The organism is Demequina sp. TMPB413 (assembly GCF_020447105.2).
In the GTDB taxonomy this organism is placed as follows: domain Bacteria; phylum Actinomycetota; class Actinomycetes; order Actinomycetales; family Demequinaceae; genus Demequina.
Window position 1 is genome coordinate 1076102 of the sequence record NZ_CP096184.1, and the last position, 57671, is coordinate 1133772.

General features: G+C 63.8%; 51 protein-coding genes and 2 tRNA genes (2 of these 53 running past the window's edge). 15 read left to right on the plus strand and 38 right to left on the minus strand.

Translation table 11 applies throughout. The features are described from left to right. Window positions 1-541, plus strand: the 3' portion of a protein-coding gene (locus LGT36_RS05190) for an NAD(P)-dependent oxidoreductase (protein WP_226095875.1). 299 nt of this gene lie to the left of the window's left edge; 541 of the gene's 840 nt are visible here — the last part of the coding sequence; its start codon lies beyond the left edge, outside the window; it ends in the stop codon at window positions 539-541. 122 nt (window positions 542-663) lie between these two features. Here LGT36_RS05190 and LGT36_RS05195 read toward each other — a convergent pair. The 11 genes from LGT36_RS05195 to LGT36_RS05245 form a co-directional block, all read right to left on the minus strand. Then, window positions 664-737 (minus strand) — tRNA-Pro (locus tag LGT36_RS05195). 86 nt (window positions 738-823) lie between these two features. After that, window positions 824-2302: a ribosome biogenesis GTPase Der gene (gene der / locus LGT36_RS05200; protein WP_226264687.1), complete on the minus strand. Its 1479-nt coding sequence runs from the start codon at window positions 2300-2302 to the stop codon at window positions 824-826. Then, on the minus strand, window positions 2299-2958 hold the full coding sequence (gene cmk, locus LGT36_RS05205) for a (d)CMP kinase (RefSeq protein WP_226094590.1): 660 nt from the start codon (window positions 2956-2958) through the stop codon (window positions 2299-2301). The genes der and cmk overlap by 4 nt, the downstream gene beginning before the upstream one ends. After that, window positions 2955-4007 carry a prephenate dehydrogenase gene (locus LGT36_RS05210; protein WP_226264686.1) on the minus strand — a complete coding sequence of 351 codons (1053 nt, stop codon included), beginning with the start codon at window positions 4005-4007 and terminating at the stop codon, window positions 2955-2957. The genes cmk and LGT36_RS05210 overlap by 4 nt, the downstream gene beginning before the upstream one ends. Further along, window positions 4007-4369 carry a chorismate mutase gene (gene aroH / locus LGT36_RS05215; protein ID WP_226095173.1) on the minus strand — a complete coding sequence of 121 codons (363 nt, stop codon included), beginning with the start codon at window positions 4367-4369 and terminating at the stop codon, window positions 4007-4009. The genes LGT36_RS05210 and aroH overlap by 1 nt, the downstream gene beginning before the upstream one ends. A gap of 50 nt (window positions 4370-4419) precedes the next feature. After that, on the minus strand, window positions 4420-5169 hold the full coding sequence (locus LGT36_RS05220) for a pseudouridine synthase (protein WP_226095172.1): 750 nt from the start codon (window positions 5167-5169) through the stop codon (window positions 4420-4422). Beyond that, complete coding sequence (gene scpB / locus LGT36_RS05225; protein WP_226095171.1) at window positions 5169-5708, minus strand: SMC-Scp complex subunit ScpB; 540 nt, start codon at window positions 5706-5708, stop codon at window positions 5169-5171. Before scpB ends, LGT36_RS05220 begins: the two co-directional genes overlap by 1 nt. Further along, entirely contained in the window at window positions 5705-6529 is an 825-nt protein-coding gene (locus LGT36_RS05230; protein ID WP_226095170.1) for a ScpA family protein, read from the minus strand. The genes scpB and LGT36_RS05230 overlap by 4 nt, the downstream gene beginning before the upstream one ends. A gap of 1 nt (window position 6530) precedes the next feature. Beyond that, a complete protein-coding gene (locus tag LGT36_RS05235; protein WP_226095169.1) occupies window positions 6531-7355 on the minus strand; it encodes a ParA family protein in 825 nt (274 codons plus the stop codon). A gap of 1 nt (window position 7356) precedes the next feature. Next, entirely contained in the window at window positions 7357-8310 is a 954-nt protein-coding gene (locus LGT36_RS05240; RefSeq protein WP_226095168.1) for a site-specific tyrosine recombinase XerD, read from the minus strand. Then, complete coding sequence (locus tag LGT36_RS05245) at window positions 8298-9260, minus strand: heme o synthase (protein WP_226095167.1); 963 nt, start codon at window positions 9258-9260, stop codon at window positions 8298-8300. The genes LGT36_RS05240 and LGT36_RS05245 overlap by 13 nt, the downstream gene beginning before the upstream one ends. A 110-nt stretch (window positions 9261-9370) precedes the next feature. Between LGT36_RS05245 and tkt the strand changes: the two genes are divergently transcribed. Genes tkt through pgl form a run of 5 tightly spaced genes read left to right on the plus strand, consistent with a single transcriptional unit; the run spans window position 9371 to window position 16193 of the window. Then, the gene (gene tkt / locus LGT36_RS05250) at window positions 9371-11431 is read left to right on the plus strand and encodes a transketolase (protein WP_226264441.1); all 2061 of its coding nucleotides are present in this window, start codon (window positions 9371-9373) and stop codon (window positions 11429-11431) included. Beyond that, window positions 11428-13056: a glucose-6-phosphate isomerase gene (locus LGT36_RS05255; protein ID WP_226264440.1), complete on the plus strand. Its 1629-nt coding sequence runs from the start codon at window positions 11428-11430 to the stop codon at window positions 13054-13056. Before tkt ends, LGT36_RS05255 begins: the two co-directional genes overlap by 4 nt. Before the next feature lie 4 nt (window positions 13057-13060). Then, window positions 13061-14578, plus strand: coding sequence for a glucose-6-phosphate dehydrogenase (zwf, locus tag LGT36_RS05260; RefSeq protein ID WP_226095110.1), 1518 nt, complete (start codon window positions 13061-13063; stop codon window positions 14576-14578). Further along, window positions 14575-15477: a glucose-6-phosphate dehydrogenase assembly protein OpcA gene (locus LGT36_RS05265; protein WP_226095111.1), complete on the plus strand. Its 903-nt coding sequence runs from the start codon at window positions 14575-14577 to the stop codon at window positions 15475-15477. Before zwf ends, LGT36_RS05265 begins: the two co-directional genes overlap by 4 nt. Further along, the gene (gene pgl, locus LGT36_RS05270) at window positions 15477-16193 is read left to right on the plus strand and encodes a 6-phosphogluconolactonase (protein WP_226095112.1); all 717 of its coding nucleotides are present in this window, start codon (window positions 15477-15479) and stop codon (window positions 16191-16193) included. The genes LGT36_RS05265 and pgl overlap by 1 nt, the downstream gene beginning before the upstream one ends. Before the next feature lie 79 nt (window positions 16194-16272). On the opposite strand, the gene LGT36_RS05275 is transcribed toward pgl, so the two are convergent. The 11 genes from LGT36_RS05275 to uvrA form a co-directional block, all read right to left on the minus strand. Next, window positions 16273-16554 (minus strand): SelT/SelW/SelH family protein, encoded by a 282-nt coding sequence (locus tag LGT36_RS05275; protein WP_226095113.1) that lies wholly within the window; start codon window positions 16552-16554, stop codon window positions 16273-16275. 78 nt (window positions 16555-16632) lie between these two features. Then, the gene (locus LGT36_RS05280; RefSeq protein ID WP_226095114.1) at window positions 16633-16992 is read right to left on the minus strand and encodes an RNA polymerase-binding protein RbpA; all 360 of its coding nucleotides are present in this window, start codon (window positions 16990-16992) and stop codon (window positions 16633-16635) included. A gap of 29 nt (window positions 16993-17021) precedes the next feature. Further along, window positions 17022-17267: a preprotein translocase subunit SecG gene (gene secG, locus LGT36_RS05285; RefSeq protein WP_226095115.1), complete on the minus strand. Its 246-nt coding sequence runs from the start codon at window positions 17265-17267 to the stop codon at window positions 17022-17024. Window positions 17268-17393: 126 nt separating this feature from the next. After that, window positions 17394-18182, minus strand: a complete 789-nt coding sequence (tpiA, locus tag LGT36_RS05290) for a triose-phosphate isomerase (RefSeq protein WP_226264438.1) — start codon at window positions 18180-18182, stop codon at window positions 17394-17396. A 3-nt stretch (window positions 18183-18185) separates the two neighbouring features. After that, entirely contained in the window at window positions 18186-19376 is a 1191-nt protein-coding gene (pgk, locus tag LGT36_RS05295; protein WP_305881768.1) for a phosphoglycerate kinase, read from the minus strand. A gap of 77 nt (window positions 19377-19453) precedes the next feature. Next, entirely contained in the window at window positions 19454-20458 is a 1005-nt protein-coding gene (gap, locus tag LGT36_RS05300; protein WP_226264386.1) for a type I glyceraldehyde-3-phosphate dehydrogenase, read from the minus strand. A 168-nt stretch (window positions 20459-20626) separates the two neighbouring features. Next, entirely contained in the window at window positions 20627-21610 is a 984-nt protein-coding gene (gene whiA / locus LGT36_RS05305; protein ID WP_226095032.1) for a DNA-binding protein WhiA, read from the minus strand. 32 nt (window positions 21611-21642) lie between these two features. Then, window positions 21643-22575, minus strand: coding sequence for a uridine diphosphate-N-acetylglucosamine-binding protein YvcK (yvcK, locus tag LGT36_RS05310; RefSeq protein WP_226095034.1), 933 nt, complete (start codon window positions 22573-22575; stop codon window positions 21643-21645). Further along, entirely contained in the window at window positions 22572-23492 is a 921-nt protein-coding gene (gene rapZ / locus LGT36_RS05315) for an RNase adapter RapZ (RefSeq protein ID WP_226095040.1), read from the minus strand. Before rapZ ends, yvcK begins: the two co-directional genes overlap by 4 nt. Further along, entirely contained in the window at window positions 23489-25366 is a 1878-nt protein-coding gene (gene uvrC / locus LGT36_RS05320; RefSeq protein ID WP_226264466.1) for an excinuclease ABC subunit UvrC, read from the minus strand. Before uvrC ends, rapZ begins: the two co-directional genes overlap by 4 nt. A 9-nt stretch (window positions 25367-25375) precedes the next feature. Next, window positions 25376-28228, minus strand: a complete 2853-nt coding sequence (gene uvrA / locus LGT36_RS05325) for an excinuclease ABC subunit UvrA (protein ID WP_226095197.1) — start codon at window positions 28226-28228, stop codon at window positions 25376-25378. Window positions 28229-28338: 110 nt separating this feature from the next. Here uvrA and LGT36_RS05330 point away from each other — a divergent pair, with 110 nt between their 5' ends. After that, a complete protein-coding gene (locus LGT36_RS05330) occupies window positions 28339-28701 on the plus strand; it encodes a YciI family protein (protein ID WP_226095196.1) in 363 nt (120 codons plus the stop codon). Between the two features lie 10 nt (window positions 28702-28711). On the opposite strand, the gene uvrB is transcribed toward LGT36_RS05330, so the two are convergent. The 5 genes from uvrB to polA form a co-directional block, all read right to left on the minus strand. Next, entirely contained in the window at window positions 28712-30772 is a 2061-nt protein-coding gene (uvrB, locus tag LGT36_RS05335; protein WP_226095195.1) for an excinuclease ABC subunit UvrB, read from the minus strand. A gap of 38 nt (window positions 30773-30810) precedes the next feature. After that, window positions 30811-31401: a dephospho-CoA kinase gene (gene coaE, locus LGT36_RS05340; RefSeq protein ID WP_226095194.1), complete on the minus strand. Its 591-nt coding sequence runs from the start codon at window positions 31399-31401 to the stop codon at window positions 30811-30813. Between the two features lie 110 nt (window positions 31402-31511). Then, entirely contained in the window at window positions 31512-33005 is a 1494-nt protein-coding gene (gene rpsA / locus LGT36_RS05345; RefSeq protein ID WP_226264467.1) for a 30S ribosomal protein S1, read from the minus strand. Window positions 33006-33164: 159 nt separating this feature from the next. Continuing rightward, window positions 33165-34187, minus strand: coding sequence for a 6-phosphofructokinase (locus tag LGT36_RS05350; protein WP_226094913.1), 1023 nt, complete (start codon window positions 34185-34187; stop codon window positions 33165-33167). A gap of 19 nt (window positions 34188-34206) precedes the next feature. Next, entirely contained in the window at window positions 34207-36855 is a 2649-nt protein-coding gene (gene polA, locus LGT36_RS05355) for a DNA polymerase I (protein ID WP_226264468.1), read from the minus strand. A gap of 19 nt (window positions 36856-36874) precedes the next feature. Between polA and LGT36_RS05360 the strand changes: the two genes are divergently transcribed. The 5 genes from LGT36_RS05360 to LGT36_RS05380 are packed head-to-tail and all read left to right on the plus strand — an operon-like array spanning window position 36875 to window position 41024. Next, a complete protein-coding gene (locus LGT36_RS05360) occupies window positions 36875-37273 on the plus strand; it encodes a PaaI family thioesterase (RefSeq protein WP_226094832.1) in 399 nt (132 codons plus the stop codon). Between the two features lie 58 nt (window positions 37274-37331). Continuing rightward, entirely contained in the window at window positions 37332-38480 is a 1149-nt protein-coding gene (locus LGT36_RS05365) for a branched-chain amino acid ABC transporter permease (protein WP_226094830.1), read from the plus strand. 3 nt (window positions 38481-38483) lie between these two features. Further along, the gene (locus LGT36_RS05370) at window positions 38484-39461 is read left to right on the plus strand and encodes a branched-chain amino acid ABC transporter permease (RefSeq protein WP_226094828.1); all 978 of its coding nucleotides are present in this window, start codon (window positions 38484-38486) and stop codon (window positions 39459-39461) included. Further along, entirely contained in the window at window positions 39454-40299 is an 846-nt protein-coding gene (locus tag LGT36_RS05375) for an ABC transporter ATP-binding protein (protein WP_226094827.1), read from the plus strand. The genes LGT36_RS05370 and LGT36_RS05375 overlap by 8 nt, the downstream gene beginning before the upstream one ends. Then, complete coding sequence (locus LGT36_RS05380; protein WP_226264480.1) at window positions 40296-41024, plus strand: ABC transporter ATP-binding protein; 729 nt, start codon at window positions 40296-40298, stop codon at window positions 41022-41024. The genes LGT36_RS05375 and LGT36_RS05380 overlap by 4 nt, the downstream gene beginning before the upstream one ends. A 559-nt stretch (window positions 41025-41583) precedes the next feature. Here the strand turns inward: LGT36_RS05380 and LGT36_RS05385 are convergent. Together LGT36_RS05385 and LGT36_RS05390 are read right to left on the minus strand one after the other, a co-directional pair. Continuing rightward, complete coding sequence (locus tag LGT36_RS05385) at window positions 41584-42858, minus strand: ABC transporter substrate-binding protein (RefSeq protein WP_226095499.1); 1275 nt, start codon at window positions 42856-42858, stop codon at window positions 41584-41586. A gap of 191 nt (window positions 42859-43049) precedes the next feature. After that, window positions 43050-43661 (minus strand): ANTAR domain-containing response regulator, encoded by a 612-nt coding sequence (locus LGT36_RS05390; RefSeq protein ID WP_226095500.1) that lies wholly within the window; start codon window positions 43659-43661, stop codon window positions 43050-43052. A gap of 21 nt (window positions 43662-43682) precedes the next feature. Here LGT36_RS05390 and LGT36_RS05395 point away from each other — a divergent pair. Then, window positions 43683-43756, plus strand: a tRNA-Leu gene (locus LGT36_RS05395). Between the two features lie 39 nt (window positions 43757-43795). On the opposite strand, the gene LGT36_RS05400 is transcribed toward LGT36_RS05395, so the two are convergent. Beyond that, the gene (locus LGT36_RS05400; protein ID WP_226095501.1) at window positions 43796-44149 is read right to left on the minus strand and encodes a nuclear transport factor 2 family protein; all 354 of its coding nucleotides are present in this window, start codon (window positions 44147-44149) and stop codon (window positions 43796-43798) included. Window positions 44150-44321: 172 nt separating this feature from the next. On the opposite strand from LGT36_RS05400, the gene LGT36_RS05405 reads away from it, so the two are divergent. Beyond that, a complete protein-coding gene (locus LGT36_RS05405; RefSeq protein WP_226095502.1) occupies window positions 44322-45317 on the plus strand; it encodes an ion channel in 996 nt (331 codons plus the stop codon). Here the strand turns inward: LGT36_RS05405 and LGT36_RS05410 are convergent. Genes LGT36_RS05410 through LGT36_RS05425 form a run of 4 tightly spaced genes read right to left on the minus strand, consistent with a single transcriptional unit; the run spans window position 45314 to window position 49069 of the window. After that, entirely contained in the window at window positions 45314-45988 is a 675-nt protein-coding gene (locus tag LGT36_RS05410) for a response regulator transcription factor (protein ID WP_226095503.1), read from the minus strand. The two genes, LGT36_RS05405 and LGT36_RS05410, sit on opposite strands and share 4 nt — an antisense overlap. After that, complete coding sequence (locus LGT36_RS05415) at window positions 45985-47229, minus strand: sensor histidine kinase (protein ID WP_226095504.1); 1245 nt, start codon at window positions 47227-47229, stop codon at window positions 45985-45987. Before LGT36_RS05415 ends, LGT36_RS05410 begins: the two co-directional genes overlap by 4 nt. 35 nt (window positions 47230-47264) lie before the next feature. Then, window positions 47265-48113, minus strand: a complete 849-nt coding sequence (locus tag LGT36_RS05420) for an ABC transporter permease subunit (protein ID WP_226095505.1) — start codon at window positions 48111-48113, stop codon at window positions 47265-47267. Further along, a complete protein-coding gene (locus tag LGT36_RS05425) occupies window positions 48110-49069 on the minus strand; it encodes an ABC transporter ATP-binding protein (protein ID WP_226095506.1) in 960 nt (319 codons plus the stop codon). Before LGT36_RS05425 ends, LGT36_RS05420 begins: the two co-directional genes overlap by 4 nt. Window positions 49070-49255: 186 nt before the next feature. Between LGT36_RS05425 and LGT36_RS05430 the strand changes: the two genes are divergently transcribed. Further along, window positions 49256-49729: a methylglyoxal synthase gene (locus LGT36_RS05430; protein ID WP_226095507.1), complete on the plus strand. Its 474-nt coding sequence runs from the start codon at window positions 49256-49258 to the stop codon at window positions 49727-49729. Window positions 49730-49752: 23 nt separating this feature from the next. Here LGT36_RS05430 and gtfA read toward each other — a convergent pair whose 3' ends face one another. The 4 genes from gtfA to gltB form a co-directional block, all read right to left on the minus strand. Next, window positions 49753-51249: a sucrose phosphorylase gene (gene gtfA, locus LGT36_RS05435; protein ID WP_226264481.1), complete on the minus strand. Its 1497-nt coding sequence runs from the start codon at window positions 51247-51249 to the stop codon at window positions 49753-49755. Window positions 51250-51404: 155 nt separating this feature from the next. Then, the gene (gene pyk / locus LGT36_RS05440) at window positions 51405-52823 is read right to left on the minus strand and encodes a pyruvate kinase (RefSeq protein ID WP_226095734.1); all 1419 of its coding nucleotides are present in this window, start codon (window positions 52821-52823) and stop codon (window positions 51405-51407) included. Window positions 52824-52842: 19 nt separating this feature from the next. Further along, entirely contained in the window at window positions 52843-54312 is a 1470-nt protein-coding gene (locus LGT36_RS05445) for a glutamate synthase subunit beta (protein ID WP_226095735.1), read from the minus strand. After that, on the minus strand, window positions 54305-57671 hold the 3' portion of the coding sequence (gene gltB, locus LGT36_RS05450) for a glutamate synthase large subunit (protein ID WP_226095736.1). Its footprint extends 1166 nt past the window's final position; 3367 of the gene's 4533 nt are visible here — the last part of the coding sequence; its start codon lies off the right edge, out of view; it ends in the stop codon at window positions 54305-54307. The genes LGT36_RS05445 and gltB overlap by 8 nt, the downstream gene beginning before the upstream one ends.

Below are 57671 nucleotides of genomic sequence, written 5' to 3' on the forward strand. Positions count from 1 at the left end.
GAGCGTCATCGACCTGTCACCGTCTTCTACGCTTGATGCGAAGAAGTACGACTTGATGCAGGACGTCAACGTGCGAGGAACCTTCATGTTGTCGCGAGCAGCCGCACCGCATCTCGCTCGCGCCGACAATCCGCATATCTTGTCGTTGTCACCTCCGCTCAATCCCTCGGCAAAGTGGCTGGGCGCACACACGGGATACACGGTCGCGAAGTTCGGCATGACGATGGTGACACTAGGAATGGCATCAGAGTTCGCATCACAGGGCATAGCGGCCAACACCTTGTGGCCCCGCACAACTATTGCCACCGCCGCGGTACAGAACTTGCTCGGCGGCGACAGGATCATGCAGGCCAGCCGCACCCCTGAGATCTACGCCGATGCAGCATACGTGGTGGTCACGACCGGCTCGCGAGAACTGACGGGTCGAAGCCTCATCGTGGAGGACGTGCTAGAGGCGTCAGGGCTGAGCGAGTTTTCTCAATACGCAGCCAAGCCAGGCATTCCGGACGAGGCATTGTTCCCCGACATTTTTCTGGACTGAATCAACGGCGACGGAGACTTCCCTCTGGCCAGGCCCTTCATCAATACGCGACCGTCATCAGCCACGCCTTCCCGGGAACACGACAAAGCCCTGATGAGAGAGTTCTCATCAGGGCGTTTCTGTCGGGCTGACAGGATTTGAACCTGCGACCCCCTGACCCCCAGTCAGGTGCGCTACCAAACTGCGCCACAGCCCGTTTGGCCCCGTGGACGACGCTTTCGCACCACCTGCAGGCCGTCGACAAGTTTACACAGAGACGCACCCCTCGCCGCACCACCTGCGCTAGCGTCGGCTGCGCTTCTCTCGCACCCTCACCGAGATGTGAATGGGCGTCCCCTCGAAGTCGAAGGTCTCGCGCAACCGGCGCTCGATGTAGCGCCGGTACTGCGGGTCGAGGAAGCCGGACGTGAACAGCACGAATGTTGGCGGCCGGGTGCTCGCCTGAGTCGCGAACAGGATCTTGGGCTGCTTGCCACCGCGGACCGGGTGAGGGTGCGCGGAGACCAGTTCGCCCAAGAAGGTATTGAGTCTTCCCGTCGAGATGCGGCGGTCCCAGTTGGTCAGTGCCTCGTCCATGGCTCGCTTGAGCCTGTTGGTGTGCCAGCCAGTCAGCGCGGACAGGTTGACGCGTGCGGCCCACGTGAGGTGGGTGAGGTCCTTCTCGAAAGAGCGCTCGAAGATGAAGCGCTCTTCCTCCCCCACCAGGTCCCACTTGTTGACCACCATCACGATGGCTCGGCCGGCGTCAACCACTTCCGACAAGATGCGCAAGTCCTGCTCGGTCAGCGCGACGGAGCCGTCCAGCAACACCAGCGCCAGTTCAGCACGCTGGATGGCGGCAGAAGTGCGCAGCGACGCATAGTAGTCAGCGCCCTTACTCAGGTGCACCCTGCGGCGAATACCGGCGGTGTCAATGAAGGTGAAGAGCTCGCCGTCGACCTCGATCAGTTCGTCAACGGGATCACGTGTGGTCCCTGCGAGTTCGTTCACGACCACTCGTTCGGAATCGGCCAGCCTGTTGAGGAGCGAGGATTTGCCGACGTTGGGGCGCCCTACCAGCGCAATGCGCCTCGGAGAGCCCTCGTCTTCGACCATGCGCGTCTCTGTCGGCAGCGATGCCACTGCAGCATCCAGCAGGTCCCCTACTCCCCTGCCGTGCAGGGCCGAGACGGGGTAGGGCTCGCCAAGCCCGAGGTTCCATAGCGCCGCCGCTTCAAGTTCGCCCTGCGGACCGTCCACCTTGTTGGCCACCAAGACCACAGGCTTCTTGGTCTTGCGCAACAGCTTGACGACCTTCTCATCGGTCGCCGTCGGGCCCACCGTGGCGTCGACCACAAACAGCATCGCGTCGGCAAGCTCCATGGCCGCCTCTGCCGATTGCGCGACCGACAGATCGATGCCGTGCACGCCTGCTTCCCACCCGCCGGTGTCCATCAGCATGAAGTCGCGGCCGGCCCACTCGGCCTCGTAGGTCACCCGGTCGCGGGTGACCCCTGGGGTGTCCTCCACCACAGCGAGGCGGCGGCCGATAATGCGATTGATCAGCGTCGATTTGCCGACGTTGGGGCGTCCGACGATCGCGAGAATGGGCAGGGCCTCGCGTTGCTGAACGGGCTCGCCCTCGAGAGTGGCAAGGTCGCTCTCGTCCAGTTCGTACGCCTCAAGTCCGGCACGTAGCGCCGCCTCACGCACCTCATCGAGACTCTCTTGAGGGTCTGAGGGTGGCGGAGGCGTGTAGTCGTCGTCGTAGTCGTCGTTCATGAGCTTGCCTCCTTGGCGAGGGCTAGGACTGCGCCTACCACCTCGTCGAGCGTCAGGTGGGTCGTATCGATCTCCACCACGCCATCGGCCGCGGTGTGGAACTGCACCACGGTGGAATCCTTTTGATCGCGTCCCAGCACGGATTCGCGCACGGTGGCAGGGTCTGCGCCATCTCCCGTGCGGCGCGCGATGCGCACCTCTTCGTCTGCGGTGAGCAAGACGCGCACCTCGGCGTCTGGCACCACCACCGAGGTGATGTCGCGCCCTTCAACCACCACGCCCGCCCGCGACCGCGACGCGTCGATGAGTTTGCGCTGGATGTCCCGGAGCACCTTGCGCGCGCTGAGATTGGTCGCCACTGCAGACACCACGAGCGAGATGGAGTCCGTGTGAAGCAGGCTCGTGACGTCTTCGCCATCGAGCAAGACGTGTGGATTGCCAGGGTCGAGTCTCATCTCGACGTTCATGGTCGCCACCATCGAGGTGACATCGTCCTCATTCTTGAGGTCGACGCCCTCCCGCAGGCAGTACAGGGCGCCAACGCGGTACGTTGCGCCGGTGTCGAGGTATTCGAGGCCTAGACGCCTTGCCACCTCGCGGGACACCGTCGACTTGCCGGTTCCGGCAGGTCCATCGACCGCGATCACGATACTCATGCGCCTGCCACCGTCCATCCGCTGTGTTCGAGAGCCACTCCCAGTGCGGCCGCATGCTGGGGAAGTACCCACAGCGTCGTGAGGCCGACGGGTTGACGCGGCGAGTGCTCGATCGAGATATCCTCCACGTTCACGCCGACCGCAGCCGTGTCAGATAACAATCTCACCAAATGGCCGGGCTCGTCAGGCACGATCACGGTGACGGCCTCCCAGTCGCGCTTCGCGCCACCGTGCTTGCCGGGGATCCTCGCCACTTCCGCACGTCCCCGATCAATAAGCTGGGTCATGGCCGCGCCGATGTCTTCCGCTGTGCGCACCGCATCGAGTGCCTCGACGATGTGGGTAATTGTCTCCACGAGCGCCGCCCTGTTGAGGCGGGCGATGTCGGCCCACATGTCAGGCTGGGAGGCGGCAATGCGGGTGACATCACGCAAGCCCTGGCCAGCGAGCGCCACGTCGTCGGCTCCGAGCGGCGCCAGAGCGGCGGCAACGGCCGACGCTGCGGCCTGGGGGGCGTGGGAGACCCTCGCGACCGCCAGGTCGTGGGCGCTCGCCTCCATCTCGATCACGTCACATTCGAGAGCCCCCGCCACCTGGATCACCAAAGCGACCGCAGCGGGACTCGCCTCGCCAGGACACAGCACCCAAGGGCGCGCCCTGAAAAGGTCTCCCTGTGCGGCCAGCGCCCCCGAGACCTCCCTGCCAGCCATCGGGTGAGAACCCACGTAGCGATGAGCCTGGCCCGTCGTCGCAGCCACCTTGGCGATGGGAGCCTTGACGCTCGCCACGTCCATCACCACTGCTTGTGGCCACGCCGCGAGGGCCTCGACGACGACGTTGCCGGTCACGCCCGGCGGGGTCGCCACAATCACGAGTTCGGGAGCACCATCGCCAATGACCCCGCCGGCCCCAATGCCCCTCGCCAGGCGCTCTGCCTCGGCATCGGCGTCGACGATGGTGACGCGCCAACCCTGAGAACTCAGACCAATCCCTATGGACGCGCCGATGAGGCCAGCGCCGATGATGTGGGTGGTGGGCGTTGCGTCCATTACTGCGCGAGATCCCGGCGCAAGGACACGGCGTCGTGCAGATACACGTGGGACACCATGTCTCGCGGTCGGTCCATCTCGGCGTGCATCATGATGCGCACGACCATGCGCAGGGCACCGGGAACCGCCATCTCTTGGGCACACATCAGCGGTACTGCTCCGAATCCAAGCGTGCGGGCGGCCGCGGCGGGAAAGTCGCTCACGATGTCGGGCGTGCACGTGAAGAAGACGGAGATAACATCGGCTGCCGTCAGGCCGTTGTCTCGCAACACGCCCTCGATGAGTTCGCGAGTGCGTTCGTGGAGGTGCTCACGTTCATCCCGCTCGAGCGTGGTTGCGCCTCTGATCGCCCGTACAGCCATGCGGACATGCTACCGGCCCACTGAAGAGTGCCGCGTCGCCCCGCCGCGACCTACAGTCCGGCTTCTTGCTGAAGAAGGCCTACTTCTGTGTTGCTGAGCCGACGCTGCTCCCCTGCTTGAAGGGTGCCAATGCTGATGGGCCCAAACTTGGTGCGCACCAGGTCGATCACGGGGTGCCCCACCGCATCGAACATGCGCCTGACGATGCGATTGCGGCCCTCGTGCATCACGACCTCGACGAGCGAGTGATGGTCGGTGGCATCAAGGATCCTGCACTCGACGGCGCGCACTGGGCCGTCGTCCAGGTCGATTCCCTGACGCATCGTGGTGCAGATGCTTTTGTTGACCCTGCCCTGAACCTTGGCAACGTACACCTTTGACACGCCGTGGGTGGGATGAGCGAGCTTGTTCGCAAGATCGCCGTCGTTGGTGAGCAGCAACACGCCCGTGGTGTCGGCGTCCAGCCTTCCTACGTGGAAGAGTCGCTCTTCGTAGTCCTTGACGTACTGCTCGAGCGATGGACGGCCGTCGGGATCGCTCATGGTGCTCACGATGCCCTTCGGCTTATTGAGGACCACCGTGATCAACTGCGTGTCGACGGAGACACGCCTTCCTTCAACCTTGATGGTGCATTCATCGGGGTCGATGCGTACGCCTAGTTGATCGACGACCTCACCGTTGACTTGCACTTTGCCTGCCGTGATCAGGTCTTCGCATTTGCGCCGGGACCCGACGCCCGCCTGGGCGAGCACCTTTTGAAGGCGCACTCCCTCGGGACGGTAGATCTCCAGGTCGCCCATCAGTTCGCCTCGTCCACGTCATCAAGGTCGGGCAGGTAGGGGGCCAACGCCGGCAGGTCTTCCAATGAACTCAGTCCGATCCGTTCCAGAAATTCCGTGGTCGTGCCGTACTGCACGGCACCTCCCACTTCCCCCACCTCGGTCACTAGTCCACGCGCAAGAAGCGTCTTCATCACTGAGTCCACGTTAACGCCGCGAATCTGGGACACCTGACCACGAGTCGCTGGCTGGCGATACGCGACCACCGCAAGGGTCTCCAGCGCGGCCTGCGACAGCCTTGCCGATTGCCCGTCAACCACAAACGCACCCACCGCGTCGGCAAAGAGAGGCGAGGAGTAAATACGCCATCCGCCACCGACCTGCCTGAGTTCGAAGCCACGAGGGTTGTCAGGGTTGGCGTACTCGTCCTTGAGGGCGTGCAAGGCATCGGTCACTTGCGGCTCAGGGACGTCGAGCGCCGTAGCGAGATCGACCGCGGTCACCGGCTCGTCGACCACCATGAGGATGGCCTCGAGGGCTGGCCGCACCTGAACACTCATGGGGTGGTCTCCTCTGAGACTTCTTCGACGCCGTCGAACTCGCCGCTGACCTGGACGTCGTCGCGCGCCCCTGTCCAACGCACAGTGAGCTCGCCGAGAGAGCGTACCTGTTCGAAAGCCACAGCAGATTCGCGAAAGAGCTCGAGCAGCGCCAAGAACCTCGCCACCACCATGCCCACGTGGTCGGCGTCCGCCACGAGCGAGCGAAAAGTGATCGCGCCTGCACGTTGCAGGCGGCTAGAGATGAGCGCAGCTTGCTCGCGCACGCTCACCTTGGGATTGTGCAGGTGTGCGAGGGACACGCCAAGTTCCTGGGGCTTTGGCTGGAGTGCGTGAGCCGCGAGGCGAGCAAGGTCCTCAGGAGTGGCCCGCCACACCAACTCGGGCAGCAGCATGGCGAAGTGCGGCTCGAGGGAGACGTCACGCGGCACCCGCCGCGGTGCCTCCATGAGCTTCTCGAGACCACCGGCGACCTGTTTGAAGGCCCTGTACTGAAGCAACCGCGCAAACAGCAGGTCTCTCGCCTCGAGGAGGGCAAGATCCTCTGCGTCGTCCACCTCGCCGTGCGGCAGGAGCCGCGCTGCCTTGAGATCGAGCAACGTGGCGGCCACGACCAGAAACTCGGAGGCCTGTGAAAGGTCCCAATCGCCTTCGCGAGCCCTCACCGCCATGAGGAACTCATCGGTCACGATGGCCAGCGCCACGTCGGTGATCTCCATCTCGTGCTTGGAGATCAGGCTCAGCAACAGATCAAAGGGCCCCTCGAAATTGGGCAGGTGCACCTCAAAGGCGCTGCGTGCCCCATCAACGGCGGCAGTCACCTCAGGCCGCCACCCCGCGCGCCACCAGTTCGCGGGCCAGTTGACGGTAAGACTCTGCTCCGGCGTGCTTTGGCGCAAAGGTGAGGATTGACTCCGACGCTACCGACGAGTCGGGGAACTTCACGGTGCGGCCAATCATGGTCTCGGTCACGCGGTCGCCGAAAGCGTCTCGCACCCGCTCCACCACCTCTTGAGCGTGAAGAGTGCGCGGGTCGTACATCGTCGGCACGATCGCGTCCATCGTGAGCTTCGGGTTGAGCCTGTCCTGCACCTTGGTCACGGTGTCCACAAGCAACGCGACGCCGCGCAAAGCGAAGTACTCGCACGCCAAGGGAATCACGACGCCATGCGCCGCCACTAAGGCATTGACCGTGAGCAGGCCTAGCGAAGGCTGGCAGTCGATCAGAATGAGGTCGTAGTCGTCCTCCACCCCGCGCAAGGCGCGGGCCAAGGCGCTCTCGCGGGCGACCTCCCCGACCAACTGCACCTCGGCGGCGGACAGATCGATGTTGGCTGGCAACACGTCAAGTCCCTCAATCGAGGTGGGCACGATCACGCTCGCCGTGTCGATCTTGGGTCCCATCAGAAGGTCGTAGACCGTCGTGTCCAGCTCGTGAGAGTTGATGCCAAGGCCTGCAGATGCCGCGCCTTGAGGGTCGAAATCGACCAACAGGACCTTGCGGCCGTACTCGGCAAACGCGGCCGCAAGATTCACCGAGGTGGTGGTCTTGCCAACGCCGCCCTTTTGGTTGCACAGGGCCACAATCCTTGCGGGACCTGTGCCGTCGAGAGCAGGGGGTGCGGGGAACTCGGTCACGTCGCTCACCTTACTCCGGACGAGGGGTCGCACTGCCGCGGGCACGCGGGTGCGCGGTTTGGTAGACCTCACGCAAAGCGTCCCTCGTCACGAGCGTGTACACCTGCGTGGTCGTGACGGACGCGTGGCCGAGCAGTTCCTGTACCACCCTGATGTCAGCGCCGCCCCTCAACAGGTGGGTAGCGAAGGAATGCCGCAAGGTGTGGGGCGACACGTTCTCGATACCAGCGCGCTCAGCTGCCGCCTTGATGATGGTCCAGCCGCTCTGTCTACTGAGCCGCCCTCCCCTGGTGTTGAGGAACAACGCGGGCGTTCCCTTTCCCGCAGCCGCCAAGGCAGGCCTCGCTCTCACCACGTAGGCGTTGACGGCATCGGCGGCGTAGTGGCCCATGGGAACGACGCGCTCCTTGCGCCCCTTGCCCCTGAGCAGCACCGCCTCCGCTCCTGGCTCAAGTGACACGTCGTCGATGTCAAGGCCGATGGCCTCTGAGACCCGAGCGCCAGAGGCATACAGCACCTCGAGCAACGCCCTATCCCGCAGCGGGCCGAGCCCTTCGCCAACGGCCGCCGCTTCGAGGAGGCCCTCGACGGCGTCAGTGCTGAGAGCCTTTGGCAAGCGTGCGGGTGCGGTGCGTGGCTTGACGTCAAGCGAGGCGTCATCGATGGTCCACCCCTCGGCAACGGCGAAGCGATGCCAGCCCCTCACGGCCACCACCGTGCGCGCGGACGACGCAGGGGCGAGTGCCGTACGACCGTCCTCTCCCGATGACACGGCCTGGGCAAAGTCGGCGACGTGAGCGGGCGTCGCGTCGGCAATGGACGCGATGTCTTGGGCAGCGAGGAACTGGCTGTAGCGGCCAAGATCGCGACGATAGGCCGACACGGTGTGGTGAGACAGTCCCCGCTCGACCGTAACGTGAGCGAGGTAGGTGGCGAGCTCCCGCTCGAGTCCTAGCCCTGCCACACCGTGAGCGAATCCGGCCAGAAGGGGTCGGCCAAGATGGCACCAAAGACGACGGAGAGATACATGATCGAGTCTCGGAACAGGCGCATGGACCTCAGTTTTGAGCCGTCCATGGTGCGCTTGTACAGCGCGAAGCAACCACCAACGAACCACACGCCGAACCCGAGCGCGAGAACGGCGTAGATCCACGTCATTGAGGCGAGGGGAACGAGCACCAGCGAGACGGCGACCATGGCGGCGGCGTACGCGACCATCTGCTTCGCAACCTTCACGGGGCTGGCGACCACGGGAAGCATCGGCACTTCGGCGTGCTCATAGTCCTTGCGAAACTTCAATGCGAGGGGCCAATAGTGAGGCGGCGTCCACAGGAAGATAATCAGGAACAGCACCACAGGCGTCCACGACAGTGACTCGTTGACGGCCGCCCAGCCGATCAACACTGGCATGCAACCAGCGGCGCCTCCCCACACGATGTTCTGGGACGTTCTACGCTTGAGGAGCATCGTGTAGCCGACGGTGTACAAGAGGATCGCGACGATCGATAGCGCGGTCGCAAGGGGCGATCCCACCAGCCACCAGAACCATGCTGTCGAGACGGCGGCAAGCACCCAAGCGAAGGTGAGTCCCGCGCGCGCAGACACAGCCCCCGTGACGAGCGGTCGGCTCTGGGTGCGCTTCATGACGGCGTCGATATCGCGATCAAGGTAACTATTGAAGGCGTTCGCCGATCCAGCAGACAACGTGCCGCCGATCATGGTCGCCGTCATGAGCCAAGCGCCTGGCCAACCATCCGCCGCAAGCACCATCGTGGGGAGGGTCGTGACCAGCAGCAGTTCGATGATGCGCGGCTTGGTGAGGGACACGTACGCCTTGATCACTCGAGTCGCCAGGATCACTCGTCCCACAGAGGGAGCTGGGACGTCGGTTGGCGTCGTCGAGGCTGACGGCATACCTCGATTGTACGTGGGCTCTGCGCGAACAACCGTCCACTCGCGCGCTCCCTGGACCGTGAGCGCCGGTAGGCTGGGAGGGCCGCCCTACAACGTGACAAGGGAGAACCGTGGCCACTGGATGGACTGACCTCGACACCCGCGCGATTGACACGCTCCGTGTGCTCGCCGCCGACGCCGTGGAAAAGGTGGGCAATGGCCACCCTGGCACGGCCATTTCGCTCGCACCTGCCGGATACCTGCTGTTCCAGAATGTCATGAAGCATGACCCGTCGGACCCGAACTGGCTGGGCCGGGACCGCTTCGTGCTGTCGTGTGGGCACTCGTCCCTCACCCTGTACTTGCAGTTGTTCGCGTCCGGCTATCCCATGAGCCTCGACGACCTCAAGCAGTTGCGCACCGAAGGCTCTCAAACGCCGGGCCACCCGGAATACGGCCACACCCCTGGCGTGGAGATTACGACGGGCCCGCTTGGCTCCGGTCTCGCCTCGTCCGTCGGAATGGCGATGGCTTCTCGCCGTGAGCGCGGTCTCCTCGATCCTGACGCCGCGCCAGGCGAGTCGGTGTTTGACCACCACATCTACGTGATCGCCTCTGACGGCGACCTGCAAGAGGGTGTCACCCACGAGGCCGCCGCCCTCGCGGGAGTGCAAGAGCTCGGGAACCTCATCGTCATTTGGGACGACAACAAGATCTCGATCGAGCACGAGACCGACATCGCCTTCGGCGAAGACGTGCTAAAGCGCTACGAGGCGTACGGCTGGCACACTCAGCGCGTCGACTGGGTTACCCCTGACGGCTATGAAGAGGACACCGACGCTCTGCTCGACGCGATCAACAACGCGAAGGCCGAGACGGGAAAGCCCTCGATCATCGCGTTGTCGACCATCATCGGCTGGCCCTCGCCTTCCAAGCAGAACACCGGCGGTGTTCACGGTTCGGCACTCGGTGCAGAAGAGGTCGCAGGGCTCAAGAAGGTGCTCGGCTTCGATCCCGAACAGGACTTCGCCGTCGAGCCGGAGGTTCTCACGCACATGCAGTCGGTGCGCGACCGCGGTCAAGCCGCTCATTCGGAGTGGAACAGTCACTTCGCAAAGTGGCAAGCAGAGCAGCCGGAACGCGCAGAACTGCTGGAGCGCCTGCTCGCCAAGGAACTTCCCCAGAACTGGGACGACGCGCTGCCCACGTTCGAGGTCGGCAAGTCGGTAGCGACTCGCTCCGCGTCAGGAGAGGTGCTGACCGCTCTGGCGCCGGTTCTCCCTGAACTGTGGGGTGGATCAGCCGACCTCGCTGGTTCGAACAACACCACGATGAAGGGCGAGCTTTCCTTCCTTCCGCCTCACCGCTCGGTGAAGTCGTGGGAAGGCACGTGGTACGGCCGCACGCTGCACTTCGGTATCCGCGAGTTCGGCATGGGCACCATTCTGAACGGCATCACGCTGCACGGGTTGACGCGTGCTTACGGCGGAACCTTCTTGGTGTTCTCCGACTACATGCGCGGCTCGGTACGCCTCGCGGCCATCATGGGTATCCCCACCACCTTCGTGTGGACCCATGACTCGGTCGGACTTGGCGAGGACGGCCCCACACATCAGCCGGTCGAGCACGTCGCGACGCTGCGCGCAATCCCAGGGATCGACATCGTGCGTCCAGCCGACGCTAACGAGACCGCGTGGGCCTGGAAGCACGCTCTCGAGACGAAGGACCGCCCGTGCGGGCTCATCCTGACGCGCCAGAACGTGCCAACACTCGAGGGCACGTCGGCCGAGGGCTTCGCCAAGGGCGCTTACGTTCTTGCCGGTGCCGACGAGGATGCCGACGTGCTGCTCATCGCGACCGGTTCCGAAGTGCAGGTCGCCGTGGCAGCGCGCGAAGCGCTGGCAAAGGATGGCATCAAGGCCAGGGTCATCTCGATGCCGTGTCGCGAGTTGTTCGAGCGTCAGGATGCCGAGTACCGCGAGACCGTGCTTCCTTCGTCAGTGAAGGCACGCGTCTCTGTCGAGGCTGGCTCCCCGCTCGGCTGGCGCGAGATCGTCGGTGACGCAGGACGCGTCGTCGGCCTCGACCACTTCGGCGAGTCGGCTCAGGGCGACAAGTTGCTCCAGAAGTACGGTTTCACCGCTGAGAACGTCGTCTCTAAGGCCAAGGAGTCCCTCGAGGCCTCTGCGTGAGCACGTTCCTGTCCACGTGGGTGGGCCTCGGTGACGAGGCCCACCTCGCGGTGACAGTGGCGGGCGATGCCGCCGAAGCAGCTTCAGTGCTCACGGAGACCATGGTCGCCGACAAAGTTGCCTCCCGTATCGCGCTTGCGGACCCCACGTTGTGGGGCCCCTTGGTGGAAGAGAGCGCCGCCACCCATCTGGGGTGGGTCGCGGCACCCTACACGTCGCGCTCGCTCGTCAGCGAGCTCGAGGACCTGTACTCCGATGTGCGCGGAGAGGGCCTGACGCGGGTCGTGCTTGTCGGCGTGGGCGGGTCTGCCGTTAGCGCTGGGGCCATCTGTGCCACGTACGGCGTGCCCCTGACGGTGGTCGACTCGACCGAACCCACTCAGTTGCGGTCGGTGCTTGAGCACGATCTGGAGAGCACGCTCGTCGTGGCGTGTTCCGCTCCAGAAGGCACGGTCGAAGCCGAATTTCTGCTCAGCCTCTTCGAGGAGGCTCTCGAGGAGTCTGGTCTCGACCCGCGCAGACACCTGGTCGCGGTGGCTGATCAACACTCCGCTCTTCACCGCCACGCGACCGACGTGGGCTATCGCGCCGTCTTCACATCAGAACCGACCATCGGCGATCGCTTCTCGGCGTTGAGCGCTGCCACGTTAGTGCCTGTCGCTCTCGCGGGCGTGCCGGTGTCGGAACTGCTTGACGAGGCGGAAGCAGTCGCCGACTCCCTTGCCGAGGACCACGCCGCCAACCCGGCCATCGTGCTTGGCGCGGCGATGGGCGGCGCTCACCGCAGGTACATGGTGTTGTCCGACCACGATTCGGGGCTCGTTGGCTTCGCTGACTGGGTGGAGCAGCTCATTGCCTCCTCGACCGGCAAGGACGGCGTCGGCATCGTTCCCGTCGTTGCGGAGGCGGACGCGGCGGACACCACCTTCGATGGAACCCTCGACACCAGGTTCGTCCCGCTTGACTTCGAAGGCGAACCGGAAGGTCACGCGATCTGGGTGGCTGGAACTCTCGGTGGTCAGATCCTCCTGTGGGAGTACGCGACGGCTATCGCGGGACGGTTGCTCGGCATCAACCCTTTTGACGCGCCGCGCGTTGAATCCGCGACTCAAGCAGCGATCGCCCTACTCGACGCCCCGGCACGGCCGGACCCGTTCGACTTTGTTGATGGCAGCGTCGGCGTCACGGGCTCTCCTGGCTTGCTCGACGGCGTCCAGAGCCTCGACGACGCCGTCGCGGCGATCACGGCCGCTGTGCCTGCCGGCGGATACCTCGCACTCGTGGCGTTCCTCAACAGCGATGAGTTCTCGGACGTCCCCGGAGTCCGCGCACGACTCTCTCGAAAGGTCGGGATCCCTGTCACTTTTGGCTGGGGCCCGCGCTACCAACACTGTGTCGGTCAGGTCCACAAAGGAGGTCCCGCTGCGGGCGCCTTCATCCAGATGACCGGCAGCCTCGGCGAAGACATGGAAATACCAGGCCGCCCCTTCACGTTTGGCCAAGTGATGCACGCCCAAGCCGTCGGCGACGCCAACGTACTGATCAACCACAACCGTCCCCTTTTGCGCCTCACCGTCTCGTCGCCGTCTGACGTGGCTCGCGTGATCTCAGTCCTCGGAGGCTAATCCAGTGGTCAACCCCCTCCGCGATCCACGTGATCGCCGTCTTCCCCGTATCGCAGGCTCTTGCGGGCTCGTCATGTTTGGTGTGACGGGCGATCTTGCGCGCAAGAAGTTGATGCCCGCCGTGTACGACCTCGCGAACAGGGGGCTTCTGCCTCCGGCGTTCGCGCTCACTGGCTTCGCTCGCAGGGAGTGGGACAAGCAAGACTTTGCTGAAGTCGTTCACGACTCGGTGAAGAAGTACGCGCGCACGCCGTGGCGTGAGGAAACCTGGGAGCAGCTCTCGGCGGGAATCCGGTTCGTCCAGGGCACCTTCGATGACCCGGAGGCTTTTGCCGAGTTGCGGCGCACTGTCGAGGAGCTCGACGCGGAACGCGGCACAGGCGGAAACCACGCCTTCTACCTGTCGATCCCGCCGTCGGCCTTCCCCCAGGTCATCACTCAGCTTCGCAACTCCGGACTGTCAGACCCCAAAGAAAACACGTGGCGTCGGGTCGTCATTGAGAAGCCCTTTGGCGACAACCTGGAGACTGCCGACCAGCTCAACCAGGTCGTCAGCGATGTCTTCCCACCCGACGCAGTCTTCAGAATCGATCACTACCTTGGCAAGGAGACGGTGCAGAACCTGCTCGCCTTGCGCTTTGCGAACCAATTGTTTGAACCGATCTGGAACTCGCAGTACGTCGATCACGTGCAGATCACGATGGCGGAAGACATCGGTATCGGGGGCAGGGCCGGCTACTACGACGGCATCGGTGCCGCGCGAGACGTCATCCAGAATCACCTCCTGCAACTCTTGGCCCTCACGGCGATGGAGGAGCCTGCCTCCTTCGGTGCAGTGGACCTGCGCACCGAGAAGGAGAAGGTGCTGCGTGCTGTCGCACTCCCGGATGATCTCGCACTCGGGACGGCAAGGGGCCAGTACGCCGCTGGTTGGCGCGGCGGCGAACATGTGGGCGCGTACCTTGACGAGGAAGGCATCGCTCAGGACTCGACCACGGAGACCTACGCTGCCATCAAGGTGAATATCCCCAACAGGCGCTGGAACGGCACTCCTTTCTACTTAAGGGCAGGAAAGCGACTTGGCAGGCGGGTGACGGAGATCGCGCTCGTCTTCAAGAAGGCGCCTTCGCCCTACTTCCAGCAAATCGAGGGTTCCGACGTCGGCACGAACGCGCTCGTGATCAGGGTTCAGCCTGACGAAGGCGTCACGCTCAAATTCGGTTCGAAGGTACCGGGAACCGCGATGGAGGTGCGCGACGTCACTATGGACTTTGCCTACGGCAATGCCTTCACGGACGAGTCTCCAGAAGCGTACGAGCGGCTTATCCTTGATGTGCTCCTCGGTGATCCCCCGCTCTTCCCCCGCCATGAAGAGGTCGCCCTGTCGTGGAAGATTCTTGATCCGATCACGGAATTCTGGTCCACTCAAGGTCAACCGGAGCAATACCGCTCCGGCACGTGGGGGCCGGCGCAAGCCGACCAGATGATGGCGCGAGACGGTCGCGTCTGGAGGCGTCCATGATTCTCGAACTTCCTTCCACCACAACGGTAGACATCAACGCTCAGTTGTTGCGCTTGCGCAAGGAGGGCGGGGTCATCACGCTCGGACGCGTCATGACACTCGTGATCGACGCGACGGACGCCGACGCTGAAGAGGCCATCAGCACCGCTAACGTCGCGTCGCGCGAGCACCCATGCCGCATTGTGGTGCTTGCTCCTCAAGAGGGCTCCTCGACGCTTGATGCGCAGATCAGGGTCGGGGGCGACGCGGGCGCTTCCGAAGTCGTCGTTTTGCGCCCGCCGGTGTCCGCGATGGAGCATGCCGACACGCTCATCACTCCCCTCTTGCTTCCCGATGCGCCGATCGTGGCGTGGTGGCCGAGCGTCGTCCCTCTCGTGCCGTCGGCAGCGGGCCTTGGCGCCATGGCGCAGCGGCGCATTACCGACACCAAGGGTGCGAGCAATCCTGCCGCTGTACTGTGCTCGCTGTCCGATGGCTATCGCGCGGGAGATACCGACCTCGCGTGGACGCGAGTGACGCGATGGCGTGCCCTCCTCGCCTCGGCCCTCGAGCAGATGACCGATCAGCGCGTCACCAAGGCGAGGCTGCACGGAGACGTCAACTCGCCCTCCATCCTCCTGTTTGGCGCGTGGCTGCGAAGCACTCTCGGTTGTGACTTCGAGGCGACGTACGACCCCGAGGCAACCGGCCTGGTGTCGGTCTGCCTCGACACGCCTGCAGGAGAAATCGGCATTCGTCGCCCAGACGGCCTCAATGCGACCCTGAGCCAGCCAGGCCAACCCGACCACGTCATCACCCTGCCCTCGCGCTCGCTCAGCGAATGCCTTGCGGAAGAGCTCCGGCGCATGGATGATGACCCCGTGTACGGCGAGGCCCTCCACGAGATTGTGCACTGCTAATGCGAAACGTCGTCGTCTTTCCAGACCAGCAGGCCGTCGCCGACGCGACAGCCGCCCGCCTCGGTGTCACCCTGACCGACACGATTGCCATGAGAGGCGTCGCTCACGTCGTGCTGACGGGCGGCAGCGTCGGCATCGGCCTGCTCGCATCTCTTGCCGCGTCCCCGCTTGCCCGCATCATCGACTGGACGAGCGTTCACGTGTGGTGGGGCGATGAGCGATTCGTCGCCGCAGGTGATGCCGAACGTAACGAGGGCCAGGCTCAAGAGGCGCTCCTAGGAGCCATGCCCCTTCCAGAGGACAACATTCACCGGATGCCCGCCTCCGGCGAGTTCCTCAGCGCTGAGGCGGCCGCAGAGGCCTACGCCGACGAGATCTCCGCCAACGGCACCCCTGTATGGGACGTTGTCATGCTCGGCATGGGTCCGGATGGTCACGTGGCCTCACTCTTCCCTGGGCACCCCGTCTTCCTCTCAGGGGCACAAGCGGAGGTGCTGCCGGTTCACGACTCCCCCAAGCCGCCTGACACGCGGGTCAGCCTCGGGCTTGACTCCATCAGGAGGGCCCGCGAGGTCTGGATCGTCGCAGCCGGCGAAGCGAAGGCCGACGCCGTCGGTCGCGCGCTCGCTGGAGATCGCGACGTGCCAGCCGCTGTCGTGTCGGGAACCGAACGCACGCTGTGGCTCATCGACGCTGCGGCGTCAACGCGCATCTAGGGCCTCTCAGAGCGGCGCGCCCGGGTGCTCCCTGGGAGAGAACTCGCGAAAGCCCCCTCTACGGTTCGACTGCGGCGACTCAGTGCTTCTTGCCCATCAGAAGTTCGCGGCCTTCGGCCTGGAGCGTCTCGCTGGCTGGAAGCATCGCCTTGACCACGCCAACGATGTGGTCGAGGTCGAACTCCTCCGGCTTCGAGTAAATCGTCTCGCCATCCGCGCGGAACGTGAACACGCCCTTGCGCCCTGTCTTGAGGGTGACTCCGTCGATGGCGTTACCGAACTCCTCTAGCAGACGCGTCTGAGCCTCCGTCGCGCGGCTCAGGTAGCCGCAGGGCACGCAATACTCGATCTCAATCAACATGGGTGAACCTCCACTCATGTCAGCAACGCTCGGCGCCGGTCCATTCCCGCGCCACCGAAAGCGAAACGAGTGTCTGAGCTACTCCGCTGCGACGAAGGCGCGCCGGGCGCGCAGCGAGTCGAGCGCCTCTTGCAAGAGCGCCTCCCCCTCGGCGTCAGTGCGGCGTTCCTTGACGTAGGCAAGGTGGGTCTTGTACGGCTCGTTGCGCAACGGCTCAGGGGGGTTGTCGGGGTCAAGTCCACCCGGCAAGCCGCAGCGAGGGCAATCCCACTCCGCTGGAATCTCGCGGTCATCACCAGTGGCGAAACTTGGCCGCGTCACGTGCCCGTTTGCGCAGTAGTAGGAGAACACCTCCCGTGGTGCTGACTCGCCGCGCTCTGCTTCTCCCAATGGGCCAGCGCCAACACGCGAGCCTCGAATTGCGTTACCACCTGCCATGGTGTCCTACCCCTTGCTTCTTTGCGTGGCTAGTTGACGTACTTGGCGATGAGTCCAAGTAGCACGATCGACATCGCCCACGTGATCGCAACGCCCCAGGTGATGCGGGAAAGGTTGCGCTCACCCACAGCGGAACTCTGGATACCGGAAGCAATGCCTCCGCCGAATACGTCCGTGATACCCCCGCCGCGGCCACGGTGCACGAGCACCAGACCGATCATCAGCACGTTCGTCGCAACCAGAAGCACCCACAGGGCTGTCGTCAGAATCTGCACAGTTCTCCTCGAACTCTCAAGTCGTTGGCACCAGGATACGCGACGCACGAGGCGGCGCGGGCGGCGCAGCGCGAAATGCCATGGTGCCCCCGCCGCGCATACGGCGCGACGGGGGCCACACGAGCATTAGGCCGTGACGTGCTCCTGGAAGCGCGCAATCTTGGCGAACTCCTCAGGATCAAGGCTTGCGCCTCCCACCAGGGCGCCGTCCACGTCGACCTCAGCCATCAGCTGCGCGATCGACCCTGACTTCACCGAGCCGCCGTACAGGACGCGTACGCCGGCGGCGAGTTCAGCGTCATACAACTCCGCGAGGCGACCACGGATCGCTCCGCACACTTCCTGAGCATCTGCGGGAGTGGCGACCTCGCCAGTGCCGATGGCCCACACGGGCTCGTAGGCAATGACGACATCCTTCGCCTTGTCTGCTGGCAGGTCTTTGAGAGCGCCATCGACCTGCGCCAAGGTGTATGCCACCTGGTCGCCGGCCTTGCGAATGTCCAGACCCTCACCCACACAGACGATCGGAACGATGCCATTGTCGAAGGCCGCCTTGGTCTTGGCGGCCACCACCTCGTCCGTCTCGGCATGGTACTGACGGCGCTCGGAGTGGCCGACGGCAACGTAGTCGCAGCCGAGCTTCGCGAGTTGGCTACCAGCGACCTCTCCCGTGTAAGCGCCTGACGCGTGCGCGGAAATGTCTTGTGCGCCGTACTTGAGGTCCAACTTGTCAGCGTCGACGAGCGTCTGCACCGACCGCAGCGACGTGAACGAGGCGAGTACCGCCACCTCCACTGCCGAGAAGTCGTGCTTCGCGTCGCGCAGCAGCCACGCAAGCTTCTGCACGGTGTGCGTCGCCTCGAGGTGATCGAGGTTGAGCTTCCAGTTGCCTGCAATCAGTGGTGTCCGTGCCATGACTCAGCCCTCCAACACGGCGAGACCGGGGAGGGTCTTGCCTTCGAGAAGTTCGAGCGACGCGCCGCCACCCGTGGAAATGTGACCGAATCCGGCCTCGTCGAATCCGAGGATCCTGACGGCCGCAGCGGAGTCACCGCCGCCGACGACGGAGAAGCCATCAGAGTCGATCATCGCTTGTGCAACTGCCTTGGTGCCGCCCGCAAAGGCATCGAACTCGAACACGCCCATCGGGCCGTTCCACACGATGGTCTCGGCGTCCACAATCTTGGAAGCGAACAACTTGGCGGCATCAGGGCCAATGTCGAGGCCCATGCGGTCTGCGGGAATCGCGTCGGCTGCAACGACGTCGTGTTCCGCGTCAGCGGCAAAACCGGCGGCCGCAACGATGTCGGTCGGCAACACAATCTCGACGCCGTTCTCTTCGGCAGTCTTGAGGTATCCCTTGACGGTGTCGAGCTGCTCGTCCTCGAGCAGCGAGCTGCCCACCTCGTAGCCCTTCGCCTTCAGGAAGGTGAACACCATTCCTCCACCAATCAGGAGGCGGTCGGCCTTGGTGAGCAGGTTGGCAATGACGCCCAGCTTGTCGGAAACCTTCGAGCCGCCGAGCACGACGGCGTACGGGCGAGCGGGGTCTGTCACGGCCTTGCTGAGCGACTCGACCTCCTTCTGCACGAGCAGACCTGCTGCTGCGGGAAGGACCTTCGCGATGTCGTACACGGAAGCCTGCTTGCGGTGCACCACGCCAAAGCCGTCGGACACGAAGGCGTCGGCAAGAGCAGCAAGCTCTGAGGCCAACTCCTCCCGCTCGGCGTCGACCTTGGACGTCTCACGAGCGTCGAAGCGCACGTTCTCGAGCATTGCCACCTGGCCGGGCTCGAGGGCAGCGACGGTGGCCTTGGCAGAGTCGCCGACCAGGTCAGAGGCAAGAGAGACAGGCTTGCCAAGCAGTTCCGCAAGACGCGCGGCTGCGGGTGCGAGCGAGTACTTGTCCTCTGGCGCGCCCTTCGGCCGACCGAGGTGCGCGGTCACGATGACGGCTGCGCCCGCGGCGAGAAGCTTTTCAATGGTGGGAACGGATGCGCGCACGCGGCCGTCGTCGGTGATCGTGGTGCCATCGAGCGGCACGTTGAGGTCGGAGCGGACCAACACCTTCTTGCCGGTGAGGTCGCCCAAGCTGTCAATCGTCTTCAGCATGTGTGTTCCTTAGTCGTGACAGAGAAACGTCCGCACACGCAGATGCGCGTGTGCGGACGTTTCTCACGGGAATGTTAGAGGCGCTCGCCGACGTACTGCGTCAGCTTCACGAGGCTCGTGGAGTAACCCCACTCGTTGTCGTACCAGGCGACGATCTTCACCATGTCGCCGGAGACCTTGGTCAGCTTGGCGTCGAAGATGCTCTGGTGAGGGTTGCCCACGATGTCGGAAGACACGATGTCGTCTTCCGTGTACTCGAGGGTTCCGGCCATGGCGCCGTCAGCGGCGGCCTTGACCGCTGCGTTGACCTCGTCGACGGTGACCTCACGCGAAGCGGTGAAGGTCAGGTCCGTCGCGGAACCTGTGATGGTCGGAACGCGCATCGCGAAGCCGTCCAGCTTGCCCTTGAGCTCGGGAAGCACCAGGGCGACAGCCTTGGCGGCACCGGTCGAGGTCGGGACGATGTTCTGCGCGGCCGCACGTGCACGGCGCAGGTCCTTGTGCGGACCATCCTGCAAGTTCTGGTCACCCGTGTAGGCGTGGATCGTCGTCATCAGACCCTTTTCGATGCCGATGGCGTCGTTGAGGGCCTTGGCGACGGGCGCCAGGCAGTTGGTGGTGCAGGAAGCGTTCGAGATGATGTGCTGCGTGGCGGCGTCGTAGTCGGTGTGGTTCACGCCGACGACGAAGGTGCCGTCCTCGTTCGACGCGGGCGCCGAGATGATGACCTTCTTGGCACCGGCGTCGATGTGCGCCTTGGCCTTGGTGGCATCCGTGAAGAATCCGGTCGACTCGATCACGATGTCGGCACCGAGCTCGGCCCAGGGAAGGTTGCTCGGGTCGCGCTCAGCGAGGGCGCGGATCGCCTTGCCGTCGACGATGATGTTCTCGTCGTCGTAGGTGACCGTCGCGGGAAGAACGCCAAGAACGGTGTCGTACTTGAGCAGGTGCGCGAGCGTCTTGTTGTCCGTGAGGTCATTGACACCGACAATCTCGATGTCGGCGCCCGACGCCACGATGGCGCGGTAGAAGTTTCGTCCAATGCGGCCGAAGCCGTTGATTCCGACCTTGATGGTCACTTTTTCTCCTCGGTTCGCGCGTCGTGGCGCGTTTGGGGATTCGGGTCTGCGCACTACGGCGCGGGGCTCCACTTGCGCGGGCCACTACTGCAACCCTACTACTTGGGATGCGCCAAATGCGCGCGACAAAGGTCCCTCACACGCGCCCTTGGGCGGGCGCGTCGACGGTCATTCGTATCGCAGCAATTCTTGGTTGATTCCCGCCTCTGTATCGGGAATTCCCAGGTCCTTCGCCTTCTTGTCAGCGGTAGCGAGCAATCGGCGAATCCTGCCTGCTACGGCGTCCTTTGTGAGAGGCGGGGTGGCCAACCGGCCCAGTTCCTCGAGCGAGGCGTCACGGTGAGCCATGCGCAAAGTGCCTGCCTCACGCAAATGCTCGGGAACCTCGTCGGCGAGGATTTCGAAGGCCCGCTCGACTCTCGCCGAAGCAGCTACAGCAGCCTGGGCGGAGCGGCGCAGGTTCGCGTCATCAAAGTTCGCGAGCCTATTCGCGGTGCCTCTGACCTCTCGCCTCGTGCGCTTGTTCTCCCACTCCAGCACCGAGTCATGCGCACCAAGTCTCGCGAGCAGTCCAGAAATGGCATCGCCATCTCGAATGACAACCCTGTCAACGCCGCGCACTTCGCGCGACTTTGCCGTGATGCCGAGCCTGCGAGCGGCCCCGACCAAAGCCAGCGCGGCCTCAGGGCCAGGCGAGGTGACCTCCAGGCTTGCGGACCGGCCGGGTTCCGTGAGCGAACCGTGGGCAAGGAAGGCGCCCCTCCACGCGGCGACCGTATCTTCGATGGACCCTCCGACGACTTGCGGAGGCAGCCCGCGCACTGGCCGACCCCTGTGGTCGAGCAAACCCGTCTGACGCGCCAGTGACTCCCCCTCCTTCACCACACGCACTACGTACCGGTTGCCTCGCTTCAGCGCGCCACCTGACACCACAATGATCTCTGAGCCGAGGTTGTATACCTCGTGGATAGACGTGCGGAGTCTGCGTGCCGACGCAGCGGTGTCGAGCTCCGCCTCGATCACGATCCGCCCCGACACAATGTGGAGCCCGCCGGCAAATCTCAGCGTCGTCGCAATCTCCGCCTTGCGAGACGAGACTCTCTCCACGGCGACACGCGCCAGTTCATCCTTCACCTGTGCCGTCAGCGCCATGGCGCCTATCCTGCCATCTCGGCGGCCTCGCTTCAGTCCGGAAGTCCCCCAAGAGCCTGCGAATAGGCCTCTGCAAGTCTCGCGACATCGTGCCGATCCAGGGCATCGGTCCTCTTCATGTCGTGAACCACGAGCCGCGAACCCCACTGTTCGATCTCCGCAATGAGTGCCCGGTCCCGACCGTGGGACACGTCCGCCAACACGACGGCTGGACGGAAAGCGGGTTCTAGCCTTCTGAGTGCGCGCACGTCATCGACCCTGTCGCAGCCTTCTGTCTCGAGGTCCTCGTGGGCAATGTTGAGCGTGAGGACGGTCTTGCTTCCCGCTTCCACCAGGGCCTGCGCCACGGGCTCGACCAGGAAGTGCACCAAGACCGAGGTGTACCAAGACCCTGGCCCGAGCACCACACCCGATGCACCGGCGATCGCATCGAGCGTCACTTGTGGGACTCGCGGATGAGACGGCTCGATGTTCAAAGCGGAGATGCGACCGCCGGCGGTGGCCACGGCGACCTGGCCATAGGCCACGGAGGACACCGAACCACCGTCGACAAGCGCGGATATCTGCAAAGGCTCCTCTGCGAGCGGCAACACCCTGCCCTCCGCACGCAACAAGCGAGCCACCCACTCGAGACCCTCAACGACATTCCCTGTGCGTTCCCACAGTCCGGCAATCAAGAGATTTCCGAGCGCGTGCCCATCGAGCGGTCCAGGGGTCGAGAACCGCGTTTGCAGCACGTCGCGCCACACCCGGCCCCACTCCCCTTCTTCGCACAGCGCACTGAGCGCCATGCGCAAGTCCCCTGGAGGAACAATGCCGAGCTCTTCGCGCAGCCGGCCGGAAGATCCGCCATCGTCGGCAACGGTGACGATGGCAGTGAGGTCGTCGGTCACATGTCGCAGCGCGCTCAGACTCGCGTGCAGCCCGTGGCCTCCTCCCAGCGCCACGACAGATGCAGGTCTCACTCCGTTGGCCGATCCCTGTGGGTGACCCGCACTTGGTCGCGATGTTCGCGCAACCTCCTGCCGATCTCTTCCGCCATCGCCACTGACCGGTGCTTACCTCCGGTGCAGCCGATCGCGATCGTCACCGAGTGCTTGTCATGCGCCCGGTAGAGGGCAAGGACGGATTCCAGCATCTCGGTGTAGTGATCGAGGAACTGTTGCGCCCCGTCAGAAGACAACACGTGGTCCCGCACAGCGCTGTCCAGGCCAGTGAGCGGGCGCAACGCCGGCACCCAGTGGGGATTCGGAAGGAATCTCACGTCTGCGACGAAGTCGGCGTCGGAGGGCAACCCATTGCGAAAACCAAAAGACACGACGTTGACCGACAGTGGCTGGTCGGTGTGGCCCACCTCTGCAGTGATGGCATCCCGCAACTGGTGCACGTTGAGGTCGCTGGTGTCGACCACCACGTCGGCCCGATCCTTCAGAGCCTGAACCAGTGCTCGTTCCCTGCCAATCCCCTCGAGCAATGTGCCGTCGCTCTGCAGCGGATGAGGCCGCCGCGCCTCCTCGAAACGACGCACCAAGGCGTTGTCCGACGCGTCAAGGAACAACAGCCTTACCTCGATGCCGCGCACGGCGAGATCATCGAGCACCTCCTCGACATCCTGGAAAAAGTCGCCTCCGCGCACGTCCACCACGACGGCGAGCCTGTCTTGAGGCTCTCTTCCCACCATGGCCACCAAGCCGCCGAGCAACTGCGGCGGCAGGTTGTCGACGACGTACCAGCCGAGATCCCCCAGGGCGGCGGCGGCCCGCGTTCGCCCTGCGCCCGACATGCCGGTGAGGATCATCACCTCTGGGGCGACCGCAGGCGCGTCGAAGGCGGGCTTGGGGATCCCCGAGGGGTAGGTAACCGGGTCAGCCTCTTCCGTCATGCCTCAAGGATGCCACTGTCTCCTCGCAGACTGGCGTGAATCGCGCGAGCGGTCGCGTCTCCTACTCCAGGAACGCGCGCAATCTGCTCGATCGAAGCGTCCTTGAGCGCGGGTAGCGAGCCAAAGTGTCTCAAGAGCGCCTTCGCTCGCGTGGGGCCGACGCCTGGCACGCCATCGAGCGCAGAGGACTTCATGGCCTTGCCGCGCTTTGCTCGGTGATGACGGATGGCAAAGCGATGGGCCTCGTCCCGCACGCGTTGGAGCAAATACAGCGCCTCAGAACCGCGCGGCAGGATCGCAGGGAACTCCTCGCCTGGTATCCACACTTCTTCCAACCTCTTCGCGAGGCCCACGACCGGAATATCCGGAACCCCCACGTCGTCCATTGCCTTTCTGGCCGCGGCAACTTGAGGCGGGCCGCCATCGACGACGACCAACTGAGGGGGATACGCGAATCGCGCGGTCTCTCGCTCCTCTGGAGGGAGTCGAGACTCCTCCAGGTAGCGGGCGAAGCGCCTCGCGAGGACCTGGTTCATCGCCGCCGTGTCATCGAGGGCGTCGGCGAGTGAGAACTGCCGGTACTCCTTCTTGCGCGGCAGGGCGTCCTCGAAGACGACCATCGAGCCCACTTGATTGGTTCCCTGAGTGTGCGAGATGTCGTAGCACTCGATGCGCAGGGGCGCCTCTGTGAGCCCCAGGTGCTCCTGAAGGTCCCTCAGCGCCTCAGAACGCGTCGTGAGGTCTGACGCACGCTTGAGGCGGTGCTGATCAAGGACCTGCTGAGCATTGCGGTTGCCTGACTCGGCAAGCTCGGCCTTCTTGCCGCGAGAGGGCACCTTGATGCTCACCTGGGCCCCGCGCACCCCTCTGAGGTACTCGCGCAGGGCGTCGGCGTCGGCCGGCGCAGCCGGGACAAGAATCTCGGGCGGCACGGAGTCGGCCGTCGTGTAGGCCTCCTGCAACAAGGCTTCCACCATCTGTTCGACCTCGAGGGGCTCCGGCTTGTCGACCACCCAGCCGCGCTCACCTGTAATGCGTCCGTCACGCACATAGAAGACGTGCGCAGCGGCCTCCCACTCGTCGTCAATCAAGCTGAAGATGTCCACGTCGACGCCAGGAGACAACACCATGGCATTGCGCTCGAGGACGCTGGTGAGCGCGCGCAAACGGTCCCTCGCTCTGGCGGCCACCTCGAAGTCTTCGCGTTCGGAGGCTGCTTCCATGGTGCGAGTGAGTTCCCTGATGAGGGGCTTCGCATCGCCAGCGAGAACTTGGCATACTCGCTCCGCGAGTTCCCTGTGCTCTTGTTCGCTCACCCTGCCGACGCACGGCGCAGCGCACTTGTCGATGTAGCCCAGGAGGCACGGCCGGCCCTGTCGCTCGGCTTTGCGAAACACCCCTGGCGCACACGTCCTGACGGGAAGCACGGTGAGCAAGGTGTCGACCGTCTCGCGAATGGCCCACGCCTTGGCGTAGGGGCCGAAGTAGCGCACGCCCCTTTTCCGGTCGCCCCGCATCACTTGCATGCGCGGGACGGCCTCATTCATGGTCACGGCCAGGAAGGGGTATGACTTATCGTCCTTGAACACCACGTTGAATCGGGGGTCGAACTGCTTGATCCACGTGTGTTCGAGGACGAGAGCTTCCACCTCGTTGCGCACGACTGTCCACTCCACAGAAGCGGCAGTGGTCACCATGAGCTGGGTCCGTGGATGCAGCGCCCCGAGAGGTTGGAAGTAGTTGCTGAGCCGGGAACGCAGGCTCTTCGCCTTCCCCACGTACACGACCCTGCCGTGGGGATCGCGGAAGCGATAGACGCCTGGCGCCGTGGGAATGGTCCCCGGCGCCGGGCGGTAGGAGGAGGGGTCTGGCACGGTGCCAGCCTAAGCGGGAGCCGCCACCCGGGCGCTCACGCCCAGCATGTCCGCCAGGAATGCGCCCGTGTGGGATCCAGGATGAGCTGCGACATCTTCAGGGGTACCTTCCGCGACGACCACTCCACCGCCGGAGCCTCCCTCAGGACCCATGTCGATGACCCAGTCGGCACACTTGATGACATCGAGGTTGTGTTCGATGACGATCACCGTGTTGCCCTTATCTACGAGGCCCTGAAGGACGCTCATGAGCTTCTTGACGTCCTCGAAGTGCAGTCCCGTTGTTGGCTCGTCAAGAACGTAAATGGTGCGGCCGGTCGAGCGGCGTTGGAGCTCGGAGGCGAGCTTCACTCTTTGTGCCTCGCCGCCAGACAACGTGGGCGCAGGCTGGCCAAGACGCACGTAGCCTAAACCGACGTCTACGAGCGTGGACAAGTGCCGCGAGATCGATGGGATCGCCTCGAAGAACTCCGCCGCTTCTTCGATCGGCATGCTGAGCACATCCGCGACGTTCTTGCCCTTGAAGTGCACCTCAAGGGTCTCCCTGTTGTACCTGGCGCCCTTGCATACCTCGCACATTACGTACACGTCCGGCAGGAAGTTCATCTCGATCTTGAGGGTTCCGTCTCCTGAACAGGCCTCGCACCGCCCGCCCTTGACGTTGAAGGAGAAGCGGCCAGGGCCGTAGCCCCTCATCTTCGCTTCTTGGGTCTCCGCAAACAGCTTGCGGACCTTGTCCCACACACCCGTATAGGTGGCAGGGTTCGATCGCGGCGTGCGGCCGATAGGCCCCTGGTCGACGTGGACGATCTTGTCGAGTTGGTCGGTGCCTTCAATGCGCGTGTGCCTGCCGGGCACTTGCCGCGCCCCATTGAGCTCGTTGGCGAGTGCCGTGTACAGAATCGTGTTGACGAGCGTCGACTTGCCCGAGCCCGACACTCCTGTCACGGCAGTGAGCACGCCAAGCGGGAACGAGACGTCAATCCCTTGGAGGTTGTGCTCGCGGGCACCCACGACCGTGATCTTACGATCTGGATCTGCGGATCGTCGTTGCTCCGGAACGGCGATCCCGCGACGACCGGAGACGTAAGCGCCCGTGATCGACCATTCGTTGGTGAGGAGATCGGCATAGGTTCCCGAGTGGACCACCTCTCCCCCGTGCTCCCCGGCGCCGGGCCCGATGTCGACCACCCAGTCGGCGGTGCGGATCGTGTCCTCGTCGTGCTCCACCACGATGAGCGTGTTGCCGAGGTCTCTCAAGCGCGTGAGGGTCTCGATGAGCCGGCGGTTGTCCCGCTGATGGAGACCGATGCTCGGCTCGTCGAGCACGTAGAGCACACCGACCAAGCCTGACCCGATCTGGGTCGCGAGACGGATGCGTTGCGCCTCCCCTCCAGACAGCGTCCCTGCCGCCCGCGCGAGCGTGAGGTAGTCGAGACCCACGTCAAGGAGAAATCCCAACCTGGCATCGATCTCCTTGAGCACCTGCGTGGCGATGTGGCGCGCCCGCTCGTCCCAAGAAACGTCGCTCAGGAAACCGCGCGCGTCGCGGATCGAGAGCTCACACACTTCCGCGATCGATTTGCCGCCGATAGTGACGGCGAGAACCTCTGGCTTGAGGCGCGTCCCGTGACACACGTGGCAAGGCACCTCGCGCATGTACTGTTCGTACTTCTCGCGGGAGTAGTCGGACTCCGTCTGACTGTGGAGCCGCTCAAGCCACGTGATCGCACCTTCGAAGCCGGTCGTGTACTGACGTTCCCGTCCGTAACGGTTGCGGAAGCGGACGTGGACCTCGTAATCCTTGCCCACGAGCAGCGACTCGCGCGCGGCCTCTGGCAGGTCTTGGAACGGCGTTGTCATCGAGAAGCCGACGTCCTCCGCGAGGGCACGGACCATGCGCCCAAAGTAGTCGGAAGCCATGGACTCCCATGGCGCGATCGCTCCCTGCGCGAGCGACTTGCTGGGGTCGGGGACCACGAGGTCGGGATCGACCTCGAGCCTCACCCCAATACCCGTGCATTCTGGACAGGCGCCATACGGGGCATTGAAGGAGAAGGTCCGCGGCTCCATCTCCTCCAGAGTCAGGATGTGGTCGTTGGGACAGGCCCGCTTCTCCGAGTAGCGACGTGCAGGCACGTCTCCGTCGACGGGGTCGATGACGACGAGGCCATCTGCAAGCTTCAGCGCCGTCTCTACCGAGTCAGCGAGGCGCTGGCGCACCCCATCACGCGCGACCAACCGGTCGACCACCACTTCAATATCGTGCTTGAGCTTCTTTTCAAGGGTGGGCGGATCGCTCAACTGGACGGACTCACCGTCAACTCTGGCTCGCGCATACCCCTGCTGCTGGAGCTCGGCGAAGAGGTCCGCGTACTCACCCTTGCGCCCCCTCACCATGGGCGCGAGCACCTGATAGCGCGTTCCCTCTGGAAGCGCGAGCACCGAGTCGACGATCTGTTGGGGCGTTTGCGATTTCACTTCTTCGCCACACACAGGGCAATGCGGCACACCGACCCTCGCGAACAGAAGCCTGAGGTAGTCATAGACCTCGGTGATGGTGCCGACGGTCGACCGCGGATTCCTATTGGTTGACTTCTGGTCAATCGACACAGCAGGTGAGAGGCCTTCGATGAAGTCGACATCGGGCTTGTCCATCTGGCCGAGGAACTGGCGTGCGTAAGCGCTCAGCGACTCGACGTAGCGACGTTGACCCTCGGCAAAGATGGTGTCGAAAGCGAGGGACGACTTGCCCGAGCCAGACAGCCCCGAAAAGACGATGAGGGAATCTCGGGGAAGCTCTACATCCACACCTTTGAGATTGTGTTCGCGCGCTCCACGCACAATCAGTTTGTCGTTCACAACGCCACCCTACGTGAAGTCTGTCGAACACGTGTTCGAATCGCCGTCTCTATCCAACCTGGGACAACGGTCACGCGTCAACTCCTGTTCCAGCGGACCAGAATGGTCTCATGTCTCTGTGGATCATTCACTACACGTATGACACGCGGGACTCTGCGCGTGCCGCAGTCCTCGACGAGCACCTCTGGTACCTCGCAGGCCTGGCCGACGCCGGCGCGATGCTCGCTTACGGAAAGTACGACGACGACGGTGAGCCAGGCGCACTCCTGATCGCTTCAGCGGCTACCAGGCACCACGTCGAGGACCTCCTTGCCGAGGATCCATTCGTCATCGTGGGCGCGGTCGCGGACATCAGCATTCGCCCATGGGATGGGCACATGGGCCCCTGGTCGGAAAACAGGCGACCGTCTCGCGAGTCCGAGGCGGCACCGAAGGAGACCGGCGAGGAGGTCGAGGAGAGCCGCGGCGCCTAACTGTACTGACCTAGCCCGCCTGCATCATCTGACGCAGCTCCTTTTTGAGCTCAGAAATCTCGTCACGGAGCCGCGCCGCGAGTTCGAACTGCAGTTCCGACGCCGCACCTCGCATCTGTGCCGACAGTTCTTCAACCAAAGCGGAGAGTTCCGTGGCCGGGCGACCGGCGTGCTTTGCCGCCGCAATTGCGCCCGGTCCGGAGGACTCCCTTTCCACGGCCCGCAGCGTGGCCGCGGTGTCGGCCTCTTCGCGCGCAAGCATTTCAGTGATGTCGCTGATCTTCTTGCGTAGCGGAGTCGGGTCGATTCCGTGCTCGGTGTTGTAAGCGACTTGCTTCTCGCGGCGCCTGTTGGTCTCGTCAATTGCTGCGGCCATGGAGTCGGTCACGGTGTCCGCATACATGTGGACCTCACCTGAGACGTTCCTGGCTGCACGGCCGATGGTTTGGATGAGCGAGGTTCCCGACCTGAGGAAGCCTTCCTTGTCCGCGTCGAGGATGCTCACAAGAGACACTTCAGGAAGGTCGAGTCCTTCGCGCAGCAAGTTGATCCCGACGAGCACGTCGAAACGTCCCATGCGCAGGTCCCTCAGCAGCTCCACGCGCCTCAAGGTGTCGACGTCTGAGTGCAAGTACTCCACACGCACGTCTCGCTCGGAGATGTACTCCGTGAGGTCCTCCGCCATCTTCTTGGTCAGCGTCGTGACCAGAATCCTCTCGTTCTTGGCGACCCGGAGACGAATCTCGTGAAGGAGGTCGTCGATCTGTCCTTCCGTTGGCTTGACGACGATTTGGGGATCGACGAGTCCAGTGGGGCGAATGATCTGCTCGACCACGCCGTCGGACTTGCCCAGTTCGTACTTGCCTGGTGTCGCGGAGAGGTACACCGTTTGCTTGATGCGCTCCTGGAACTCATCCCACCGCAATGGCCGGTTGTCGAGCGCGGACGGCAGCCTGAAACCGTGGTCGACGAGGGTGCGCTTGCGCGACGCGTCGCCTTCGTACATCGCCCCGATCTGCGACACCGTCACGTGACTCTCGTCGATCACCAGCAAGAAGTCGTCGGGGAAGTAGTCCAGCAACGTGTGTGGCGGTGTCCCTGGCTCTCTCTGCTCGATGTGGCGCGAGTAGTTCTCAATGCCGCTACACGTGCCGACCGATCGCATCATCTCGAGGTCAAATGTGGTGCGCATCTTGAGCCGCTGGGCCTCGAGCAATTTGTTCTGTCGCCCCAACTCCTCGAGCCGCTCCCCCAGTTCCTGCTCGATCGTCGAGATCGCCTTGCTCATGCGCTGCTCGCTCGCCACATAGTGCGAGGCCGGAAAGATGTGGACCTGCTGGCGGCTTTCGACCACTTGCCCTGTCAGCGGATGCAACGTGTAAAGGGCCTCGACCTCATCCCCAAACATCTCGATGCGGATGGCGAGTTCCTCGTACACAGGAATGATCTCGACGGTGTCGCCCCTCACCCTGAAGGTTCCACGCGTGAAGGCGAGGTCGTTGCGGGCGTATTGCATTTGAACGAACTCGCGCAGCAAGGCATCCCGCGGCAAGGTGTCGCCCACTTCGAGGCTCACCATTCCTTGGATGTACTCCTCCGGTGTGCCAAGTCCATAGATGCAGGAAACAGACGACACGACGACCACGTCTCGCCTGGTGAGAAGCGAGTTCGTGGCCGAGTACCTGAGCCGCTCAACCTCTTCATTGATCGACGAGTCCTTCTCAATGAAGGTATCCGTCTGGGGGACGTAGGCCTCGGGCTGGTAGTAGTCGTAATAGCTCACGAAGTACTCGACGGCGTTGTGCGGCATGAGGTCTCTGAACTCATTCGCCAGTTGCGCCGCGAGCGTCTTGTTGTGCGCCATGACCAGCGTGGGGCGTTGAAGACGCTCGATCAACCACGCCGTGGTGGCCGATTTGCCTGTTCCGGTGGCGCCAAGAAGCACCACGTCTGGCTCCCCCGCCTGAATGCGCCTGGCGAGGTCTTCAATAGCCGCTGGCTGGTCTCCTGAAGGCTTGTACTCCGAAACCACCTGAAAGGGATTCTGGGCGCGGCGAAGATCCGAGGTCATGACCCCACGGTAACGCCGGGGTCAGACAAGCGCGCCTTTCACGGCAAGTGGCTCGCCCAAAACTCGTCCACGCCCGCTCGCAGGTGATCGACATCACCCGAGCCGTCGAGCTCGCAATCACACACCGCGGCGCGTTCTTCATCACTCGCTTGTGCGAGTATCCGTTCCATCGCCTGCTCATGCGTCAAGCCCCGGCTCTCACGCAGACGCGCTACTCGCACCGCTAGGGGCGCCACCACGCAGACAACAAGATCGAAGTCGCTGCCTTGGCCCGTCTCGACAAGCAACGGAATGTCATGGACGATCACCGCCACGCCCTCGGCGCGCGCCTGCTTGTCGGCCGCGCTCGCCGCCGCCCGCACGTAGGGGTGGATGATCTCTTCGAGCCGCACCCTCGCCTCCTCATCGGCGAACACGATGTTGGCGAGCATCTCTCTGTCGAGTGCGCCGTCCTTGACCACACGGTCACCAAACTCGCCGACGATGTCAACGAGAGCGGCAGAGCCTGGCTCCACCACGCGCCGGGCGAGATGATCATGATCAATGACGCGCGCCCCCAACTCGGCAAAGCGCTCCGACGCCGTCGACTTACCTGCGGCGATTCCGCCCGTCAACCCGATCCGCAACACTGGCAAAGGCTGTCACGGAAAAGGGCGAGGCGCAACACGTCCTCTCGCTGTGACCGATCCAACGAAGAAGGGCCCCTGACCGCATGGTCAGGGGCCCTTCTTTGTAAGTACTAGTTGCCCGTGAGCTTCTCGCGAAGCGCGGCAAGGCGCTCGTCAGACGCGAGTGTGCCAGCGTCCGAGGAGTCCTCGTCGTGCGAAGAGTACGACGTCGCTCCGCCGCTCTCGTCGCCCCGTGCGCGCTTTCGAGGAGCAGCGGCCTCCGTGACCTCGGCCTCGGCGGCCTGAGCGTCCTGCTTGGCCACAAATGCCTTGTGGGCTTCCCAACGCTCGTGCGCCTTGGCGTACTCGGCCTCCCAGGCCTCGCGCTGAGCGTCGAAGCCCTCTTGCCACTCCTGCGTCTCGGCGTCGAAGCCCTCTGGGTACTTGTAGTTGCCAGCCTCGTCGTACTCGGCCGTCATGCCGTACAGCGCGGGGTCGAAGTCCTCACCCGCAGGGTCGACACCCTCGTTGGCCTGCTTGATCGACAGCGAGATGCGGCGACGCTCGAGGTCGATGTCAATGATCTTGACGAACACCTCTTCTTCGGCCTGGACAACCTGCTCCGGCAGTTCGACGTGACGGACGGCCAGCTCGGAGATGTGCACGAGGCCCTCGATGCCGTCGTAGACGCGGACAAAGGCGCCGAACGGAACGAGCTTGGTGACCTTGCCTGGCACGATCTGACCGATGGCGTGCGTGCGGGCGTAAACGGCCCACGGGTCTTCCTGAGTCGCCTTGAGCGACAGCGAGACACGCTCGCGGTCCATGTCGATGTCGAGAACCTCGACCTCGACCTCTTGACCGACGGACACGACCTCGTTCGGGTGGTCGATGTGCTTCCACGACAACTCGGAGACGTGCACGAGGCCATCAACGCCGCCAAGGTCGACGAACGCACCAAAGTTGACGATGGAGGAAACGACACCCTTGCGGACCTGGCCGGAGGCGAGAGCCGTGAGGAAGGACGAGCGAACCTCGGACTGCGTCTGCTCAAGGAAGGCACGGCGAGACAGCACCACGTTGTTGCGGTTCTTGTCGAGCTCGATGATCTTCGCTTCGATCTGCTGGCCGATGTACGGTCCAAGATCGCGCACGCGACGCATTTCCACGAGCGACGCAGGCAAGAATCCACGCAAGCCGATGTCGACGATAAGGCCACCCTTGACGACCTCGATGACCGAGCCGGTGACGACGCCGTCCTCTTCCTTGATCTTCTCGATCGAACCCCAAGCCCGCTCGTACTGAGCGCGCTTCTTCGACAGGATCAGGCGGCCTTCTTTGTCCTCCTTGGTGAGGACGAGGGCCTCGACGGTGTCGCCCACGTTGACGACGTCGTCGGGGTCAGCATCGTGACGAATGGACAGCTCGCGGGCGGGAATCACGCCTTCGGTCTTGTAACCGATGTCGAGGAGAACCTCGTCACGGTCGACCTTGACGATGACGCCTTCAACAAGGTCGCCGTCGTCGAAGTTTTTGATAGTCGCGTCTACAGCGGCGAGGAAGTCTTCGCTCGAGCCGATGTCATTGACGGCGATCTGGGTGGTCTCGGGGGTGGATACGGACATAGAGGGAGTGACTCCGGTGGTCAGTGAATCATTGATGGGTGGGCAGGCCAGCACGCAGGGCGAACTAGGCCATCGGCCAGCCTACCTCTCGCCTGGCACCTGCACAAACGCAGGCCACCATCGGCGAGACACGATTCTGCAACGATCCGGCGTGCCCCGCTACAAGCCCCAGGACGCCTCGAGCAACTCCTTGGGAACCCACTTGGTCTTGCCCATCATGGTGGAGAAGTCTTCGAGCACGATGTGCTCGCCCTGAACTGCGGTGAACTTGCCCGTCTGGCCGGCAACGATCGCGTCAATGGCAGCGATCCCGAACCGCGTGCCAAGCAGGCGGTCGGCCGCCGTGGGGATCCCTCCGCGCTGGGTGTATCCGAGCACCGTCAGCCGCGTGGGGAAACCTGTGAGCTCCTCGATCGCCTTGGTGACCTCGTGACCGATAGAGCCAGCGATCGGGTTGCCCTTCTCGTCAATCGTGGGATTGCCGTGCCAGTTGGATCCCTCTGCGGGAATCGCGCCCTCAGCGACCGCAACAATCGAGAAGTTCTTGTAGCGATGACGGTGGCGAATCTTCTTGGCAATGTTCTCAATGTCGAAGGGCTCTTCAGGAGCCAAGATGATGTCCGCGCCGCCGGCCATGCCAGCTGTCACCGCGATCCAGCCTGAGTGGCGGCCCATGAGTTCGACCACCATCACCCGGTTGTGAGACTCGGCGGTGGAGTGCAAACGGTCAATGGCTTCCGTGGCGACCGAGACTGCGGTGTCGAAGCCGATGGAGGCATCGGTGCCCACGACGTCGTTGTCAATCGTCTTGGGAATGCCAATGACGGGCACGCCCGTGGCGGTCGAGACTTTTCCCGCCGCCTTCAGCGTTCCATCGCCGCCGATGCAGATCAGGCCATCGAGCTTTTCATTGGTGACCGTCTCTTGGACAGCCTCCATCCCGCCGGCCACCTTGTGCGGGTGGCAGCGAGCAGTGCCGAGCATGGTGCCACCGACCACGAGGATGCCGGAGACGTCGTCTCTGGTCAGCGGGTGAGCATCACCGTCGATCACCCCCTGCCAGCCGTTGCGGAAGCCGATGATGGAACACCCGTGCTCCGAGGTTCCACGCTTGACCACAGCGCGAATCGCTGCGTTGAGGCCGGGACAGTCGCCTCCGCCGGTAAGAATTCCGATACGCATGAGGCAACCCTAACGGGTGTTAGTGACCTGCAACCCGCCAATTGGTCCCACGCCCCACATTGACATCAAGTGGTAATGAGAGCGCTCCCGCGCCTGCCATCTCCTCGCGAAGAATGGTCTCGACCGCGTCGGCCTCGCCGGGCGCCGCCTCGATCACCAGTTCGTCGTGCACTTGCAGAATCTGCCGGGAGCGCAGCCCCTCTGCTGCGAGACGCTCGTCGACGGCCAGCATGGCCCGCTTGATCAGATCCGCGGCACTGCCCTGGATGGGCGCGTTGAGCGCCATGCGCTCCGCCATGTCTCTGCGCTGGCGGTTCGTTGACGACAAGTCCGGCAAATAACGCCTGCGGCCGAAGATTGTCTCGGTATAGCCGTCGGCCGTTGCTTGCTTGACGACGCCGGTGAGATAGGCACGCACGGAACCGAAGCGAGCGAAGTAGTCGTCCATCAGTGCTTGAGCCTCTCCGACCGCCAGGCCCAGCTGGCGCGCGAGACCGAAGGAGGAGAGACCGTAAGCCAGGCCGTAAGACATGGCTTTGATCTGCGACCTCATTTCAGGAGTGACTCCCTCAGGCGGCACGCCAAAGACGCGCGAGCCCACGAAGCGGTGGAGGTCCTCCCCCGCCTTAAACGCGTCAATAAGCGCCTGGTCGCCACTGAGGTGCGCCATGATGCGCATCTCGATCTGGCTGTAGTCGGCGGTCACAAGCATTTCGTAGCCGTCGCCAACGACGAAGGCCTCCCTGATGCGGTGCCCCTCCTCCGTACGGATCGGGATGTTCTGAAGATTGGGGTCCCGCGAAGATAGCCTGCCTGTGGAAGCCACGATCTGGGAGAACGTGGTGTGGATCCTGCCGTCGTCCCTCACCGCGTCACGCAGCGTCTGGATGATTTGGGCGAGTTTGGTCGCGTCGCGGTGCTCCAGCAACGCCTCGAGGAACGGATGCGGTTGCTTCTCGTAGAGCTCCGCGAGTGACGCGGCGTCCGTTGTGTAGCCGGTCTTGATCTTCTTGGTCTTTGGCATGCCAAGTTGGTCGAAAAGCACTTCTTGCAACTGCTTGGGCGAACCGAGGTTCACGGTCGAGCCGATCGCGGCGTAGGCGCCCTCGGCGGCACGCTCCGCCCGTTTCAGCGCTTCGGCGGAGAGAGTCTGCAGGTGGTCGCCGTCAACGGCCACTCCGGCGCTCTCCATGCGCCACAACGTCCGGACGAGCGGCATTTCCATGTCGCGATAGAGCGCCGTCATGGCCCGCGCCTCAACGTCGGCCTTCAGCACGGCGGCGAGACGCGCCACCAGCAGCGCCTGCCTCGCCGCCTCTTCCACCTCGGAGGAGCCGAGTCCGAGATCCAGTTGGCCCGCTGCCGCCTGGGCGGGGCGCACTCCCAGGTATCGCTCGGCCACGTCCGCCAATTCGAGCCTCCCCTGCGCTGGATTGGCGAGGTACGCAGCGAGTTGCGTGTCGTCCTGTAGGCCCTCGACAGCGAAGCCACGCGCCGCGAGTGCGTGCAATGAGTCTTTGGCGCCGTGGAATGCCTTGACCACCGAGGCGTCGGCCAGCCACTGGGCCAGCGCGGCGTCTTCCTTGGCGTCCATGGCCCCCAGATCGAGGCCCCACGCCTCGGACTCGATGGCCACTCCCAGTGCCCAAGCGTCGCCGGAGCCTCCCCACAAGTGCAGCGCGACGGGCCCGGCGATCGCCGTCACGTCAGCCACGGCCGCAGGCGAGTGCACAGGAGTGTTGTCAACGGGCGCGCCAGCGACGTCGTCGGACGGTGCGTCGCCGGAGGCGAGCGCGAGCAGCCTGGCTCGCAGCCCCTTGAACTGCAACGCGTCGCACACCTCGTGCACCGCTGCGGAGTCCGCTCCCTTGAGGCGAAGTTCTTCGAGCGGCCTCATCCCCTCAAGGTCGGTGAGCAAGTGGTTCAGTTCACGGTTGAGGCGCACCTGGTCTAGGTGTTCGCGCAGGCTCTCGCCCGCCTTGCCCGGAACGTCGTTCGCCGCAGCGAGGATTCCGTCGAGCCCGTCGTACGTCGCGATCCACTTCGCGGCTGTCTTTGGTCCGACTCCTGGCACGCCCGGCAAATTGTCAGAGGACTCGCCCACCAACGCCGCGAGTTCCGGGTACCGGTGCGGCGGCACCGCGTACTTCTCCTCAACAGACGCCGGTGTGAACTCCACGAGATCACTCACGCCTTTGCGCGGATACAACAGCGTGACGTCCTCCGTCACCAACTGAATGGTGTCTCGGTCTCCCGACACCACCAACACCTCCATGCCCGCTTCTCTGCCCAAGCGCGCGTACGTCGCGAGCAGGTCGTCGGCCTCGAAGTCCTCCTTGTCGACGGCCACCACCCCCAGGGCGTCGAGCACCTCGCGCATCAACGGGACCTGAGGCTCAAAGTCGGGAGGCGTCTCGTCTCGAGTGCCCTTGTACGAGGGCAAACGCCTGGTCCGGAACGTGCCCCCAGGGAGGTCGAACGCCACTGCCACGTGCGTCGGCTTCCTGTCATTGAGCAACGTCGCGAGCATCGCGGTGAAGCCATAGACCGCGTTGGTCGGGGTTCCGGTACTCGTCGCGAAATTCTCGACGGGGAGCGCGAAAAACGCGCGGAACGCCATCGACAATCCGTCGACGAGAAGAAGTCTGTCCTTGGCCGATTCGCTCACAGGTGCCAACCTATCCTCTATGACCGACAGCGCAGCGGCAGGCTATGCCGACCTTGGCGGGCTCATCGAGCGCCTCCACATCACCATCACCGAGGTATCAGCCGAACGGGGGGTGGCGACCATGCCGGTGGAGGGCAACACGCAGCCGTACGGACTTCTTCACGGCGGCGCGTCGGCCGCTCTCGCAGAGACCGTGGCTTCACTTGCTGCGGCAGCCCACGCTGGCCCCGGTCGGATTGCCGTGGGGGTCGACCTCAACATCACTCACCATCGGTCCGTCACCAGGGGTTTCGTTCGCGCGGAGGCATCCGCGCTCCGGCTGGGAAAGAGCGCCGCTACCTACGACATCGCGGTCTTTGACGACGCCGACGGACGGGTCGCCACCGCCCGCCTCACGTGCTTTCTTCGCGACCGCTAGGCCACATAGCGGAAACATCCATGGGCTACATTGATCCGCAACCACCTGGAGGGCACCAGTGAAAAGATCACTTGACACCCGAGTTGTGTTGAGAGCGCTCGTCGTTTTTTTGGTTGCGGCAGTCGCGGTGACGTGGCTCTTGTCAGCACAAGCTTCGGGGACAACGCAGTCTCCTGGCGTTACGAGCAACATTGCTACAGAGACGGCCTTCGGCCTGGCGGGCAGCGCCGACGCTGTGGTGACCACGGACGTCGCACCAACTCCCGAACAGACGGCTGTCTCAGATTCGCAATCGCGTGTTCTTCAGAACGTCTTCAACGGCGTCGTGTTCGGGCTCATGCTCGCCCTCGCGTCGGTCGGACTCTCACTCATCTACGGGACCACTGGCCTCAGCAACTTCGCCCACGGTGAGCAAGTCTCGCTCGGCGCGATGCTCGCGTACTTCTTCGCAACGGAACAGCCCGTCGGCATTCCGCTGACGCCCTGGCAGTTCGTGATTGGGTGGCCGCTGTGGCTGGCCGCCATCGTCGCGATCGCTATCGCCGGCGCTTCCGGTTGGTTGCAGGACCGCTTCTTGTGGGGCAAGCTCCGCAAGCGCGGAGTCGGCATCGTGCAGCAGATGATTGTCTCCATCGGTCTGTCGCTCGCCCTCCTCAACTTCCTGCAGTGGTGGATCGGCCCTGACCGGATCCGTCTGAGCAAGGCGATCGAGGTCCGTCACCAAGTGGGGCCGATCCAGGTGGGCAACATCACGCTCATGTCGATCGCCATCGCGGCCATTGCCCTGATCGGCGTCGCGCTGTTCCTCCAGCGCACCCGGCTCGGGCGGGCCACCCGTGCGGTGTCCGACAATCCATCGCTCGCGGCGGCCTCGGGAATCAAGGTCGATTCGATTGTGCGCCTGGTGTGGATCATGGCGGTCAGCCTTGCGGCGCTTGGGGGAATCCTCATGGCCCTCTACGACAACGGCACCAAGTTCGACGTCGGCGCCCGCCTGCTGCTCCTGATGTTCGCGGCGGTGACCCTCGGCGGCCTCGGTCAGGCCTATGGCGCGCTGGCGGGTTCACTCGTCATCGGCGTCGTCGTCGAAACCTCGACGCTGTGGCTCGGTCCCGACCTCAAGTACGCGACTGCGCTCGGAATTCTCATCATCGTGCTCTTGGTGAGACCACAAGGAATACTCGGACGAGCGGAAAGGGTGGGTTAGGCCATGGGTGACCTTCTCATTGACGTGGTGCGCGAGGCGTTCACGCCCACCACCGCCGCCTTCGCCCTCGCGGCGGTCGGCCTTAACTTTCACTTTGGCCTGACTGGCCTCCTGAACATGGGCCAAGCAGGCTTCATGTTGCTGGGAATGTACGGCTTCGCCATCACGATTAGGGAAGGCGGCCCGTTGTGGCTTGCCGTCATCGTGGCGATCGCGGTCGCGATGGTTTTCGGGCTTCTGCTCGGATGGCCGACGCTCAAACTGCGAGGCGACTATCTAGCAATCGTGACCATTGCGGCCGCCGAAATGGTTCGCTACCTCGGCCGCTCGCAAAACCTCAACTCGCTGACGGGCGCCTCGACCGGAATCCGCGGCAATGAGTTCAAGGGCCCGTTCGAAGACCTGTCGCCGTTCCCCGACAGCATGGTCGACGTCGGACCGTTCGCTCTGCACGGCACGCGTTCCACGAGTTGGTGGCTTGTCATCGTCGCCTGGGTCGTCGTTGCCATCTTCATCGCCATCTTCTGGCGCTTGTCGCGCTCCCCTTGGGGCCGGGTGCTGAAGGGCATCCGGGAAGACGAGGACGCGGTGCGCTCGCTTGGCAAGAACGTCTACTCATACAAGATGCAGGCGCTCGTGATCGGCGGCGGCGTTGGAGCTCTCGCTGGCGTGATTTGGTCTCTTGGCGCTTCAGTGCAGCCAGACTCGATGGGAAGGCCAACCACCTTCTGGGTGTGGACCCTCCTGCTCCTGGGAGGAGCTGCGACAATCTTCGGTCCGGTGCTCGGCTCGATCCTCTTCTGGTGCGCGCTCGTCTTGGTCAAGGGACTTGCTGCCATGTGGATCCCCGACACTGTGCTCAACCAGCAACAACTCGAGCCCTTCTCGTTGGTGCTCGTAGGAGTCACTCTCATGTGTCTCGTGATCTTCAGACCACAAGGAGTGCTCGGCGACAAGAGGGAGTTGGCCTTCAATGACTGACACGAATCCGTTCGCGAACACCCCTCACGAGCCGGGCGCTGCGAAAGCGGACCCGATCATCATTGCCGACCGCGTGAAGCGGCGCTTCGGCGGTCTCGTCGCCGTCGATGTCGAGCACTTTGAAGTCCAGCGTCACGCGATCACCGCGCTCATTGGTCCTAACGGTGCTGGAAAGTCGACCTTCTTCAACCTCCTCACCGGATTCGACAAGCCTCAACGCGGTGAGTGGCTCTTCAACGGCACGTCCATGAAGGGCGTCTCGCCAGCCAAGGTGGCACGCGCCGGCAAGGTCCGCACCTTCCAACTCACGAAGGCGCTCAACCGGATGACGGTCATCGAGAACATGCGGCTCGGCGCTGCAGGTCAGCGAGGCGAGAACATCTTTGCCGCGTTCATCCCCTCGCTGTGGCGCCAACGCGAAGCCGACATCACCGAGAAGGCACACGAGCTTCTCCACCGCTTCTCTTTGTATGAGAAGAAGGACGACTTCGCCGGTTCTCTCTCCGGTGGGCAACGAAAGCTTCTCGAAATGGCCCGCGCCCTCATGTCGGAGCCAGAGATGGTCATGCTCGACGAACCGATGGCAGGCGTGAACCCGGCGCTGACCGAGTCGCTTCTCGATCACATCGTCCAGCTCAAGAACGAGGGCGTCTCCGTACTGTTCGTCGAGCATGACATGCACATGGTGCGGCGCATCTCCGACTGGGTGGTGGTGATGGCGGAGGGGCGCATCATTGCCGAGGGCCCCCCAGACACCGTGATGCAGAACGCCGAGGTCCAGGAGGCCTACCTCGGGGTACACCACGACACCGACCTGTCCGAGGAGTCCAGCTCATGAGTGACGCCCCTACCATCCTCGAGGCCACGGATGTGATCGCCGGCTACCTTCCAGGCGTCGACATCCTCAACGGGTGTTCCATGACCGTCAAGCAAGGCGAACTGATTGGCATCATCGGGCCCAACGGTGCCGGGAAGTCCACCTTCCTCAAGGCACTCTTTGGCTTGGTTCCCATTCGCGAGGGCTCCGTGACTCTTGCCGGTGAGGACATCACGAACAAGCGTGCAGACGAACTCGTCCACCTCGGCGTCGGCTTCGTGCCACAGAACAACAACGTGTTCCCTTCGCTCACCATCAAGGAGAACCTCGAGATGGGCGCGTACCAGGCACACCACAAGTTCTCCGAGCAGTTCGATCGCATCGTTGACCTCTTCCCCACCCTGGGCGAGCGTCGCAGCCAACGCGCCGGCTCGCTCTCTGGCGGCGAGCGACAGATGGTGGCGATGGCTCGCGCGCTGATGATGGATCCACAGGTACTGCTCCTGGACGAACCGTCGGCGGGCCTGTCGCCCGTAAGACAGGACGAAACCTTTGTCCGTACGCGCGAGATCAATCGCACCGGGGTCACCGTGATCATGGTGGAGCAGAACGCGAGGCGCTGTCTGCAGATCTGTGACAGGGGCTACGTGCTCGACCAAGGCACGTCTGCGTACACGGCCACCGGTCAGGAGTTGCTGAAGGATCCCAAGGTGATCGAGCTGTACCTCGGCACGCTCGGCGCCTAGGCCAAGGAACCGGCGCGCACTGGCACCACAACCGCCCCACCCCCGCAAATGGCTTGATTCGTACCGCTACGGGGGCCACACCGTCCTTAGTGGTTCGTTTTGTACCGCCACACGGCTCACACCGTCGGTAGTGGTTCATTTCGTACCGCCATGCCGGCCACACCGTCAGTAGTGGCTCGATCCGTACCAGTGCGGGTTGAGCGACCAGTTCTCGCCACGCCACGCGGGCGACGGACAGACCGCATTGCGCCTCCCTTGAGGCATTCGTTAGCGAACGCCACCGGTACGGATTGAGCCACTGGCGGCGGATCGGCCCGCTAGGCGGTACAAATCGAGCCATGTGGGGCGGTGGACGCTGAAGTTGGTACGGATTGAGCCACTGGCGGCGGATCGAGCCGCTAGGCGGTACAGATCAAGCCATTTGCGAGGCGCTTGGAGCTCGAGGCCGGGGCTTGGAGGCCTTGGCTGGAGGCCTTGGCTGGAGGCCGGGACTAGAGTGCGCGCGCATGCGAAAGGGCCCCGGCCGAAGCCGGGGCCCTTCGCTGTCGTGACGGGAGGCCTAGACCTCGCCGTACACCGCCTCGGTCCACTGCGGGACGTTGGCGTCATCGAACACATACACACCCACGTAGGCGCTTGCTGGGTCGTTGTCCTCGTTGAACGGGCCAACGCCTGCCACTGCCTGGTAGATGATGTCCTCGCCAGCAAGGATCAGCTCGGAGCACTCAACCCAGCCGGTGCACTCGGTGCCACCGTTCGCGCCGGAGACCGCCGCGAGGTTGTCGGCCACTGTCTGGCCGTCAGTGCCTTCTCCCTTGAGAGCCGCCAAAGCAACGAGCATCGTCGCGTCATACGACTCTGCACCGTAGGCGTAGGAGTCCAGCTTGCCGCCGTTGACGTCGTCAAGAAGAGCCTTGAAGTCATCGGATGGGTTCGCACCAGGGATCGTCCCCTTGGCACCGGTCATGACGCCCGCCTCAAAGTCGGCGGAGTAGTCGGCCGTGTTGCCGTCGGTGAAGTACAGCTTGTCGGCCGGGTAACCAGCACCCACCAGCGCGGGAATGATGTTCTTGGTCTGGTCGAAGGCGATCACAAGGATGCCGTCAGGCTGGGTCGCGATGACGTCCTGAACGATCGACTCGAAGTTGGAGGCATCCGTCTGGAACTCGTCGCCAGCCTTGCCGTAGGTGATCTCGCCGCCGTTTTCCTCGACGACGCCCTGGACGACGTCGCGCAGGGACGTGCCGTAGTCGTCGGCGAAGACGAGCACGCCGAGCTTCTGGATGCCGTCGTTGACGATGAGGTTTCCGAGCGCGGAGCCCTGAACCGTGTCCGGCGGCGCGGTGCGGAAGTAGAACGGCGAGTAGCCGGACAGCGCGGTCGACGTGTTCGCGGGAGAGATCTGGACGATCCCGGCATTCGCGATGTCATCGACGACGTTGAGCGACACCGACGACGAGGCGGCGCCAACGATGGCCGCTACCTCATCCGCGATGAGCGCCGAGACCGACTGCGCAGCGATCTGCGGGTTGTCGGTGTCGGACGAGTCCTGGTGAATGATCTCCACGTTGGAGTCAAAGATGCCCCCAGCGTCGTTAATCTCCTTGGCTGCGAGCTCGACGCCAGCAACCTCAGGCGGGCCGAGGAAGGCCAGCGAGCCAGTCAAGGGCAGGAGCGAACCGATCTTGAGTCCGTCAGAGCTGGTGCCGCCGCCGTCGCCGCTTGCAGTGGGGCCGGTCGAGTCATCGTCACCGCTAGACGAGCATGCCGCCAGGGCAAGGGACGCGACAGCCGCGAATGCGGCGCCACGTGCGATGGTGTTCCATCGAGCCATGTTTTTCCCTCCATACAGGTACGGCGGGCACAGCCCGCCGGGGCCACCACGAGGACGATCCTCGCAGGTAGTTGACTTCACCGTACCTGCGGCAAATTACGGCCATGGGTCGCGAGGGTCACGATTTCGTGACCTTAGTCACGGGTCTCCTGTGCTAGAGGAGGACCGCTACCAGGGCCAATGAGGGAGTGCTACTTGGCGTCCATCTGCTCAATGACGGCCTCGGCCACCTCACGCATCGTCAAGCGACGGTCCATGGACGTCTTCTGGATCCACCGGAACGCCTCTGGTTCATTCAGCTGCATCTTCTCCATGAGGAGTCCCTTGGCGCGCTCGACGCGCTTGCGCGTCTCCATGCGCTCGGTGATGTCCGCGATCTCGTTCTCGAGAGCTCTAATCTCGACAAAGCGCGACGCCGCGATCTCTACCGCAGGAAGCAAGTCTGCCGGAGTGAAGGGCTTCACGACGTAAGCCATGGCACCTGCATCCCTGGCACGCTCGACCAACTCCGTCTGCGAGAACGCGGTCAGCAGCACCACGGGAGCGAGTCGCTCTTTGGCGATGATTTCTGCGGCGCTGATGCCGTCCATGATCGGCATCTTCACATCCGTCACGACCACGTCGGGCTTGAGTTCCCTGGCAAGCTTCACGCACTCCTCGCCGTTCGAGGCCTCGCCGACGACGTCATAGCCGCCTTCGCGGAGCGTCTCGACGATATCCATGCGGATGAGGGCTTCGTCTTCGGCGACGATGGCGCGGCGTTGAGCGGCACGCGCTCCAGATTGTTCTGTACTCTCGTTCACACGCGCTAGCCTAGTGGCCGCGCCCCGATAGCCCAACCGGCAGAGGCATACGGCTCAAACCCGTACCAGTGTGGGTTCGAATCCCACTCGGGGCACTCGTCAAGTGACAAGCACCCGTCAGGCGTGCACCGCCGCTAGTCCTCCGTGGGGTGCGCGGAGTAGTGGATCGTCTGGGCAACGATGACGCCGTGCTGAACGACGTATGAGTCGGCCCCGTCGTGAACCTGCATGCTCCGACTTCTCCCGGTCCACTGCAGCATTCCATAGACGTCCTCCACTAGGACCTGGTGGTACTGATAGTTGCCCTCTGGGAGGTAGGAGTTGAGGACGGCCGCAGTGCGTCGAACGGCATCCTTGCCTCGTTGCACGCCTTCTCCCCAGGTCAGGAGGACGACGTCGTCCGCATAGTTGCGGTCGAGGTCGCCTTCGAGATCACCGACCTTCCGGCAGTGCAGGTGATCCTCGATGACGTCTCGTGACGAACGCATCTTGCCTGTCTAGCATTCGCTCGCTCCACGGGCAACGCAAGGACTACAGCAGCGTCGCCGACGGTTGTCTCCAGCGGCGGTGTATGCGGCACTTATACCTCGCCCGGAAGCGTGCAAGCACATAGCCGACGCTGACGGCGCATCTGCCAGAACGCCGTGCTAAACAGGTGTGATGGACCTCATGCTTCTTGGCGGTGTCGTCCTCATCGTCGTCGCCATCGTGGACGCCTTGTGGACGACACTCTGGGTTGATAGGGCGGCGGGCCCCGTCACCTCAAGGACAAGCAGCTTCGCGTGGCATGCCGCGTTACGTCTCCTGAGGCGACGCCACGGAGCGCTCAGCGCTTGTGGCCCTGTGATACTCATCGGCACCGTCGTCGGTTGGCTGACGGCCCTGTGGGCCGGATGGGTTCTGGTTTACGCCTCTGACCCGAACTCCCTCGTTGGTGCCGGCGACGTCGACGCTCCCGGCTGGACCGGTCGGATGTGGTACGCAGGCTATGCGATCTTCACGATGGGCAACGGTGACTTCCTCCCACGCGAAGGGGCGTGGCAGGTCATCTCCATCCTCCCGACGGCGACAGGCATGTTCCTCGTGACGATGGCCGTGACCTACTTGCTTTCTGTGGTCTCTGCTGCCACTCAGAAGCGAGCCTTCGCCAGTGCTGTGCACGGAGTGGGCCATGAGGGCGCCGAGGTGGCATTGAGCGGATGGGACGGCAACGACTTGCGCTCGCTTGACCTGAACTTGTCGAGCTTGAGCACGCAACTCACGGCTCTGACAGAAAAGTACTTGTCCTACCCCGTGCTGCAGTACTACCACGCGGCCCGGCCAGACAAGTCTCCCGCCGTAGCGATCGCGGTGCTAGATGACGCCTTGATGCTGATGAGCCTTGGTGTGGATCCAAGCGCCAGGCCGTCGGAGCCAAGCTTGAGAGCCGCCCGGTCCAGCGTGTCGACCTTTCTCCAGACCCTCGATGTCTCCTTCATCCCCAAGGCTGCGGCCACTCCCCCTGCGCCGTCACTTGATCGGCTTAGGACCGCGGGGATTCCCACCGTCACCGACGAAGAGTTCGCCGACGCTCTAGCGGGTTTCGAAGAACACAGACGGCGCGTGTTGGGCCTCGTGCGCAACGACGGGTGGGTCTGGCTTCCCGACCGCACCTAATGTTCCAAGAGGCCTGACTCGTACGCCACAATGACGGCCTGCACCCGGTCGCGGACCTCAAGCTTGGCCAAGATGTTTCCGACGTGCGTCTTGACGGTGGCCTCAGAGAGGAAGAATTCCTCGGCAATCTCCCCATTGGAGAGCCCGCGCGCAACCGCACCCAGCATCTCCAGTTCGCGCGGCGTGAGGCTTGCCAAGCGCGTGTCACCTGTCACCGCGTCAGCACCGCCATGTGCGGGCAGTAACGGAGCAAACATCTCAAGCATCCGCTTGGTCACCCGCGGGGCCACGACCGCATCACCAGCGGCGACAGTGCGAATCGCCGCGACGAGCGTTGCCGGTTCCGTGTCCTTGAGAAGGAACCCGCTGGCGCCTCCCCGCAATGCTGCGAAGGCGTACTCGTCCAGGTCGAAGGTCGTGAGGACCAGCACCCTCACCTGCGGAAACTCGGCGACGATACGCTTCGTCGCGTCGATCCCGTTCATGCCAGGCATACGTACGTCCATCAGCACGACGTCCGGCTCGAGCGCCTTGACCTGTGTCAGCGCCGTAGCGCCATCGCTCGCCTCGCCCACCACTTCGAGATCCTCTTGAGCATCGAGCACCATGGCGAAACCCATCCGCATGAGCGGCTGATCGTCAACCAAGAGCACGCGAATCGAGACCGTCATGATGGTGCCTCCCTATGCGGAATCTTCACGTGTACTCGCCATCCGCTGTCCAGCGGTCCCGCCTCAACCGTCCCCCCGAAGAGCTCGACTCGCTCACGCATGCCCACGAGTCCAAGACCCGCGCCATCGGATTCAGGGCCGGGCATCACTCCGCCCTGGTCGATGACCGTCACTTCCCAACCGTCAGCGAGATGGTTCAGCTGTACGTCAACCCATGCAGTGCCTGGAGCATGCCGGAGCACGTTGGTGAGCGACTCTTGAACGACGCGATACAGCGCGAGACGCAGGCCGGTGTCCGCAGGTGGCTCGAGGCCAATCCCTTCCGCACGCACCGTCAAGCCGGCTGTGCGAAACCGTTCGATGAGGCTGGTGAGATCCTGCCCTTGGCCCGTCGGCTCGAGCGGCGCATCGTCGTCCGAAAGCGCTCCAAGCACGCGACGCATGTCTCGTAGCGCCGCGCGCCCCGTAGAGGTCAGTTCGGTCAAGGCCGTGCGGCTCCTGTCGGGAGTTCGTTCGAGTGTCGCGGCGGCGCCGTCGGCGAGAGTAATCATGACGGACAGGCTGTGCGCCACGACGTCGTGCATTTCGCGCGCGATGCGGCTGCGTTCCGCCGCACGAGCAAGTTGTGCCTGCCGATCCCTGTCGCGAGCAAGAGCATTCGCCCGCTCCATGAGGTCAGCGAGGTGTTCGCGGCGGCTGCGGACGCTATTGCCAATCGCCATGGCCGCGAGAGCGAAAATGAGAATCTGAGCAGTGGTGCCGACGCGGTCGTCCGTGACCATATAGGTCCCGTCGTCTCCTCGCACCATCACGTCGGGGCTCGGGTCCTCCCATACCCACACGGCTGCCACGAGGGCCGCGCAGGCAAGGGAGGCCGCCAGCCACGCGATCACGACGCGCCGTGACGTCACCACCGCATAGAGGGCGAAACCCAGTGCGATCTCGAGCCCCCCTAGCGATCCCGTAACGGCCAAGGACGCGATGCCGAGACCAACGACGACGCTCGCTACAGGGAGTGGTCGGGAACGGCGCCATACAAGCGCGAGGGCCGCCGCAACGGCGAACGCAAGGCCCACGATGACGGGCCGCGAGGACCCAGCGCCCGCGTCCGTCGTTCCCGCGAGAAGCAACACGACGCCGACCACCACAGCGTCCATCGCTCGCGGCCGGGTCACGAAGAAGCGACGGACCGGGCCCAAGCGCCGAGAGTTTAGCTCGGTGAAGGGCCCGGTCTCAGTCACAGTGTCACTCTCCCATGTGCGTTGCACGCGCGCCGTTAGGCGTCCCGGCGGCGCAGCGTGATCGCCGCAAGGGCACCGAGCACGAGCACCCAGGTCACGAGCACCGCATAGCCTGCCCACGGTGAGAGATGTGCGCCTTCAGTCATGGCATTGGTCGCTTCGAGGGTCTCCGAGTCGAAAAGGATCCTGCGACCGGCGCTTGAGGGAAGGAAGGGGCTGATCAGCTCGATGGCCCGCACGGGAATCATCATGAGGACGTTCTCGATGACCAACAGCAGTGCAATCACAGCAGTGAGCGCCGCAGCACTGTGGCGCACTAGAGCACCGATGACGAAGGCGAATCCCGCGATAGCCATCAGGTACAGCGGTAGGCCTACCGTCATGCGGAGCGTCTCTGGGTCAGTGAGGTCGAAACGCGCGTCGAGCTGGTCGTGCCACGGCATCGTCGCGACGTAGGACAGCGCCATGGAGACAAGCGAAATGCCTGCGACGACGGTGCTGAGCACCAGCGCCTTGGCTGCGAGGACAGGCACGCGCTGCGGAACAGCCGCGAGCGTCGACCGGATCATCCCTGTCGAGTACTCACCGGAGATGGTCAATACGCCCAGGACAGCGACCGCTAGCTGGGCCATCTGGTAGCCAGCACTGAGCAGTTGCGCCGTGTTCATCGGCCCTGAACCCGCATCGACTGCGTCGATGCTGGAACCCCAGGCGGCGAGCATGCTGATTCCCACCATGACGGCCACAGTGGCGACCAGGGTCCATGCGGTGGATCGAACGGTCCAGAACTTGATCCACTCGGCGTGTACGCTGCGACCGAGCGACTGCGGCTTCACGGCCACTGTCGGTCGGAAGGTGACGGGTTGGGTGGCTGTCGTCGTCATCGCGATGCTCCTTGCTTCTGCGGCGCCGCGCCGCTGTCGGTTGAGGTGCCAACGGGAGTGGAGTGGTACTCGACCTCGTCAGCGGTGAGTTGCAGGTAGGCGTCCTCGAGGGAACTGCTGACCGGCGTGAGTTCGTGGAGTGGCAGGCCTGCCGCCGCAGCGGCGTCGCCCACCTCGATGGCGGTGGCACCAGTGATATCCAACAGCCCTGGCTCGCTGACGGTAACGCCGGCACCCGTCCTGCGGAGCAGCTCCTCGAGCTCGTTGGCACGCGGGCTACGGACGCGCACCTTGGCACCAGAAGCACTCGCAACAACGTCCGCTACGGGGGCGTCCGCAAGCACGTGGCCGCGTCCTACCACGATGAGGTGATCAGCAGTCAGTGCCATCTCACTCATGAGGTGGGAGGACAGGAACACGGTGCGTCCCTGGCTTGCGAGGTACTTGGTGAGATTGCGCACCCACAAGACACCCTCTGGGTCGAGGCCGTTGACCGGCTCGTCGAGAATGAGCGTCTGTGGGTCGCCGAGCAGTGCTGAGGCGATCCCGAGGCGCTGCCCCATGCCGAGCGAGAAGCCGCCGACACGCTTGTTGGCGACTGTTCCCAGCCCCGTCATGTCGATGACCTCGTCGACGCGCTTGATCGAGATGCCGTGGGTTGCCGCCATGGCCCGCAAGTGGTTGCGGGCGGTACGGCCCGTGTGGATCGCCTTGGCGTCGAGAAGCACGCCGACCTCTTGGAGCGGGGCGCGGTGTTGCGCGTAGCGGCTGCCATTGACGGTCACCGAGCCGTCCGTGGGACGGTCGAGACCCACGATCATGCGCATCGTCGTTGACTTCCCCGCACCGTTTGGTCCCAAGAAGCCAGTGACACGGCCGGGCTCGACCGTAAAGGACATGTGGTCCACTGCAGTAGTGGGGCCGTACCGCTTGGTCAGCCCTTGTGCCTCGATCATGGTTTCCTCCTCGTAGTGCCTCCCTCATGGGGACAGCTCCACGCTATGAGCCGGCAGACGCTGGCGACACCGCCCGTCGGATGAAGTCGATTGCCGTCTCATCTACGACGTAGGGATGAGCTATCCCCCCTCAGCAGGACCCGCCGGAGTCCAAGCAGTCATCCATTCTCACGCCATACTGGCCGCATGGCTGATAAGAACGCGAAGCGCACCAACGAAGCGAAGCGACACATTGCCCTCGTCGCGCACGACAACAAAAAGGTTGCGCTCTTGGAGTGGGCAGGGTTCAACAAGGAGACGCTGGCCAAGCACCATCTGTACGCGACAGGCACCACGGGAACAATGCTGACGTTCGAGTTGGGGCTTCGCGTCAACCGTTTCCTCTCAGGGCCGGTCGGCGGTGACCAGCAGATTGGCGCGAAGATCGCGGAAGGCACCATCGACACGCTCATCTTCTTCTGGGACCCGCTCGAGGCACAGCCTCACGATCCCGACGTCAAGGCTTTGCTACGCATCGGCGCCGTGTGGAACATCCCGATGGCGTCGAATATCGCAACGGCCGACTTCCTGATCTCGTCGCCGCTGTTCGCCGAACCCTACGATCGCGTGGTCCCTGACCTCGGCGACAGAGACTGGGAAACGCTGCGCGAGTCGCACTGATCTCCGAAGGCGACGGTGCTCGACTACGACAAGATCGGCGGGTCGGTGAGGAGGTCGTCAGTGCGCCCCTCGATCCCGTGGTGAGACCATGCAAGACTGACCGACGCGTCGGCGACGTTGACGGTGAGTTCTGCCCAGTCTCGCCAGTCTTTCCAATGCAAAGTGAGCGTCTTGGCGTCATCTGACAAGCCAAAGACGTGATCGCCATCGAACACGGGAAAGGTGCTCCGGAACTTGCACAGCGCCATGAGGGCAGCCACCACGGGGCGCTGGAGGTCGACGGCGATCTCGTCCCATGCGTAGTAGTGACGGTTGATGTCGCGGCCGATCCCCGTGCGTTCGAGCAGTTCCACGTCGTTCCGCCCAGCGAGCGCGCCCACGTAATACACCTGAGGGATTCCCGGGACAAAGAACTGAATCGCTCGCGCCGCGAGGTAAGCATGGTCATCGGCGCCCAGGGCGTCATAGAACGTGCAGTTCACCTGGTAAAGATCTAGATTCGAGGCAGCAGCGCCGGTCGCCGCTGCGCTCGATCCGCCCGACATCGCATGCATGGTGCTCACGAGGGCGTCAATGGCCTCTGGCGGGAGCAAGCCGGGGCTGTCTGGCTGTGATTGGTCAGCACCCACGTCGATCACCCCGATCCCGTCGTGGGTATCCAGCACGGTCACCGCGTTGTCGGGACGCACCTCAAGCCACTCGTGAAGGGCTTTCGCATTGCCGGTGTACAGCGAGTGAAGGACCAGCGGTGGCAACGCAAAGTCGTACACCCTGTCGACGGCACGGCCAATCTCGATTTGCCTGCGGTAGTACGAATGCACCTCCACCAGCACCTCAAGTCCCTTGGCGCGCGCCTTCGCGGTGAAGTCGGCGATGAAGGCGAACGTCTCTTCCGTCATAAACGACGAGGTGCCGCGAGTCTTGACCGCGTAACCCACCGCGTCGAGGCGCACGATGCTCGCTCCAGAGGCGGCGACCGCGTCAAGGATGGTATCGAGGTAGCGCTCCGTCACCGGGTGAGCGATATCAATGTCGATCTGCTGGGGCGTGAAGGTGGTCCACACGAGTCGGAGCTCCCCGCCGACGCGATAGGGCGTGAAGGGCAACCCTGGCCGGGGTCGGTAGATTCTGGTGAGTTCCGCCTCCCTCGCTCCGTTTGGGAAGACCGTTGACATCGTCAGGAACATGCCATCGTGTGGCGAGTCCCCGCCACGCTCGCACCAGTCGGCAAACGCTGCTGAGTTGCTCGACACGTGATTGACGATCAGGTCGACCATCACGTCGCGATCCTTGCCAAGCGCCGCGAGATCCTCCCAGGTACCCAACCGCGGATCGACCTGGGCGTGGTCGACAGGGTCGAATCCAGCGTCGGCGCCGTCAAAGGGCGTGAAGAACGGCAACACGTGCACGCCGCCGAACGCGCTAGCCCACGGTTCGCTCGCCAAGATCTTCCCGAGGCCCTGCAGATCACCGGCAAGGCGGTCGGCGTAGGTGATCAGTTGGACTGCATTGCGCGTCATGGCTACCACTCCCCTGGTCCCGCCGGCGCCTCGTTGCGCCGATTGGTTGGCTTGTCTCGCCCCGTCATCTCCACTCTAGGACGCCTCGCGCTCGCCCGCACCAAGAGAAGAGGGCCCGCCGATGTGAATCGACGGGCCCTCAACGTCTGGGAGCGCTAGCTGCGCACCTGGCCAACCTTGTGCACGAAGATGGAGTTGGTGGTGCCAGGGATGCCGACGGGCGTTCCTGAGACGACGACGATGTAGTCGCCATCCACCGCGCGGCCGGTTTCCTTCAGCAGCGAATCGACGTTGACGACCATCTCATCCGTGTTGTCGGCCTTCGCCACCAGTTCCGCCCTGACGCCCCACGAGAGTGCGAGGCGCTTTTGCGTCTTCGGGTTTGGCGTGAGCGCAATCATGGGCGTCTCGGGACGCAGGCGAGACATGCGCTGCGCGGAGTCTCCTGACTGCGTGAACGTCACGATGTACTTCACATCGAGCTTCTCGGCAATCTCCGACGCTGCATGAGTGATCGCGCCACCACGGGTCTTCGGGGTCGCCGTGTACGGCGCAATGCGGTGGCGACCCTTCTGCTCCGTGTTCTGGATGATGCGGGCCATCGTCTCGACCGTGACGATCGGGAAGTCACCCACTGAGGTCTCGCCGGAAAGCATCACAGCGTCGGCACCATCGAGGATGGCGTTGGCGCAGTCTGAGGTCTCCGCACGCGTGGGCACTGGTGAGTGCGTCATGGACTCGAGCACCTGAGTGGCGACAATGACGGGCTTGGCCTGCGAACGGCACATCTCGATCGCGAGCTTCTGCACGAGCGGCACCTCTTCGAGCGGCAGCTCAACACCAAGGTCTCCGCGCGCCACCATTACGCCATCGAAAGCGTCAACGATCTCTTCGAGGTTCGCGACGGCCTGCGGCTTCTCCACCTTGGCGATGACGGGGAGGGTGATCCCCTCTTCCGCCATGATGCGCGCGACGTCCTCGTAGTCCTTGGCGGAGCGTACGAACGACAACGCGATGAAGTCTGCGCCCAAGTGAAGGCCCCAGCGAAGGTCTGACTCGTCCTTCTCCGAGAGCGCCGGCACTGACACTGCCACACCAGGAAGGTTGATTCCCTTGTTGTTCGATACGGCACCAGGCACGACCACCTTGGTCACGACGTCGGTGTCGCTCACTTCGATGACCTCAAGGCGTACCTTGCCATCGTCGATCAGCAGGGCGTCGCCCACGTTGCAGTCGGCTGGCAGGCCCTTGAAAGTGGTCCCGCAGATATCCTTGGTTCCCACGACGTCACGAGTCGTGATGGTGAACACGTCACCAACGGCGAGTTCGTGAGGTCCGTCGGCGAACTTCTCGAGGCGGATCTTCGGCCCCTGCAGGTCGACCAACACCGCGACGTTCCGGCCAGCCTCTTCTGCGGCCTGGCGGACGTTGTTGTAAACGGCCTGGTGCTCTTCTTCACTACCGTGTGAACGGTTGATGCGGGCGACGTCCATTCCCGCATCCACCAGCTTGCGCATGTTCTCCAGCGACGAGGTCGCTGGGCCGATGGTGCAGACAATCTTGGCGTTTCGCATGTTCTCCAACCTAGGGTTTTCAGGCCCGCAGCGCGAGAGTTCTCGCGGTCACGGGTGCCGGCAGCTCGGTGCTGCCGGTGAGGTATGTATCGATGGCAGCCGCTGCTGCTCTGCCTTCAGCAATCGCCCACACCACGAGCGACTGGCCGCGGCCTGCGTCGCCTGCGACGAAGACACCGTCGACGGCAGTAGCGAACTGGTCGTTGCGCGCGACGGTGCCGCGCGGAGTGAAGCCAATGTGCTCCAACTGACCGAGCGTGTCCCGCTGCGGTCCTGTGAAGCCCATCGACAGAAGTACGAGATCCGCAGGGATCTCTTCCTCCGTGCCAGGCGCCGGGCCGCGAGTGCCGTCCGGCATGATCTGGGTGCGTGCCAGTCGCAACGAGGTGACGTGTTCGTCTTCGTCGGCGAGAAACTCCACACTTGAGGCGAGGAACTTGCGCTCCCCTCCCTCTTCGTGAGAACTCGACACGTCAAACAGCATGGGGTGCGTTGGCCACGGCTGCGACTTGGGGTCGCGCTGTTCAGACGGCTGCACGCCGATGGCAAGCGTCGTGACCGACTTGGCGCCTTGACGCAGCGCGGTGCCGAGGCAGTCCGAGCCGGTGTCGCCACCGCCGATGATGATCACGTGCTTGTCCTTTGCGGTGATCTGACGCTCGACGGTGTCGCCTGCTGCCACCTTGTTGCTCTGGGTGAGGTACGGCATCGCGAAGTGGATGCCCCTATATCGTCTCCCAGGAATCGGCAGATCGCGCGGGACGGTGGACCCAGTGCAGATGAGCACCGCGTCATAGCGGGCGCGTAGATCGTCCCACTTGATGTCCTTGCCGATCTCCGTCGACGTGCGGAACCTGGTGCCCTCTGCTTCCATCTGCGCGACGCGCCTGTCGATGTGGATCTTCTCCATTTTGAAGTCAGGCACGCCGTAACGCATCAGACCGCCGATGCGGTCGTCCTTCTCAAACACGGCGACCGTGTGGCCCGCACGAGTGAGTTGCTGAGCAGCCGCGAGCCCAGCGGGGCCCGAACCCACGACAGCGACCGTCCTGCCGGTCTGGCGAGTCGCTTCGAGAGGCTTCACTGTGCCGCGTTCAAAAGCCTCGTCAATGATCGAGACCTCGATGTTCTTGATCGTCACCGCAGGCTGGTTGATACCAAGGACGCAACTGGTCTCACACGGAGCAGGGCAAATCCTGCCAGTGAACTCCGGGAAATTGTTCGTCGCGTGAAGGCGATCAAGTGCGTCGTCCCACTGACCGCGCCACACGAGGTCGTTCCATTCAGGAATGAGGTTCCCGAGTGGGCAACCCTGGTGGCAAAACGGGATTCCGCAATCCATGCATCGACCGGCTTGCCGGTTGAGCGCCTCCGGGTCTTTGTCGAGTTCGTCCTTGACGTACTTCCAGTCAAGCAACCTCACCGGAACGGGGCGGCTCTTGGGGAGCTCCCTCTCGCGGTGCTTCAAGAATCCACGCGGATCAGCCACCGGTCACCTCCAAGAATGTGTCCCATGCGCCTGGCGCCTGCAAGTCTTCGCCCTTGGCGTCCAGTTCGGCAAGTGCATCACGCACTCGCGCATACTGAGCAGGCAGAACGCGGGTGAAGCGCTCCACCGAAGCGTCCCACGTCGCGAGCAGTTCACGCCCGCGTGGCGAGTCCGTCTCGGCCACGTGGGTCTCGATGAGCGAGCGCACAATGGTGACGTCTTCTGCATCGAGCGGGCTGAGCGTCAGTTCGCCAGAAGCAAGGGCTTCCTTGTTCACCCGCTCCGACCGCAAATCGAGCACGTAGGCCGTTCCTCCCGACATTCCTGCGCCGAAGTTGCGCCCGGTGCGTCCGAGAATCACGGCGGTGCCGCCGGTCATGTACTCGAGACCGTGGTCGCCGACCCCTTCGACGACGGCGGAGGCACCCGAGTTGCGGACCAGGAAGCGTTCGCCCACCTGCCCGCGCAACAGGATCTGTCCGCTCGTCGCTCCGTAGCCGATGACGTTACCTGCGATGACGTCCAACGCATCGTTCAATGCGGCCGACTTGTCGGGCCTGACGATGACGCGACCGCCAGAGAGGCCCTTCGCGACGTAGTCATTCGCGTCGCCGAACAGCCTCAACGTGATGCCTCGTGGAACAAATGCCCCGAAGGACTGACCGGCAGAGCCAGTGAGCTGCACGTTGATCGTGTCGTCGGGAAGGCCGTCGCCCTTGTAGCGCGACGTGACTTCGTATCCGAGCATCGTGCCCACCGTGCGGTTGGTGTTGCGCACGTCGTGTACCAAGTGGACAGGCGTGCCATTGTCGAGCGCCGCCTTCGCCTCCTTGATGAAGGTCAGGTCGAGTGCCTTGTCAAGCGCGTGATCCTGGGCGACCGACTGGTGCAAGGCAGCGCCCTTCGGTGGCACTGCGAGTAGAGGCGAGAGGTCGAGGCCCTTCGCCTTCCAGTGTTCGACGGCCGCGCGCGTGTCAAGCAGCTCAACGTGGCCGACGGCCTCTTCGATCGACCTGAACCCCAAACGGGCGAGAAGCTCGCGCACTTGCTGCGCGATGAACTCGAAGAATGTCTCGACGAACTGCGGCTTTCCCGTGTACCGCTCCCGCAGTTCCGGGTTTTGGGTGGCAACGCCGACGGGGCACGTGTCTTTGTGACACACCCTCATCATGATGCAGCCAGACACCACGAGCGGAGCGGTCGCGAAGCCGAACTCCTCGGCGCCCAGCAAAGCGGCCATCACCACATCGCGCCCTGTCTTCAGTTGCCCGTCGACCTGCACGACGATGCGATCGCGCAAGTCGTTGCGCACCAGAGTCTGTTGGGTGTCGGCGAGGCCGATCTCCCACGGAGCTCCGGCGTGCTTGAGGGAGTTCAGCGGGCTCGCGCCGGTGCCGCCATCCGAGCCGGAAATGAGCACGACGTCTGACTTGCACTTGGCCACGCCAGCGGCAATCGTGCCCACGCCCACTTCGGAGACGAGTTTGGTGTGAACACGCGCCTTCGGGTTGGAGTTCTTAAGGTCGTGGATGAGTTGCTTGAGATCCTCGATCGAGTAGATGTCGTGGTGCGGTGGCGGCGAGATCAGGCCGACGCCAGGGGTGGAGTGGCGCGTCTCTGCCACCCACGGATACACCTTCGCACCCGGCAACTGACCGCCCTCACCTGGCTTGGCGCCTTGAGCGAGCTTGATTTGCAGGTCGTCAGCGTTCACGAGGTACTCGCTGGTCACGCCAAAGCGACCGGAGGCCACCTGCTTGATCGCGCTGCGGCGCTCAGGGTCGTAGAGACGCTCAGGCGATTCGCCGCCCTCTCCAGTGTTCGACTTGCCGCCGAGCTTGTTCATCGCGACCGCGAGTGTCTCGTGCGCTTCTCTCGAGATGGAACCGTACGACATTGCTCCGGTGGTGAATCGCTTGACGATGTCGCGGATGTGTTCCACTTCTTCGATCGGGATGGGCTCCCGGTCAGAAGTGAAGTCAAGCAGCCCGCGGAGCGTCATGAGCCGCTTCGATTGGTTGTTCACGCGTTCCGCGTACTCGTTGAACACCGCGTACTGGCGGGTGCGGGTGGAGTGCTGGAGTTTGAAGACGGTCTCCGGGTCGAACAAGTGCTCTTCGCCGTCGCGACGCCACTGGTACTCGCCTCCGGAGTTCAGGCGTCGGTGCGCCGGGCGCTGACCAGAAGCAGGATAGGCGTCGGCGTGACGCTCGGCGACCTCACCCGCGATGACGTCGAGTCCCACGCCGTCAATCTGGCTGGGCGTGCCGGCGAAGTGCAAGTTCACCAGTTCGCGCGACAGGCCGATGGCCTCGAACACCTGCGCGCCACGATACGAAGCGATCGTCGAGATGCCCATCTTGGACATGATCTTGAGCACGCCCTTGCCGAGCGCCTTAATGAGGTTGTGGACGGCCTGCTCCGCGGTGATCCCCGTGATGTAGCCCCTGCTGACCAGGTCCTCGACCGTTTCCATCGCAAGGTAAGGGTTCACAGCGCCGACGCCGTAGCCGACCAGGAGCGCGACGTGGTGCACCTCGCGGACGTCGCCCGCCTCGACCACAAGGGAGAGCTGCGTGCGGTTGTGGTGACGCACCAAATGGTGGTGGACGGCCGACGTCAGCAGGAGAGAAGGAATGGGCGCGTGGTCCGCATCGGAATCCCTGTCGGACAGGATGAGGAACGACACGCCGTCTTCGAGCGCCTTGTCCACTTCCGCGAAGATCTCCTCGAGTCGCGACTCGAGCCCTGCGCCACCTGCGTGGACGTTGTACAGGCCCTTAATGCGGCGTGACGAGAACACTCCGCGCAGCGACGGGTCGGCGTCGATGTGGATGATCTTGGCCAACTCGTCGTTGTCGATGACAGGGAAGTCGAGAATGACCTTGCGAGCGTGTTCAGGGGTTCCCTCGAGGAGGTTTGGCTCTGGCCCAATCGCGCCACCGATGGCAGTGACGATCTCTTCCCTGATGGCGTCGAGCGGCGGGTTCGTCACTTGCGCAAAGATTTGCGTGAAGTAGTCGAACAGCAACTTGGGGCGGTTCGACAGGACCGCGATAGGGGTGTCTGATCCCATGGCACCGATCGGCTCTGCCGCCGTTCGCGCCATCGGTTCAAGAAGGATTCTCAGCTCTTCCTCGGTGTAACCGAAGGTGCGCTGGCGTCGTACAACAGATGCGCGGGAGTGCGTCACGTGTTCCCGCTCCGGCAGCTCGGCGAGCCTGACCGAGTGCTTGGCGATCCACTCGGCGTACGGGTGTTCCGCTGCGAGAGCAGACTTGACCTCGTCGTCCTCGACGATGCGACCAGCCTTGGTGTCGACCAGCAGCATGCGACCAGGCTGCAGGCGTCCCTTGCGA

Bases quoted from the DNA above. Each gene is read 5' to 3' on its own strand.
- LGT36_RS05280 (WP_226095114.1), bottom strand. From the start codon at position 16,992: ATGGCAGGTGGTAACGCAATTCGAGGCTCGCGTGTTGGCGCTGGCCCA.
- scpB (WP_226095171.1), bottom strand. From the start codon at position 5,708: ATGAGTGTTCAGGTGCGGCCAGCCCTCGAGGCCATCCTCATGGTGGTC.
- LGT36_RS05265 (WP_226095111.1), top strand. From the start codon at position 14,575: ATGATTCTCGAACTTCCTTCCACCACAACGGTAGACATCAACGCTCAG.
- LGT36_RS05370 (WP_226094828.1), top strand. From the start codon at position 38,484: ATGGGTGACCTTCTCATTGACGTGGTGCGCGAGGCGTTCACGCCCACC.
- cmk (WP_226094590.1), bottom strand. From the start codon at position 2,958: ATGAGTATCGTGATCGCGGTCGATGGACCTGCCGGAACCGGCAAGTCG.
- LGT36_RS05400 (WP_226095501.1), bottom strand. From the start codon at position 44,149: ATGCGTTCGTCACGAGACGTCATCGAGGATCACCTGCACTGCCGGAAG.
- rapZ (WP_226095040.1), bottom strand. From the start codon at position 23,492: ATGACGGAAGAGGCTGACCCGGTTACCTACCCCTCGGGGATCCCCAAG.
- LGT36_RS05220 (WP_226095172.1), bottom strand. From the start codon at position 5,169: ATGGGCGACCTGGAGATCTACCGTCCCGAGGGAGTGCGCCTTCAAAAG.
- LGT36_RS05405 (WP_226095502.1), top strand. From the start codon at position 44,322: ATGGACCTCATGCTTCTTGGCGGTGTCGTCCTCATCGTCGTCGCCATC.
- rpsA (WP_226264467.1), bottom strand. From the start codon at position 33,005: ATGTCCGTATCCACCCCCGAGACCACCCAGATCGCCGTCAATGACATC.
- LGT36_RS05420 (WP_226095505.1), bottom strand. From the start codon at position 48,113: ATGACGACGACAGCCACCCAACCCGTCACCTTCCGACCGACAGTGGCC.
- pgl (WP_226095112.1), top strand. From the start codon at position 15,477: ATGCGAAACGTCGTCGTCTTTCCAGACCAGCAGGCCGTCGCCGACGCG.
- LGT36_RS05275 (WP_226095113.1), bottom strand. From the start codon at position 16,554: ATGTTGATTGAGATCGAGTATTGCGTGCCCTGCGGCTACCTGAGCCGC.
- LGT36_RS05350 (WP_226094913.1), bottom strand. From the start codon at position 34,187: ATGCGTATCGGAATTCTTACCGGCGGAGGCGACTGTCCCGGCCTCAAC.
- LGT36_RS05210 (WP_226264686.1), bottom strand. From the start codon at position 4,007: ATGGACGCAACGCCCACCACCCACATCATCGGCGCTGGCCTCATCGGC.
- LGT36_RS05245 (WP_226095167.1), bottom strand. From the start codon at position 9,260: ATGCCGTCAGCCTCGACGACGCCAACCGACGTCCCAGCTCCCTCTGTG.
- aroH (WP_226095173.1), bottom strand. From the start codon at position 4,369: ATGGCTGTACGGGCGATCAGAGGCGCAACCACGCTCGAGCGGGATGAA.
- LGT36_RS05380 (WP_226264480.1), top strand. From the start codon at position 40,296: ATGAGTGACGCCCCTACCATCCTCGAGGCCACGGATGTGATCGCCGGC.
- LGT36_RS05360 (WP_226094832.1), top strand. From the start codon at position 36,875: ATGACCGACAGCGCAGCGGCAGGCTATGCCGACCTTGGCGGGCTCATC.
- LGT36_RS05430 (WP_226095507.1), top strand. From the start codon at position 49,256: ATGGCTGATAAGAACGCGAAGCGCACCAACGAAGCGAAGCGACACATT.
- LGT36_RS05410 (WP_226095503.1), bottom strand. From the start codon at position 45,988: ATGACGGTCTCGATTCGCGTGCTCTTGGTTGACGATCAGCCGCTCATG.
- whiA (WP_226095032.1), bottom strand. From the start codon at position 21,610: ATGGCGCTGACGGCACAGGTGAAGGATGAACTGGCGCGTGTCGCCGTG.
- LGT36_RS05330 (WP_226095196.1), top strand. From the start codon at position 28,339: ATGTCTCTGTGGATCATTCACTACACGTATGACACGCGGGACTCTGCG.
- uvrB (WP_226095195.1), bottom strand. From the start codon at position 30,772: ATGACCTCGGATCTTCGCCGCGCCCAGAATCCCTTTCAGGTGGTTTCG.
- pyk (WP_226095734.1), bottom strand. From the start codon at position 52,823: ATGCGAAACGCCAAGATTGTCTGCACCATCGGCCCAGCGACCTCGTCG.
- gtfA (WP_226264481.1), bottom strand. From the start codon at position 51,249: ATGACGCGCAATGCAGTCCAACTGATCACCTACGCCGACCGCCTTGCC.
- tpiA (WP_226264438.1), bottom strand. From the start codon at position 18,182: ATGGCACGGACACCACTGATTGCAGGCAACTGGAAGCTCAACCTCGAT.
- LGT36_RS05385 (WP_226095499.1), bottom strand. From the start codon at position 42,858: ATGGCTCGATGGAACACCATCGCACGTGGCGCCGCATTCGCGGCTGTC.
- der (WP_226264687.1), bottom strand. From the start codon at position 2,302: ATGAACGACGACTACGACGACGACTACACGCCTCCGCCACCCTCAGAC.
- LGT36_RS05425 (WP_226095506.1), bottom strand. From the start codon at position 49,069: ATGATCGAGGCACAAGGGCTGACCAAGCGGTACGGCCCCACTACTGCA.
- LGT36_RS05375 (WP_226094827.1), top strand. From the start codon at position 39,454: ATGACTGACACGAATCCGTTCGCGAACACCCCTCACGAGCCGGGCGCT.